This window comes from Rhizobium sp. BK591, assembly GCF_014195045.1.
GTDB lineage: Bacteria > Pseudomonadota > Alphaproteobacteria > Rhizobiales > Rhizobiaceae > Rhizobium > Rhizobium anhuiense.
This window is the reverse complement of sequence record NZ_JACIAZ010000006.1, coordinates 440058-492160: the sequence shown is the minus strand read 5'-3', so window position 1 is coordinate 492160 and position 52103 is coordinate 440058. Positions and strand designations below refer to the sequence as shown.

Genomic DNA, 52103 nt, shown 5'->3' with positions numbered 1-52103 from the left:
CGGCCGGCATGTAGAAATAGGCGACCGACTGGCTGAAGGCGAACATCACCAGCAGCACGGCGGCGGCAATGAAGCCCATGCCGCCGGCGATCACCGCCAGGCGCTTCTGCTTGCGCGTCATTGCGCCATTCCTTCCGTTGCTATGCCGAGTTCCCGGGCAAGCGCCAGCAGTTGTCGGCCTTGCTCTCCGGCCGGCGGAAAGGCTGCAAGCCCGCGCTTCAGCGCGCCGGCAGCACGATCCCTATCGTTCAATACGGCGTAAGAGCGGACGAGCCGCATCCATCCCTCGAAATTGTTCGGATCCTCGCTGAGCTTGGCATCGAGGCTTTCGACCATGCCGCGGATCATCTGTTGCCGGTCGCCGGCGTTCATGGTCTCGGCGGCTGCAACATCCTGCTGCGTGGGATTGCCCGGGGCAGCCGAAACGGCGCCCGGGGCAGCCGGATTGGCGCCCGGGGCAGCCGGATTGGCGCCCGGATTAACAGCTACCTGCGCGCCGCCGTTCTTGGCGATGTGTTGGTTGACCAGCGGCAGCCAGGGCGCATCGGGCGGCGATTGCTTCGCCAGCGCCTCGAAGGCCTGGCGCGCCTCATCGGGCCGTCCCGCCTGCTCGCTGCTGAGAGCGATGTAGAAGCGGGCGCGCGGATTGTCAGGCTCCAGCGTCAGCGACTGTTCCAGCACCTGGCGCGCCTCCTCCGTCACCACGCCGTCGGAGACCGCCATCAGCGTCTCGGCAAGGCCGTCGAGCCGGACCGGGCTCGGGCCGAGAAGCCGGATGGCATTGCGGTAGGCCACTTGCGCATCGTTGACGCGCATCGTGCGGAAATAGATCGGCGCCAGCACGTCCCAGCCCTTGCCGTCATCGGGCTTCTCGGCCAGGTGCCGTTCGGCCTTGGTGATCAGCACCGCCACATCGTTGCCGGGGTTTTCCAGCCGCGCTTCCAGCGGCTGCGAGGGCAGGTCCGGCCTGCCCGTCGCCAAGTAAAGACAGAGCCCGAGAACCGGCAGAACCAGCAGGACGAAGGCCTCGGTGAAACGGTGATGCCGTGCGGGTTTCGGCGTCTCAACCGGTTCGTCGGCAGAGACGGCGATCAGCCGGCGGCCGATTTCCGCCCTGGCGTAGTCTGCCTCCTCCGGGGTGATCAGCCCGCCACTGAGGTCGCGGTCGAGTTCACGCAGCTGGTCGCGATAGACTGCCGCCTCGCCCGCACGGATATTTTCCGCCGCCTTCGCTCCGCGCAGAAGGGGGTAGAGCAGGATGACGGCGACGACTGCCGTCAAAACGGCAACGAGAATCCAGAACAGCATACCGGCCCAAATACGTGAAGCGCGCCTTCATTCCAACTGCCAAAGCCGGAATGACGAAGATTTGAGGCTATAAGCCGCAATTCAGAGCGGCGACCAGCTGCCGTCCTCGTTGCGGCAGGCAGCGCCTCGCGCCACGGTGTCCTTGCCGTCGACGGTCAGCGTATGGGTATATTGCCGGCAGTTCTGCGAACCGACCTGATAGGGTGCGGCCGCGACGACCTTGCCGGTGACATCCTTGCCTGTCCACAGCACCGGTTGGCCGACGGCGGCGCCTTCCAGCGCCCGATATTCCGCCTCGAGCGCCCGCTGCTTGTCGCTATCGTTCAAGTTCACCCCGCTGCGGCCGACGATGCCGCCCTGCAGCGCGGTGATGAAGGTGGCCGATGCCGGGGGTTTGCCTGAAAAAATGCCGCGCGAAGCAGCGCTCTTCGTCGTCGTGCAGCCGGACAGCGCAACGGCGACGAGAAGAGCGGAAACGATCATGCCTTGCGAGCGTAAAATCATTGCGTCGAACCACGATCAGGGGTCAATTTCAGCCGATCGAAGTGCAGCGTCCCCGTGTCAGCATTAAGGCAAAGCATGCTATACATTTGCCAGTATCTTTGTGACATCAAGTAGTTGCTCATGCAACATCCTTTGTGATGCCGGGCAGGATAAGCTTCGCCTTCAACCCGCCCCATTCGCCGCGGGAAAGCTCGAGCCGTCCCTGATACTCGCTGGAAATCTCGGTGACGATCGAAAGCCCGAGCCCGGTTCCGGGCTTGCTCTCGTCGAGCCTGCGGCCGCGCTTCAGCGCCTCGCGGATCTGGTCCGGCTCCAGGCCCGGCCCGTCATCCTCGACGGCGAGCTCCACCCAGTGGCGGCGTGCGCTGGCCTCCGCTCCCTTGACGTCGTCGCCGGCCTCGACGGCCGAAAGCCGCACCCTGCTTTTGGCAAAACGCGCCGCATTCTCCAGGAGATTGCCGACGGTCTCCTCGAGATCCTGCTGCTCCATGGCGACGGCCAGATGCGGCGGCGAGACGACGAGATCGAATTCGGTATCGACGTTCAGCCGGCGCATAACGCGCACCAGCCGCTCCAGCGCCGGCTCGGCATCGGTGCGGGCGAGCACGGATTCGCGCTGCGCGGCGATGCGGGCCCGATTGAGATAGGACTGCACCTGCCCCTGCATCGATTCCGCCTGGCTGCGCACCAGCTCGCCATGGGATTTTTCCAAGACACGCGCCTCGTTCAAGAGCACGGCGATCGGCGTTTTCAGCGAATGGGCGAGATTGCCGACCTGCATACGGGCCCGCTCGACGATGCGGCGGTTGCTGTCGATGAGCGCGTTCACCTCGTTGGCGAGCGGCAGGATCTCGCGCGGGAAGTCGCCTTTCAACTGCTCGCTCTCGCCGGCACGGATGCGCTCCAGTGCGGCGCGCGCCTTGTCGAGCGGCTTCAGGCCGTAGAGAATGGCCAGCGCGTTGACAATCAGGCTGCCGACGCCGAAACCGGCGAGCGCCAGATAGAGGCTGTGGGAAAAGGTGCGCACGTCGTCCTCGACGACATCGACATTGCCGGTGACGCGGACGCGGGCTGCGCGCCCGTCGGTATCGAGCACGACTTCGGTTTCGGCCACCTGCACGCGGTTTCCGGAGGCATCCGTCACCTGGTAGTAGCGCTCGTAATTCTTGTCGAAGGGCGCTTCGACCACCGAGGGAACCGGAATGAGCGCAGAGCCGAGTGACGGCGACACCAGCGGTGCTGTGGTATAGGTGCCAAGCGGTTCCACCACCCAGTACCAGCCGGTCTTCGGCTGGGCAAAACGCAAATCGCCGAGCTGCGGGCTGCCGCTGAGCGCGCCCTGATCGCCAATCGTCACCGAATTGATGACGTTATAAAGCTGCGCCCGCAACAGATCCTGAAAACCGCGTTCGGCGCTCTTGCGGTAAAGGGTGGAGATCAACAGGCCGATCACGACGAGCGCCACCGTCGACCAGACCGTGGTCAGCAGCAACACACGTGCGGTGAGCGACTTAATTCGCATGTTTCGGCGCTTGGATGCGGTAGCCGAGACCGCGCACCGTTTCGATCAGGTCGACGCCCATTTTCTTGCGCAGGCGGCCGACGAAGACTTCGATCGTGTTGGAATCGCGGTCGAAATCCTGGTCGTACATGTGCTCGACCAGCTCGGTGCGCGAGACGACCTCGCCCATGTGATGCATGAGATAGGCGAGCAGGCGATATTCGTGCGAGGTCAGCTTCAGCGTCGTGCCGTTGACCGTCGCCTTCGAGGATTTGGTATCGAGCCGCACCGGGCCGCAGATGATCTCGGATGAGGAATGCCCGGCCGCACGCCGGATCAGCGCCCGAATGCGGGCCAGCACTTCCTCGACATGGAAGGGCTTGGTGACGTAGTCGTCGGCGCCGGCGTCGATGCCGGCGACCTTGTCGCTCCAGCGGTCGCGCGCCGTCAGGATCAGCACCGGCACGCCGCGGCCGGCGCCGCGCCATTTTTCCAGAACGGTGACCCCGTCCATCTCCGGCAGGCCGATATCAAGGATGATGGCGTCATAGGGTTCGGTGTCGCCGAGGAAATGGCCCTCCTCGCCGTCGAACGCCTGGTCGACGACATAGCCCGCCTCCTTCAGCGTGTCGGCCAGCTGCCGGTTCAGATTAACGTCGTCTTCGACTACCAGGATGCGCATCGGTCCGCCTTCGTCCGCTTGAAATCATCAATGTCCTGAATAAGCCGATTCCGCTTACATCGGAACCTTTACCGTCACTTTGCGTGGACGCTGCCCATTGCCCTGCACAAGAACGGTGATGATGCAGGTATCGCCCACCGGTTGCACGGACAGGAGCTGGCCGCCCGTCTGCTCGACGACCTGGGCTGCGGCGGCGCTGCAATCGCCTGCCACGCGCAGGACAAGGGTGCTCGTGGCGTCCGATGAGGGCGCCGATACCACCAGTCCGGCGGCCAATGCTGCGACGCTCAGAGGAAAGGCCATGTGTTATGCTTTCAAGGTAATGCCAACTTGTCCCGAATATGTACTCACGCGACCTGAATGGCAAATGAATGCGCTGTAATGCAGGGCGTTTAGAACTGTTCTCGACTGTTCGGGACAGCCGGTTTCAGCGCCTGGAAACCACCGCCGCGGCAAGCTCCGACGGCCTTGCCCGGCGCTTGAAAATGATGCCCTCCGGCCTTGGTATCCACGCATTCTTCATCACCTCCCGCTAAGGCGTGGAGCCGGCAGGCCCCACCCCACGGCCATTGTCTGCGAATCGGCCACGCCGTTCCGATTCCGGCCGACCGCAGCCGTATAGACCGGCCGATGTCCGCGCGCTTCAGCCCGCAACGGGTCGTCCTGAAATTGTACCGATGTTTCGTGTCATTCATGTCATCATTCCATCTTTTCGCCCGATCGGGGAAAGGCGCACATGGCGCGACGGAATGCCGATCGCCGCTTTCGCCGACTGGTTGAAACTGTTATGTCCTTGCTGCTCCCCATTTCAGGCCGCTCAGCACCAATGCCAAAATCCTCCCGCTTCCGCTCGGCGCAGACGGTCACCGTGCTTGCCGTTACCCAGCTGATCGGCTGGGGCACAACATTCGACATGCTGGGTGTCATGGGCCGCGTCGTGGCGCCTGCTCTCGGCCTGCCGAACGAGGTGGCGTTTGCCGGCCTGACGATCATGATGATGGTCAGCGCCATTGCCGGCCCCGTGACCGGCCGCTGGCTCGGCCGCTACGGCGCCGCCCGCGTGCTTTCGGCCGCCTCGCTGACCTTTGCGCTTGGCCTGCTGCTGCTTGCCGCCGCAAACGGCATCGTGCTCTATGCCTGCGCCTGGGTCGTCATCGGCATCGGCGGCGCGTTCGGCCTGTCGGCGCCGGCCTATACCGCCGTCGTCGAGCGCGAAGGGGTAAACGGCAAACGCGTCATCGCCATCCTGATGCTGTTCACCGGACTATCGAGCGCCATCTTCTGGCCGATCCTCAGCCTGCTCAACGAGGCGGTCGGCTGGCGGCTCACCTTTCTCGTCTGCGCGGCGCTGCAATTCTTCGTCTGCCTGCCGCTGCATCTTTTCGCCCTGCCGAAACCGATCGTAGCGCAGGCCGAAGGCAGCACGGCCGAAATCGCTCCGGTGCCGCTCACCAGCGCGGCGCGGCGCAAGGCCTTCCTGCTGATTGCCGCGGCGACGACGATCACGACCTTCATCACCTTCGGCATCTCGCCATCGCTGCTCGAAATCTTCCGCCAGTCCGGCGCCTCACCGGCCTTCGCGCTACAACTCGGCTCAGCGCGCGGCGTTCTCGGCATCTCGGCGCGTTTCCTCGACATGCTGCTCGGCCGGCGCGGCAATCCCATGCTCAGCGCTGTCATGGGCATCGGGCTGATGCTGATCAGTTTCCTGACGATGCTGGTCGCCAGTCCGTCGGCGCCGCTGCTCATCACCTTCGTGCTGCTCTACGGCTTCGGCGCCGGCGTCATGACCGTCGCCCGCGCGCTTCTACCGCTGGCGTTGTTCTCGCCGGGCGAATATGGCCTGCAATCGGCCCGGCTGTCGCTGCCGCAAAACCTCGCCAATGCCATCGCTCCCGTCGTCTTCACCGCCATCCTCGACCGCGCCGGCACCGGCCCGGCACTTTTTGCCTGCGCCGCTCTCGCGGCATTGTCACTGGCCTTCATATTGATGCTGATGGGGCTGGTGCGCGGCGCCCACGCATCGCAGCCAAGTCCGGTCGCTCCGTGAGAGCCCAGCCCGTAAAATCAGCCATTCTTAATCTGTCTTGATTATCATCGACATCGGGACGAGAGCACCTTTGCGTCCACCCAACGCGACCGCTGCAGCGATCTGGCGATGAACCGGCCGCCGCTTTTGGCGAATCTTTTGAATCGGTTGCCGTCGCCTTTTCGAAAATTGAATCCGGTGGCTCAGAAGTTGATTCAGATTCAGGGCGATGCGAATCCGGATGGCTTCTCATCCACTTGAAATTTCAACGAAATGTGGCTCGGCCGCCGGCTGCCTGGGGAAATCAGAGCGGCCGCGTCACCGCCGTGCGGCTGTCGTAGTCGGCGGCAATGCGCTTTTCCCGGAGCGGCCGCACGCGATCGATCGAGAGCTGATAATCGGGATGGGCCTTGTAGGCGGCAAGGGCCGCCTCGTCGTCGAATTCGCCGTAGACCACGAGATCGATCTCGGTGCCCAGCTGATCGGTCTTCACATTGGTGCCGATTTCCAAAAGCCGCGCATGCGGAATGCCGGTCAGTATGGAAAGCCCGGCCCTCACCTCCTGCAGATGTTCCTCCTGCACGGTGAAGAAGACGATATGGCGGATCACGCGCAAGCTCCTGTCAGATTTGTCAAAATGATGCAGCGACCTTGGCGCATCCTATCAGACGCGCGGCGCTCCAGATCTCAGCCGGGCGATAACACGCGCGCCCCAGGCCTTCAACCGCGCCAGCATGCCATGCGCAGCATCGGGACGTATCGCCGCATCGAACGCCATGGCATAGGCTGCGAGCTTTTCCGCCCGGTCGGTACCATTGACGATGCGGCGCGCATTCACCCAGTCAGCGGTCGTCGCGTTCAGGTGATCGGCAAGCTTGTGGCCGGTAAAACTGCCCTGCAGCATGCCTTCGATCAGGATCGTCACTGCCGCGTCCATCTCCATCGCGCGGTCGGGATCGGCAACGAGGTCGATACCGGTCAGCACGCTCATCGCCTGATAATTCCGCTTATGGGTGAGTTGCACCAGGCCGCGACCGAGCCAGCTGCGGCCATCCTCATCCGGCCGCCAATAGGGCGTCTTTACCCAGGAAAGCCGGCCGGCGGCAAAGGCCGTCTCCAGGATTTCGACCGCGCGCCCATCGCTTTCGGCCAGCGTCTCCCGGACCGGCTGCATCGTGTAGGCGGTCTCGTGGTAAGCGGTCGCGAGGATATAGGCAAGCCAGCGCCAGTCGGCATCGGCAAACCGCCTTTCCCAGGCGTCGAGAATCGCCGTGATGCCCACTACCTGAGGCTGCGTCAGCTCTCCCTTGAAGAGTTCGCGCCGCACAGTATCGAAAAAGAAGGCCCGATCCATGTGGACAACCATTCCGCGCTTCCCATAAATTTCATGGTTAAAACCGTCTTAATCGATTAAAATCTATTTAATCGTTTAAAGTGTTTAAGCCACTGATTTACACACCTTTTGTCTTGTGCAATGCATCTTCTTGCCCTGAAGCCTTACCACGAAAAGAGGAGACTTCCGATGCAGATGCCCGCCAATGCCCCGACCACCATTCCCCAGCACGTTGTCGACCAGATGGAAAACGAATGGCGCCAGATTCGCCCTGAACGGGAAAATACGCGCCCGGCCCAACAGCCTCAACAACAACGCTGATATACGCAAAGCGATACCGATGTAAGCTGGAGCGCCACCCGCGCCCGATCAATGCCCCGGCTAGTCAATCGTGGCCGGGCGAATTTTCACAGTTGCCATAACGTCCCGATGGACTGACTCATCACATCACAGCATCAAGCCGTTTCGCCAGCGTTTCCAGCGATCGGGTGAAAACTGCTGTATTATCAAGCGCGCGCGACAGCACCAGCGCGCCTTGAATGCCCGCGACGGCCTCCTCGGCGAGCGCCAACGCCTCCTCCTCCGGACAGCCAGCCCGCATCAGCGCCGAGCGCAAGGCGCCGACCCAGCGGATGAAATAGTTGCCGATCGCTGCTGAAAACCGTTCCCGGGTCTCATCAAGCGCAAAGGCGCCGACGAGGCAGATGCGGCGGCCGGAGCGGAAATAATCGTTCACATTCGCCCACATCGCCGCGATCGCCTGATGGGCGTCGTCCTCTCTCAGCGGCCGATAGATCGCATGTTCGAACCAGGCATCGACCTCGGTGAGCACGGCGCCCGCCATCTCCTCCTTGCCGCCGGGAAAGAAGTGATAAAGGCTTCCCTTGCCGATGCCGGTGCGTTCGGTGATGCGGCTGAGCGACGTGCCCTCATAGCCGAGCTCGCGGAAGATTTCGGCGAGCAGCGGTACGATGTCGGCGCGTTCGTAGAGGGTCTTCACCGGCGGGCTTTCCTGGTTCGCTCTAGAGACCGAGTTCGCTCAGGCCCGGATGGTCGTCCGGCCGTCGGCCGAGCGGCCAATGATATTTGCGTTCCGATTCCCGGATCGGCAGATCGTTGATGCAGGCGAAGCGGCGCTGCATCAGGCCGGCGGCGTCGAACTCCCAGTTCTCGTTGCCATAGGAGCGGAACCAGTTGCCGCTGTCGTCATGCCATTCATAGGCAAAGCGCACGGCGATGCGATGATCGGTGAAGGCCCATACCTCCTTGATCAGCCGGTAATCCAGCTCCTTTGCCCATTTGCGGGTGAGGAAGGCGACGATCTCGGCGCGGCCGGTGATGAACTCGGCGCGGTTCCGCCAGCGGCTGTCCGGCGTGTAGACAAGCGAGACGCGCTCGGGATCACGGCTGTTCCAGCCGTCCTCGGCGAGACGGACTTTCTGGGTGGCGGTCTCAAGGGTGAAGGGCGGGACGAGGCTGGACATAGGTTCTCCTGGACAAGGGGTTCTCCTGGACAAGGAGCTCTCCGGTACTGAATGGTTTCATTGTACCGATCGGTACAATGATTGGCAAGGTGGGGCGAAACGGTGTTTCCCCTCATAGGTCGCGAGGCAGGCTCCAGCGCAGCGGCAGGGCATCCGGGCGGAACACGACCGCTTCGGGGGTGAAACGCCACAGCCGTTCCGCCCGTGGAAAGGCGGTAATCTCAGGGGACTCCAGCAGCACCTCGGCTCTTCCCGTCATCTGCAGCATGTCGCCGGTTGCGAAATCGACGAAGGCCAACCCCGCCTTCGGATTGACGAGGAAATTGCCGAGCGTGTTGAAGAACCGATTGCCGGGAAAATCGGGAATGGTCAGCACGCCATCGGCGCCGACATCGATAAAGCCGGCGTAGCCGCCGCGATGCGACACGTCCACCTGCCGTTCACCATTGTTGCGATCGACATAGGAGGCGACAAAGAACGTATCGGCTCCCTCGACCATCCGCCGCGCCCGATCGTCGAGCTGGCCGGAATGAAGCGGCGGTATCGCTGTGGCCAGATCGGGATCGCGGACAAAGGCGGAAGAGCGAGGCTGGATATATTGCGGGCAATTGCCGAAACTCTGGCCGACGCGCACGTGGAAAGTTCCGGCATCCGCCCTGCGGATCACACCGTTCAGCCGATTGCGCCGCCGGGTCTCGAGCTGGATGCCGAGCATCGCGATCGCATCGCCATCCTCCATGCCGGCGTCGGCAGGATCGGCCGGGTCGCGCGCCAGGCTGACATCAAGGATCTCCGGCTCCGGCGAGACCAAGAAACCCGGGTGCCCAGCCCGCACCGTCGCCCAGACGTCGCCCTTGGCATCAACCGCGCCGAGCACGATAAAGGGCAGCATCGGAAAGAAGGCGCGGTGCTGCTCCGGCATGGCCTTGCGGAGGAAATTGCGTCCCGGCCCGTCCATGCGCTCGACGACGCCGACGCTGCGCTGCATGGCGAGTTCACCTTCATGCCAGGGTGACGGCGCGTCCTGTCTTGTCTGCTCCAGCATCACGGGTCTCCTTGCGGGCATGGTTCGGGAAACCGGGACGGTGATCCGCCCCGGAGGATCTTATGCGGCAAGGCCGATCTTGGTCTTGCGAAAGCCGACGAAGCCCGGCAGCGCCTCGATGCGCGCAAGCCAGGCACGGACGTTTGGATAGGCCGAGATATCGACATTGCCCTCCGGCGCATTGGCAATGTAGCTGTAGAGCGCGATGTCCGCGATCACAGGATTGCCGCCGAGCAGGAAATTGCGGCCGTCGAGTTCCGCCTCGATCAGCGCCAGAATGCGATGCGCCCGGGCGATCACCTCGTCGGTGCGGAAGTCGGCGCCGAAGACGGTGACCAGGCGTGCAGCACATGGCCCGTAGGCGATCTCGCCTGCCGCAACCGAGAGCCATTTCTGTATCCGCGCCGCGGCCACCGCCTCTTCCGGCAGCCAGTCAGTGCGGCCGTATTTGCGTGCGAGATAGACGAGAATGGCAGAGGAATCGGCAATGACCGTGCCATTGTCGTCAAGGACCGGCACCTGGCCAAAGGGATTGAGCTTCAGGAAACCCGGCGCCTTGTGGGCGCCCGCCGCCATGTCGACCTCGACCAGTTCATAGGGCACGCCAAGCAGCGACAGGAACAAATGGGCCCGGTGCGAATGGCCGGAAAGCGGGTGATGGTAGAGTTTCATGATGGTTCCTTTGGTCTTCCTGATCGACGGGACGCGATAGCGATGGCCGTTTCGAAACCATCTGCGGCCAATTTACTGCCTTCCATCTGACTACAGTAGAATGCTAATCTGGAAGGCATACTCCCAATTCATGGAAGGATAGGATGGACCGCCTCGACGCCATGACCGTGCTTCTCGCCGTTGTCGAACAGGGCAGCCTGTCGGCCGCCTCACGGCATCTGCGATCCCCACTCGCAACCGTCAGCCGCAAGGTTTCGGACCTGGAAGCCCATCTCAACGCCCAGCTGCTGCAGAGGAGCAACCGGAAGATCACGCTGACAGAAGCGGGCCGCTCCTATGTCGAGGCGGCGCGGGAAATTCTCGACCGGGTGGAAGAAGCGGAACGGACTGCTGCCGGCGAATACAGTGCGCCGAAAGGCGAGTTGACGATGACCGCGCCGATCGTCTTCGGGCGGCTGCATGTCCTGCCCGTCGTGGTGGATTTCCTGAAAGCCTATCCCGATATCAATCTGCAGCTAATGCTCGGCGACAGGCTGTCGAACCTCGTCGAGGATCATATCGACGTGGCGCTCCGGATCGGCAACCTGCCGGACAGCAACCTGATCGCCACAAGGCTCGGCGCGATCCGCCGCACGGTCTATGCCAGCCCCGATTATCTCTTGCGGCACGCCCTGCCCCGGCATCCAGGCGATCTCGCCGCGCATGACTGCGTCACCTTCGAGGGCATGGCCTCGGCGCTGAGCTGGACCTTCACTGAAGGGAAACGCGATCTCACCGTGCCGATCCATTCGCGGCTTGCCGTCAACACCGCCGAAGCCGCGGTCGATGCGGCTGTCGCCGGTCTCGGCATCACCCGCGTGCTCTCCTACCAGGCCGCACGCGCCGAAATGGCCGGCCTGCTGGTGCCGCTGCTTCAGGATTTCGAACCGCCGCCGGCGCCGGCGCATCTCGTCTATCCCGCGCAGGGGCTGGTGCCGCTGAAATTGCGGGCGCTGCTCGATTTCGCAACGCCGCGGCTGCGCGCGACGCTGAACAAGTCTCAGGCGAGCTTGCCCTCCTCCGCCTTGTAGAAATACTGGCTGGCGACCAGCCAGCCCTTCAGTGGCCGCAGCGGCGGAATGCAGGTGGCGAGCATGAAGGGGCCGGTGACCAGAAACTGCACCCAGATCGGCGCCGAAAAGGCCACCTCCAGCCAGACGCCAAGCAGCACGCTCGGAATGCAGGCGAAGCAGATGACGAAGAAGGCCGGGCCGTCAGCCGGATCGGCAAAGGAATAATCGAGGCCGCAGACCTCGCATTGCGGCTGCAGCGTCAGAAAGCCCTTGAACATATGCCCCTCGCCGCAACGCGGGCAGCGTCCCCTGATGCCGGTCTGTATCGGAGGAAGTGGCGGATATTCGGTGTCCATGATGACCTCGTCCTATCTGGCGCGGAACATTGATTCCATCAATTCCGCACATTGAATGCATTCAATATAGTTACATTGCAAATGCATTACCAGTCAACTCGTCAGAATGCCGCAGGCTTCCCGCCGGCTGGCCGGGGCTGATCAACGGCAAACATGAAAATGGAGATCAGAGCGGCGCCATAACGGGAGCGCACCGAATGCGGCGGCCGCATTCGGCCATCCCGAACGGTTCGAGTCGCGGCGGATTTGATGGGTGACCGCTTCCGGCTTTCGGATGCGCCCGGTAGGTTCGGCCGCAACGCTTGAACGTCAGAAGAACGAGGCCGCCATCTCGGGCGGGCCTTCCAGCGCATGGGCCATGAATTCCAGCGCGCCCTGCAACTTCTCCCGGGTGATCGGTCCGCCGAGGCAGACGCGCACCGCCTCGGGCGCCGTGCCCTCCACCGTGAAGGCATCGCTTGCGACGACGCCGATGCCGGAGGAGCGGGTATGGCTGCCGAAGGTGGAGCGGGTCCAGCCGTTGGAAAGCGGCAGCCAGATGTTGAAACTGATCGGATCGGCGCGGTAGCTGCCGGCAGGCAGGATGGTGGCGACCATCTGCTGGCGGGCGGCGGCTTCGGCACGGATGAAGCGCAGGATCGTATCGGCGGTGCCATCCTCGATCCAGCGGGTGGCGAGCGCCACGGTCAGCGGCGAGGCCATGACATTGTTGGCGCGCATGGCGCTGACGAAGGGCCATACGGCCTTGCTGTCGGGCGCCACGACATAGGCAAGGCGCAGGCCCGCACCGATGCATTTTGCCAGTCCGCCAATATGCCAGGTCAGATCAGGCGCTGTTGCCGCGAGCGGCGCCGGACCTTGCTGCGGAATGAAGCCGTAGGCATCGTCTTCGACAATCGGCACGTGATATTTGCGGGCAACGGCGCAGATTTCCTCGCGCCGCCTGACCGGGATGGTCAGCGTCGTCGGGTTCTGCAGCGTCGGATTGAGATAAAGCGCCTTCGGCTTCAATCTCTCGCAGGCCTCGGCAAAGGCGTCGGGCAGGATACCGTCCTCGTCCATCGGCAGGCCAGTCAGATTGAGCCGCAGCTGGGCGGCGATCGAGCGCATGCCGGGATAGGTGATGACTTCCGAAAGCACGGTTTCGCCGGGTTTTGCCAGCAGACCAAAAATCGCCAGCAGGGCCGGATGGGCGCCTGGCGTGACGAAGATCCGCTCCTGCGACGGCACCAGCCCGCGACGGCTGAGCCAGGAGGCTGCAGCCTCCTTGTCCATGCTGGAGCCGCCGAAACCCTGATAGCGCAGCAGCGGAATGAGGCTCGCCGCCACTGCCGACATGCCCTCGCGCATGCGGGCAATCAGTTCCGGGTCATCCGGCTCCGGCGGCATGTTCATCGAGAAATCGACGACGGAGGCGCGGCGGGGATCGGGCGCAGCGTCGGGCGCAAAACCCTGGCGCTCCTTGTCGGCGCCACCGGTGACGAAGGTGCCCCGGCCGACATGCGAATCCACCAGCCCGCGCTTCTGCGCCTCGACATAACCTCTGGCTACCGTCGTGAAATCGACATTCAGCCGCTTGGCGAGTTCACGTTGCGGCGGCAGCCGGTCCCCAACCACCAGATGCCCGCTGCGCAAATCCATTTCGATCACGTCGGCGATCGCCATATAACGAGGACTGCTGCTGCGGCCGAGATCGGGATGCCAGTCTTTCATGTCGTGATCCGTGTCAGTCTGATTCCTGATGAGATTGACGGTATATTGTTGCACAATGCCGCTGTCACGAAAAATGTCGCGCGCCAAGTTGGGGAAGCGACGCTGGCCGGTATGGCACAGCTTTTGCGCACTCCTTGATACGTTTTAATGACGGATTGTCGCCGGATTTGACTGCTATTTGCGCAAATACAATCTGGCACGTCAGCCGTCATCCACCGTGGGATCTCTTTTCCGGCAACATCCGCCCCGGCGAGGCGCTGCGGATCGAGTTGATCGGGCTTTCACCCGAGTAGTCCCGGGTGAGCCACGAGGACGGCAAGACAATCGGCAGCGTCTCAGCACGCATTGACGAGGGTTTGCCGCGAGCTATGGCTTCAGGCCGCCGCGAAAGCGTCAATGCCGGTCAACCTTGCCGACAGGATCCATAGGCGCGCTGCCTCCTCGGCATCGGCTGCATGGTCGCTGACACCGCCGGGTTCTCCATCCGTTGCGCGGATGGCGATATCGCAGTCTTCGCAATAGAGGCCTCCCATACCGTCGAGTTGCGGCGAGGTCGCCGCCCAGACCTGCGTGGCGGCCCCCTGGGATGGCGTCTTGAACGTCGGATCCATCGGATTGCCGTCCGCATCGATCCAGCCGGCACTGACCATTTCCTCCTTTGCGAGATGGCGCTGCAAGGGGGTAAAGATCTTCCCCGGGTGCAGCGAGAAGGCGCGGATGCCGCTGTCGCGCCCGAGCCTGTCCAGATGCACGGCGAAAAGTGCGTTGGCAGTCTTCGACTGGCCGTAGGCCCGCCATTTGTCGTAACCGGTCTCGAATTGCATATCCTCCCATCGTATGGCGGAGTTGCGATGGCCCCCGGAGGAAACCGAAACGATGCGAGCGCCGCGCGAGATTGCCGGCCAAAGGCGATTGACCAAGGCAAAATGGCCGAGATGGTTGGTCGCGAATTGTGCCTCCCATCCGTCGCCGACGCGCGTTTCCGGGCAGGCCATGATGCCGGCGCTGTTGATCACCATATCGATGCTGCGGCCAGACGCGACGAACTGCTCGGCAAAGACGCGAACGCTTTCGAGGTCGGAAAGGTCGATCCGATCAATCTCTACGCCATCGATGCCGGCGACCGCGCTGCGCGCCGCCTCGATGCTCCTTGCGCCGATGATCACCTTAGCGCCCGCGCCCGCCAGAGCCCGTGTGGTCTCGAGCCCGAGGCCGGAATGGCCACCGGTGACGATGGCGCGCTTGCCGGAAAGATCGAGACCGGCCAGAACCTCGTCGGCAGTCGTGTAGGCTCCAAATCCGGAGCCGATGGGGACTTGTTTGTCATTCATGATAACTACCCTTGTTCCGTGTTGCCGTCGCTCGGCACGACGACCGCGAGAATAAGGCGTGGCCTCCAGACGATCTATGCGCTAAAGTCCGTCATCTCTTCGCCATCGTCCGGCTTTCTTATGGACCCATTATCCGATGTTCTCGCACTGCTCAAACCGCGCAGCTATGTTTCCGCTGGGCTTGACGCTGGCGGTGCGTGGGCGATCGATTTTCCGCCCCCTGATGGCATCAAGTTCAACGCGGTGATATCAGGCGCGTGCTGGCTGAGCGTCGATGGCGTCCCCGAAGCTGTCCGCCTCGAGGAAAGCGACTGCTTTCTGCTGACGAGCCGCCGAGCCTTTCGTCTCGCCAGCGATCCGACTCTCGAAGCGATCCCGTCCGACGCGATCTATTCGATCGCCCGCGATGGGATTGCGACTTGCGGCGGCGGCGGCGATTTCTTCCTGATCGGCAGCCGTTTTTCCTTTTCGGGGGGAAATTCGGACATCCTTCTCGGAATCCTGCCGCCGATCGTCCATGTGAAGAAGGATTCCGATCACGCCGCCGTGCTGCGCTGGTGTCTCGATCGGATGACGCGCGAATTGCGTGACCAGCAGCCGGGTGGCTTTCTGATGGCGGAGCATTTTGCTCATGTCATGCTCATGCAGGTATTGCGCCTCCATATCGCATCGCCGAATGCGCGCGGCGTCGGCTGGCTTTTCGCGCTTACCGACCGGCGGATCGGTGCGGCTATCGGTGCGGTGCACGCCGATCCGGCCCGCAAGTGGACCTTGCAGTCGCTGGCTGAACGGGCCTCGATGTCCCGGTCGAGTTTTGCTCTCCACTTCAAGGAAAAGGTCGGGCTTGCCCCGATGGACTATTTGACGCGCTGGCGCATGCTTCTCGCAGGTGACCGATTGACGAACTCGGCCGAAGCAATCGCCGGTGTTGCCCTGTCGCTCGGCTATGAATCCGAAAGCGCATTCAGCACTGCTTTCAAGAGAGTGATGGGATGCTCGCCGCGGCAATATGGTCGCGCTCAACCGCCCGGGGCCATGCGAGATAGTCTCGGCGCTCAGTGAAACCTTGATTGGTGCAGGCATCAGCGTTGGCCTGCCGAAATTCCGTCCGATACGGCCTTGCACCCGCCGTTCATTCTCTTACCTATTCAAGGAAGAATGCTCCGGCGCCCATCGGGATGAAAGCATGAATATCGATCCGATTCTGCGGTCAGTCGTGGCCGTCCGTTCCTCCATTCCGGAAGATGCCTTTACAGCGCAGACGCTGGGCACTGTCCGGGAGGGCAGCGGCGTGGTCATTCGCGACAACGGGCTGGTGCTGACCATCGGTTATCTCATCACCGAGGCTGAAGAAGTATGGCTCACGACCCATGACGGGCGCGTCGTTCCCGCGCATGCGCTTGCCTACGATCAGGAGAGCGGCTTCGGCCTGGTGCAGGCGCTTGGCCCGCTGAATGCGCCGGCGGTGGATCTCGGCGACGCGGCCACGGCCAAGCCCGGCGATCCCGTCGTGCTCGCCGATGGGATCGGAGAATTCGTCCAGGCAAACATCGTCGCCCGGCAGGAATTCGCCGGCTACTGGGAATATCTGCTGGACGAGGCGATTTTCACCGCACCGGCCCATCCCTCATGGGGCGGCGCAGCCCTGATCGGTTCGGACGGCAAACTTCTCGGCATCGGTTCGCTTCGCCTGCAGATGAGCCAGGGCGACGAGGTCGCCGATATCAACATGGTCGTGCCGATCGACCTTTTACCGCCGATCCTCGACGATCTGTTGAACCGGGGCCAGGTCAACAAGCCGCCGCGGCCCTGGCTCGGTGCCTTCTCCGCCGAGAGCAATGGCGGCGTGGTGGTGATGAGCGTGGCCGAAGGCGGTCCGGCCGCCCAGGCGGGCCTGCGGCAGGGCGATATCATCTCGGAGATCCGCGACGAGGAGGTCGACGGCCTGGCCGATTTCTACCGCAAGCTATGGAGCAGCGGTCCCGCCGGCGCCGAGATCCCCATGCGGGTCCTCAGGAACGGCCGGGAAGCCTGGCTGCGCATCAAGTCCGCCGACCGCAACAGCTTTCTCAAGAAGCCTCAGTTGCAATAGGGGCGCGCCGGCGCCCCAAAACGCCGATTACATCCACCTCAAAGATTTTCCCGCGTGATCGTCAGGAAGCGCACTGGCTCGGTGCTGACTTCCACCTCGATGAGACCAAGCCTGTTCAGGGCAAGGTCTATCGAACGCCTCGCCTGGACCTCCGGCGCCTGATCGAGCACGATCGACATGATACCGCGACGGAGATAGTCCTGCGTCTGCCCGGTCAATTCGTGGCCGACCCAGAAGGGCCGCCCGGCCTTGTTGGCCGCGAGCACCCTGGCAACGCCCTTGTTGTCGCCGCCGGCGCTATAGACGCCGATGATGCCGGGCTCCCGCCTCAGCGCCGCTTGCAGCAGTTCGATGGCATTGTGCTCGTCGTCGAGATCGAACATGACTTCGGTGAAACGATGCTCGTTTGAAGCATGGTCCGAGAGATAGGCGGAGAAGCCGCGGATCCGCTCCTTATGGTTCTCATAGGCGCCGCTATGGCAGAGAGCGACGAAGGAGCCGGGGCGCTGCGCCAGCATGCCCGACATGTAATGGGCGGCGGTGCGGCCGGCGGCGTAATTGTCGATACCGACATAGGGCAGTTCGGGGGCCGGACGGGTCATGATCTGGACGACGGGAATGCCGAGACCGGCCGCCTTCCGCACGCTGGTGACGACATCGGCATGGTCGGGCGCGACCACGATCAGCGCCGAGCGGCGGGCCGTCGGGTTGGCGATATAGCGGGCAAATTGCGCCGGCTCGTTCTCGCGCACGAAGGTGCGGTGAACGACGATGCTGTCGTCGAGCGAGGCGGCGATGCGCTCGAACGCCCGGTTCAGGCGCGAATAGAAGCTGGTCTCCGGGCGAACCAGGATCACCTCGATCCGGATCAGGCCGCGATGGGCGACCGGCAGGCTTTGCCGGTATTCAAGCCGTCTTGCCGCGAGAAACACCTTCTCCACCGTCTCCGGCCGTACGCCGCCGCGATTATTGAGGACGCGCTCCACCGTCGCGGTACCGACGCCGGCTTCCCGGGCCACATCCTTCAAAGTCACCTTCGTCACAGGCTTATTCACTCCCAAAGCTGACATAGCAGAGCATCGGCGCTTCGCACGGTCAATGATCAAATTTGATCATCGAAGCATTGGAATATCGAGGCGCCGCGGCAGTATCGTGGCGGCAATCCGGGAGGAGCACCGGAAGCGTGAAACGAGATCAAGGAGCGTCCGCCGGCGATGGCTGGGGATGACGGAGGAACCAGATGAAGATCGCACTCGACCCGCATATGCACCGTCACCTCAACCTCAACGACCTCTGCCGCAAGGCGGCGGAGCTCGGCTATGAGCATATCGAGCTTTCGCCGCGTGACGATTTCCTGCCCTGGTGGGTGCGCCCGCGGGCACACAAGGAACGCATCGCCGAATTCAAGGCGGCGCTGAAGGATCATGGCGTCCAGCTCGCCTCGCTGCTGCCGATGTATCGCTGGGCGAGCCCGCATGAGGATGAGCGGCAGGCGGCGGTGCGCTACTGGAAGGAAGCGATCGAAATCGCGGCCGAAATGGGCTGCGATACGATGAACTCGGAATTCGGCCGCGGCCCGTCGCCGGATCGCAGCCACCGCTCCAACTGCTGCGGCGGCATGCACACCCACGAGCACAGCGAGGCAGCCTGGTGGCGCTCGATGGAAGAGCTCGTTCCGGTGTTCGAGCGCGAGGGTGTCACGCTCAACATGGAGCCGCATCCGGAAGACTGGTGCGAAACGCTGCATCCGGCGATCGACATGCTGAAGACCATCGGCTCGAAGAACGTCAAGTTCCTCTATTGCGCGCCGCATACTTTCTATTTCGGTGACGACATGGCGCGGATGATCCGCGATGCAGGCCCGCTGATCGCCCATGTGCATGTGGCCGATACCTATAATCACAAGGCGTCGTCAGGGCTGCGCTACATCATCAACCCGCCGGGCGCCAAGGTCACGATCCATCAGCACATGGATATGTACCAGGGCGAGATCAACTGGGATGTGTTCTTCTCCTCGCTCGCCGCAGTCGGCTTCGATGGCATCATCACCGCTTGCGTCTTCGGCTGGGAAGACCGCGCCGATGAATCCGGCCGCTTCATGCGCGCCGAAATCCAGAAATATGTCGACAAATACTGGCCCTGGAAACGCGGCTGACCCTCGACATCACCACTATCAGGAACAGAACCGTGACCATCACGATTACGACGGCCCCCTGCTGCTGGGGCGTTGATGACGTCAACAATCCAAACCTTCCCGCCTGGGAGCGCGTCTTCGACGAGGCCGCCGCCGCCGGCTATGGCGGCCTTGAGCTCGGGCCCTACGGCTACGTGCCGCTCGATGATGCGCTGGTCGCCAAGGCCCTTGCCGAACGCAATCTGTTCATCGTCGCCGGCACGATCTTCGACGATCTGGTCTGCGCCGACAATCGGGAGACATTGCTGCGGCAGACCGACGAAATCTGTGCCGTGATCACCCGGCTGCCGCAGCCGGAACAGGTGGCGGGCCAGCGGTTCGGGACGCCCTATCTCACGGTCATGGACTGGGGCCATGACGAGCGAGACTATGCCGCCGGCCATTCCGATCGTGCGCCGCGCCTCGACGACAAGGCCTGGGCCGGGATGATCGCCAATATCACGGCGATCGCCGAACTTGCTCAGCGCAAATACGGCGTTCGCGCCGTCATCCATCCGCATGCGGGCGGCTATATCGAATTCGCCGACGAGATCGAGCGGGTGGCGAACGACATTCCGCAGGCAGTCGCCGGCTTCTGCCTTGACACCGGCCATACTTATTATGCCGGCATGGACCCGGTGGAGACGCTGCGCCGCTATGCCGACCGGCTCGACTACGTCCATTTCAAGGATATCGACCAGGCCGTCCTCGACCGCGTGCTCGGTGAAAGGATCCGCTTCTTCGAGGCCTGTGGACAGGGCGTGATGTGCCCGATCGGCGGCGGCGTCATCGACTACCCCGCCGTCAAGCGGACGCTCGAGGAGATCGGTTATCACGGCTTCATCACCGTCGAGCAGGAGCGCGATCCGAGGAATGTCGCCCGCAGCCTCGACGATGTGAAGCAAAGCCGCGATTACCTCAGGTCCGTTGGTTTTTAGGGAAAACACTATGACGAATGACAGGCGAAAGCCGATCCGCTGGGGCATGGTCGGCGGCGGCAAAGGCAGCCAGATCGGCTATATTCATCGCTCGGCGGCGCATCGCGACGACGTCTTTGCCCTTGCGGCGGGCGCCTTCGATATCGATCCCGAGCGCGGTCACGCCTTCGGTCTCGATCTCGGGCTCGACGCAGCCCGCAGCTACCCGGACTATGCAGCGATGTTTGCCGCCGAAGCCGCACGCGCCGACGGTATCGAGGCGGTGTCGATCGCAACACCCAACAATACTCATTTCGCGATCTGCAAGGCAGCTCTCGAACATGATCTGCATGTGATCTGCGAAAAGCCGCTCTGCTTTACCATCGCCGAAGCCGAGGAGTTGAAGGCGCTTTCAAAAGCGCGCGGCCGGATCGTCGGCGTGACCTATGGCTATGCCGGCCATCAGATGATCGAGCAGGCGCGCGCCATGGTCAGGAATGGCGATCTCGGTGAGATCCGCATCGTCAACCTGCAATTTGCGCACGGCTTCCACAGTGCCGCGGTGGAGGAGCAGAACCCGTCGACGCGCTGGCGTGTCGATCCGAAATTCGCGGGCCCCAGCTATGTCCTCGGCGACGTCGGAACCCATCCGCTCTACATTGCCAAGGTCATTCTGCCGCACCTCAAGATCAACCGCCTCCTCTGCACCCGCCAGAGCTTCGTCAAAAGCCGCGCGCCGCTGGAGGACAATGCGGTGACCCTGATGGAATACGACAATGGCGCGATCGCCACCATCTGGTCGAGCGCCGTCAATGCCGGCTCCATGCACGGCCAGAAGATCCGCATCGTCGGCTCGAAGGCCAGCATCGAATGGTGGGATGAGCGGCCGAACCAACTCTCCTACGAAATCCAGGGGGAACCCGCCCGCATTCTCGAGCGCGGCATGGACTATCTCTATCCCGAGGCCAGGATCGACGACCGCATCGGCGGCGGCCATCCGGAAGGCCTTTTCGAAGCCTGGGCGAACCTCTACCGTCGCTTCGGCTTTGCCATCAACAGAGCGCGCGGCCTCGCGCCGGCGGGCATTGAGGATCTGGTCTTTCCCGATGTCGATGCCGGGCTGGAAGGGGTGCGCTGGGTGGAAAACTGCGTGCGGTCCGCCGACGCCGGCGGGGTCTGGCTGGATTATCGCTAGGCCGTCAACCGCGGTGTGACGCTATGCTCAGATAAGCCGGTCGTCATCTTCCGCCGCCTGCGGCGCGCGGCGACGTGTGCTGTCGTTGGCGGCTTTTTTCTGCCCGTCGGCTGATGCCTCAGGGACTTTCTTGAGGCTTTCGCCGCCGGCGTCGTCTGCGGCTGGCTGCGGGTCGCTCTTTTTTTCAAAGCGGATCATGGGTCATTTCCTGCTTCAACAGTGGGAGCGCTCCGCAGATATATCGGAGCGCTCTGGAAGAACGGTGTCAGACGGCAAGCGCAGTGGCGCAGCCTTGAACACTTCGGCTGTCGGACGAGGTCTGCCCAGGCATGGTTGCCCAGCCGCCCGCCTCGACAAACTGACGCTGCTTGTAGCCATCGTTAAGCGCTTTGAACTCGATCAGTTTAGCGCTCGCATCCGGCGCCGCCTTGAAGCGCTCGACGCAAATGGCCGACGCCAATTCTCCGCGTGCGGTGTCGCCGGCGGCGGCTGCCGCTTTGCTTGACGTGCCGCCTGTGACCCAGCCTCCCCAGCTGAAGCCGATGATCATCGTGGCGATCGCCGTGACGACGCAGGCCCAGACGAGAAGCGTCTTGGATGGCTGGTAATTGTCGAAACGCTGGGTAATCGATGTCTTGCTGCTGCTCTGCACGGACATTGGAATTCTCCCTGTCTACTGTTCGGGTTGCGCCGTCCGGCGACGCCGGACCGGTTCAGGCTGGCCTCAGTATCCCATATCGCCCATGCCGCCATTTCCGGCTGCCGGGGCAGAGTCTCTTGCGGGAATGTCGGCGATCATCACCTCGGCGGTGATCAGAAGCGCCGCAATCGAGCCGGCGTCCTGCAGAGCGGTGCGTACGACCTTGGCCGGATCGACGATGCCGGCCTCGATCATATCAACATAGGTCTCCGTCTGTGCGTCGAAGCCCTGATTGTGATCATTGCTGCCGGCGAGTTTTCCGACGACGATGGAGCCTTCGAACCCGGCATTGTCGGCGATCTGCCGGATCGGGGCTTCAAGCGCCCTGAGCACGATCGAGATGCCGGCCGTCACGTCGGCGTTGTCGCCGGTCAAACCCGTCAGCGCCGACTTCGCGCGCAACAGTGCCACGCCGCCGCCCGGCACGATGCCCTCTTCGACCGCCGCACGGGTCGCGTTCAGCGCGTCGTCGATGCGGTCCTTCTTTTCCTTGACCTCCGTCTCGGTCGCACCGCCGACACGGATGACTGCGACGCCGCCGGCCAGTTTCGCCAGGCGTTCCTGCAGCTTTTCCTTGTCGTAGGCGGAGGTGGTCTCCTCGATCTGCGCCTTGATCTGCTGGATGCGCGCCTGGATGGCGGCTTTCTCGCCGGAACCGTCGATGATCGTGGTGCTCTCCTTCTCGATCAGCACGCGCTTGGCGCGGCCGAGCATATCGAGCGTGACGTTTTCGAGCTTGATGCCGAGATCCTCGGAAATCATCTGGCCTGATGTCAGCACGGCAATATCTTCCAGCATGGCCTTGCGGCGGTCGCCGAAGCCCGGCGCCTTGACGGCCGCGACCTTCAGGCCGCCGCGCAGCTTGTTGACGACCAGCGTCGCCAACGCCTCGCCTTCGACATCCTCGGAGATGAGCAGAAGCGGTTTACCGGTCTGCACGACGGCTTCCAGGATTGGCAGCATCGCCTGCAGGCTGCCGAGTTTCTTCTCGTGCAGGAGGATATAGGGTTCCTCCAGTTCCACGCGCATCTTCTCGGCATTGGTAACGAAATAGGGTGAGAGGTAGCCACGGTCGAACTGCATGCCCTCGACGACGTCGAGTTCGGTCTCGGCGGTGCGCGCCTCCTCAACGGTGATGACGCCCTCATTGCCGACCTTGTCCATCGCCTTGGCGATCATCTCGCCGACGCTGACGTCGCCATTGGCGGCAATGGTGCCGACCTGGGCGATCTCGCCTGACGATTTGACCTTCCTCGCCCGCGCCTGGATCTCCTTGACCACCGCAACGACGCCGAGATCGATGCCGCGCCTGAGATCCATGGGATTCATGCCGGCAGCGACGAGCTTTGCGCCTTCACGAAAGATGGAGGCCGCAAGCACCGTCGCCGTCGTCGTGCCGTCGCCGGCAAGATCATTGGTCTTCGACGCTACCTCACGCACCATTTGCGCGCCCATGTTCTCGAACTTGTCGGCGAGCTCGACTTCCTTGGCGACAGTGACGCCGTCCTTGGTGATGCGCGGTGCGCCATAGGCCTTGTCGATGACGACGTTGCGGCCCTTGGGGCCAAGCGTGACCTTGACGGCGTTGTTGAGCAATTCGACGCCGCGCAGCAGGCGATCGCGCGCATCGGTGGAGAATCTGATTTCCTTGGCAGACATGATATTGGTCCAGTTCGGTCTTGAGATACGGATCGGAATGCGATCGATCAGGCGGCCTTTTGAGAGGCCACTCCGATCTTTTCGACGATGCCCATGATGTCGGTCTCCTTCATGATCAGAAGGATCTCGCCCTCGATCGTGACCTCTGCCCCCGACCATTTTCCGAACAGAATGCGATCACCGACCTTAACGTCGAGCGGGATCAGATTACCGTTGCTGTCGCGCAGGCCCGGGCCGACTGCGACCACGTCGCCTTCCTGCGGCTTTTCCTTGGCGGCGTCTGGAATGATGATCCCGCCCTTGGATTTGACATCGCCTTCCGCACGTCGAATGACGACGCGGTCGTGAAGTGAACGGAATTTCATAGAGGTCTTTCTGCTGCCGGCGCGTATGGCGGCTGCAACACATAAATAGCACCCGTGGCACTCCATTGATAGGAGTGCCAAGAAATATTATTCACGCATGAAAAATCAGGAAATCATTTCGGCGGGATGTTTTGTAATAATTAGGAATTGAATAGAATTTCTTGAGCCATCACGCTCTATTTTATTTACGTGACCACGGAGTTAATTTGGCGTTTTTTATAGATAAATCCGAATTTATCTTGATTTAAACGTAATCCAGGCGTAACGATAAGCCTCGTCGATTTGGCCGACTTGGCTTCGCGGTGTCAGAGACCTACGACCCGCCATACACCACCGAATTCTCGATAGCGAATATATGACGTCGTTCCGGCGTGCATTTCGCGTATTCGATCCGGAATGAGCTTGGCGCTGACCGCGGATGTACCGGCAGCGTCGAGTTCGTCCGGTTCGGATCTCAACGATACAGGAAATGCATCGGTGTTTCCTGCGGAGGCTTCAGTCATGACAAGTCGCACCACACAAACCGTCGTCCACTTTTCATCTCCTTTCCGCCTGCCAGGTTTCGACAGAGCACAGCCAGCCGGGGAATATCGCGTCGACTATGACGAGGAATTGATCGATGGCGTTTCCAGGCTTGCCTGGCGACGGATCGGCGCCTTCATCCACCTGCCGGCGATCGCCGCACAGAGTTCGACACTGCAGATGATGCCTATCCATCCGTCAGATCTCGAAACCGCGCTCGAAAAGGACCACAAACCGTCATGACCGCTACGCGCACCCCGCAACGCAATGGACGTTCGGTCCGACGCGAGCCAGCAACACATATCTTCAAGGTTGGGCAGACCGTCCGGTTGAAGGACGGGTTCCTGATCGTGCCTTCCAAGCTCCCCGACACATACCGCATTACCGCCACGCTGCCTCCGAGAGGCAATCTGCTGCAATACCGCATTCGCAGCGACGACGAACGTCACGAGCGGGTCACGACGGAAGACAGCCTGGAGCCGGTAAACCTATCGCCCGGCAGCGGCGCAACACTGATCGAGACAACGTTTGGCCACGGCCCGAATGACGGAAGGTTGACATCGTGAACAGCCATGAAGACGAAGGAAGACCGAACGCCTTTGCTGTCGGCAACAACAAGGGCGGCGCGGCCGGCCACTACGCCATGGACATTGGACGCGACCGCCGGGTCGAACCCGCCCGTTCGTGGACCGTCTACCACGCGAGCGTTCCGACGCACGCGGACCATGCCGTGACCGGCGCGAGCCGTTCGCAGGCCGGGAGAGACATGTTGTCCTTCAATCTTCTCAACATCGGATACCGGAAGGAATGGCTCAGGCTATCCGACGCTGCGCAGATCGCTCGTGACACCCCGCCGGCTCATCCGTGGCGCTAGGATCCGGACCCTACTCCGCCCTCCCCTAAATCACGTGACAGCGTCGCAGGGCTTGCGCTGAACAGCGGTAATTCGGCGCGCCGATTTCTTTGCCAGGACGCTCGAGCGGATCGCCAGCATTTTTGAACGACGCCCTTTCGTTGACTTCGGATCGCGGTTGAAAGATGTTGGCGTCGTGCCATCTTGAGGGATGAGCCGTCCTTCGGAGACCAAGGGAAGTCAGGGAGTTTGCGTCCATGTTCGATCATGTCTCCATCGGCGTAAAGGACATCGAAAGAGCCCGCCGTTTCTACGACGCGGCGCTGGCGCCGCTCGGATATGAGCGGCTGTCCAATTCCGACGCGATGATCGGCTACGGCCCGGAAAGGGTCGGCCTCTGGGTGATGCAGGTCGAACACCCCGTTGTTGCCGATCTGCGATCCGGGCTGCATTTCTGCTTCGTCGCCCCGAACGAGGCTGCGGTCGATGCCTTTCACGCGGCGGCCGTCGCCTCCGGCGGCACGGATAATGGCGAACCGGGGATCCGGCCGGATTACGGACAATTCTATTACGCCGCCTTCATCATCGACCCGGACGGCTACCGGCTCGAAGCCTATTTTCATAAAGGCGAGCTGTAACAGGCCGACTGACCGTCAGAAAACCGCGCACTTTCCCTTATAGGCTGATTTCAATAAGCCGATCCCGAGGGGTCGTTCAGATTATGGCGCTCGGATCCCTCGAGCGGCGGATTGAAGACGCTGACGAGGATCATATCCTGGTCACGGCCGCCGCGCAGCAGATGCCTGTCATGCTTGTCGAGCACATAGATATCGCCTTGACGGATCGGAAAGACGGTGCCGTCCATATCCTCCACCTCGCCCTCGCCGGCGATGCAATAGCAGGCTTCGAGATGCTGGCGGTATTCGAGAAGCGAAACGGTGTTGGCGCGCACGATCGTATGACAAACGGTAAAACCCATCCCGTCCTTTTCCGTCAGCAAACGGTGGCTCGTCCCATTGCCCCATTCCACAAAATAGTCGGTTGCTTCGACATCCTTCAGGCTGCGCACGTACATTCCGCTCTCCTGGTGTAAGAAAATTTGACACGTCAGCGATACTGTTCAGATCCGCTTCCTTCAGCCATACTGGTGATCTCCATATTCAGACAAATGATGATTTCTATCGGATAGCTGAGGAAAACTTACAGATGACACTTCCATTCGGCGCATTGAGAGCCTTCGAAGCGGCAGCGCGTCTTTCAAGTTTCTCACGCGCCGGCGACGAATTGCGCGTCACGCATGCCGCGATCAGCCATCAGATCCGTCATTTGGAGGAATGGTTCGGACGTGCCTTGTTTCTGCGTGAAAAACGCGGCGTGCGGCTCGCACCCGAGGCCAAAAGCTTTGCCGAAACCCTATCGAGCAGTCTTGAAAGAATTTCCGCAGAAGCGGAATTATTGAAGCTCAGGACGAGATCCGAGATCACCGTCGGCTGCATCCCGTCCATCGCGACGCGATGGCTGATACCATCGCTCAGCGATTTCCTGGCGAAGCATCCGGATGTCACAATAAAGGTGGTCTACGCCATGGCCGAACAGCGTCTGCGTGAAACCGGCTGCGATGTACTGATTACGCTTGGCGCCGACACCTTCGAAGGCGTCGTTTGCCACCAGCTTTTCTCCCGCGCCACTCAACCTGTCGCCAGTCCGCGCTATCTTGAAAGAAAGGGCAGCATCGACCACGCGACACAGATCGCAACGGCAGACCTGCTCCACGACGAGACCACAGCGCATTGGGCGCAGTGGCTCGACAAGGCGGGCGTGCCGTTGACGCCAACGCTAAGGGGGCCGGTGTTTCAAGACTTCAATTTGCTCGCAACCGCCGCCATTGCCGGTCATGGCGTGGCACTTTGCCCGGTCGAGTTATGCCGCCGCGAAATCGAGAATGGCGACCTGATCGTGCTCTCGGACATCGCGATTCTCGCATAGGAGAGCTATTTTCTGATCTGCAGGGCTTCCCCCCAAAAATCAATTTCAGCCTTCTGTACGTGGTTCAAATCGGTCATTGAATAGACGGCGGCCGGGGCGACAATCTCGATGCAATCACCCCTGAGTCAAGCCGCAGCTCTCGATATCGATACGCGGCAGCCGGAGGCTTCGAGCGCCACGCTGGCGACGTCAAGGAACAGGCCGCGGAACCAGCGCGCCCGGCCGTCCGCCTGGTCGACGCGGCGATAGAGCATGGTCACGGGATCGGCCGGCAGGGAAAGCGGCGGCTGGCAGATCGTCAGCCCATGCAATTGCGCCATGCAGCGACCGATCGATTCTGGCACCGTGGCGATGGCCGGCATGGCCCTGAGCGCCGTCGGCAAGGCGGAAAAACGCGGCACCGTCGCCACCACCTGCCTGACGTGGCCAGTGCGGCTCAGCGCGCTATCGATGCTGGTCGCGGCATTGCCTTCGAACGAAACGGTGACATGGGCGACATTGGCGAAATCCTTGAGGCTCAACGGCGCCTTCAGCCGGAGCTGGGCTTCATCGTAGATGCAGATCGAGGCCTGATCGAACAGCGGCGCGCGGATGTGCCAGGAGGCCGGCTCTTCGTGCACCGAGACGCTGAAGTCGAAGACGCCCTCGTCCAGCCGGCGCGCGGCATCGCGTTTGTCGGAAGCGATGCCGATCAGCCGGGCGCCGGGTGAGAGCTGGAGAAGACGGGCGGCAAGCGGGCCGAAGAAGGCCGATTCAAGATTGTCGCACATGCCGATGCGGAACTCGCCCTGCCAGCTGGCCGGATCGAATTCGGCCTGCGGGCGGATGGCACGCTCGATGCCCGACAGCGCATCCTCGATCGCCGGGGCGATGGAAAGGGCCCGCGGCGTCGGCTGCAGGCCGCGGCCGACGCGCACGAACAATTCGTCATCCAGTGCCTCGCGCAGGCGCCGCAAAGCGGCCGAAAGACCGGGCTGGCCAAGCAGCAGCCGCTCTGCGGCGCGGCTGACATTGCGCTCCTGCATCAGCACCGAAAAGGCCAGCAGCAGATTGAGGTCGATCTTGCGAAGAGTGGCATCATTCATCATCACCAGTAATACCTGGCATGGCTACTATCAATTTGCAATAGGAAAGGAAGCTGTACATTTTCTCGTTCCCTGCCGCCCGGCAACCTCCCCCGATGAGGCGGCAGCAAAGAAGGAACGATTTCGATGACTCTTTCCAAATCGCGAAACGGGGCAGGGCTGGCATTGCTGCTGCTCTGCGCCGCCAATTTTCTCGACGCCATGGATGTCTCCACCATCGGCGTCGCGCTGCCTGCCATCCAGGCCGAACTCGGCATGGAGGCGACCTCGCTGCAGTGGGCCGTCAGCGCCTATGTGCTCGGCTATGGCGGCTTCCTGCTGCTCGGCGGCCGGGTCGCCGACGTCTTCGGCCATCGCCGCGTCTTCCTCTGGTCGCTGGCAATTTTTGCCACCGCCAGCATCGCCGGCGGCTTCGTCGACAGCGGCCCGACACTGATCGCCGCCCGGTTGATCAAGGGCATTGCCGCCGCCTTCACCGCGCCGGCCGCCCTGGCGCTGCTGCTCTCCGTCTTCGGCGAGGGAACGGCGCGGGCAAAAGCGCTCGGCGTCTTCTCCTCCACCGGCGCCGCCGGCTTCGTGCTCGGCATGGTGATCGGCGGTGCTGCGACGATCTTCAGCTGGCGGGCGACGCTCGTCATGGGCGCGCCGGTCGCCATCCTGACGCTCCTTCTTGCGCCGCTGGTGCTGCCGGCCGACCCGAAAAGAACCGGACCGCGGCCGGCCTTCGACTGGGCCGGCGCGCTGACCATCACACCCGGGCTCTTGCTCTTCGTCTTCGGGATCACCAACGCTGCGGCAGCGGGCTGGCAGGCCTTCCCGACCTGGGGCTCGCTCATCGCGTCGCTGGTGCTGATCCTGCTCTTCCTCGCGGTCGAAGCGCGCCATGCCGATCCGATGGTGCCGCTCGGCATGTTCCGTCGGGCCAAGCTTCGGCATGCCAATGCGATTGCCGCCCTCTTCCAGGGCGCCTATGTCGGCTTCCAGTTCCTGGCGACGCTCTACTATCAGAACGCCATAGGCTGGTCGGCCTTCACCACCGGCTTCTGCTTTGCGCTTGGCGGCGTCTTCGTGATGTTCCTGGCGCCACGTTTTGCCACACTCGCGCAAAATCGCGGCGCCACCGGGCTGATGGCGGTGGGTGTCGGCCTGCAAGCCTTCAGCTACATCTTCTGGGTGACCGCGCTCGGACATGTCGACCCGATCCTGCTCGTTCTGTTCTCGCAGATCCCGCTCGGCCTCGGTTACGCCCTGACCTACCCCTCGGTGCAGGTCGCGGCCCTTTCCGATGTGGAGGACGACAAGGCTGGACTCGCCTCGGGACTGCTCTTTGCCTCCTTCCAGATCGGCGGCGGCATCGTGCTTGCGGCCGCCTCGGCGGTCTTCGGCGCCGCGCCGCATTTCGGCTGGGACCCTTATGTCGCCGGCATCGCCTTCGTGGCGTTGCTTGCCATCGCCATCACCCTGCTTGCAGCCGCCGGTCCGCGGACATCGGCCGCCCGGAGACCCAGCTATCAGGCGGCGGAATAACCATCTCGGCCCGCACCCTGACCGGTGCGGGCTGCCTATCAACCGGTGCGATATCCGCAGCAAGATTCCCGTTGCGTTGCCTCAGCGAAAGGCGCATGGTCCCGCCTTCGGCAGCCATCGCACGGGCGCTGCCGACTGAGGGTTTTTATACCCTCGCCCCGACGAAAGGAGGACCGATGTCTTCCACCTCAGAAAAGCCGCATCTGACCTCGTCCGATCTCGACATGCTTCAGGGCGTGCTCGACGACGCCGGCTACGACGCCAGAATCCTGATCGATGACGAACGGGTTTTCAACGTCGCGGCCATCCTGCTGATCAGGCTGTTCCAAGAGGGCGTCACCTCGCCGGCCATGCTCTCACGGGCGCTCGAACACCATTTCGGCAAGCCGAAGGCCCCGCCGAAAGTGGTAACTCCTGTCTGTAACCGATATGCGATACAGGGATTGCCCCGCGAAAGACGTGCCGCCGGCTAGCCAGCCGCCCGGCTCCGAAGGATTATTGTGCGGAAAACCCTCTTGCTTTGTATCTCAGTCGCAGCGGCCGCCTATTTCGGATGGGTGCAATTCGGAGCTTACCAGCAACGGCAGCAGGACAAGGATCTTGCAGACATCGACAAGGAGCGCCGGGTGGCGCTCCTTGAGATCGACGGCTGCCAGGCGAAAGTGGATCTGCTTCTGTCGATGACCGACCGCCTTCTCAAGGCCGGCGGCATGCGGGTGCCACTCGATATCGGGCGGGATATCGAACTCTGTTTGGCTCGCGGCATCATGTCGGCATCAGGCCTGGCCGAGATGGAAAGAACGAAGCTGATCCGGCTGTTTCCATTAAATGAATAAGCCCTGTGGAAATATGGCTTTCCTGCGGCGATGGCCTTAATGGCACCTCAATTTTATTCTATGAAGAGGGCTCGCTGATTTGGCCGATGCGGCATTTGCGGTGACCGGTTTTCCGGCCCCGCCATTTTCCCGATCGCGAAAGCATGGTGACGTCCCGTCTCAACGTCGGGTTTGGCTTTCGGTGACCTCTCCGGTCATCCGCCTCCAGACTGCGATGCGGTTTCAGCAGGCATCATTTTCATTCCATCCCTGCGGCCCGGTGTTGTCGGGTTGCCCCTCATGACGATCCCGCGATCTCCAGTCGCGACCGACAAGCGGGGCGAATACCACGCAGGCCGCGGTTTTTAATGTCGATCCAAAGGGAGACTCATCCATGGCAAAAGGACAGGTAAGAAGCAATCGCGAGGTCCGGAAGCCAAAAAAGGACAAGCAAGCTGCGAAAGTGGAAAGCACATTCGCCAACCAGATGAAGACGGCGACCAAAGCCGCCCCGCAGGGCAGTGCTCCAAAAAAATAGGGGCTCGTCTCGAGCCCTGGACGGGGCTCTCATCATCGATGGCGCATAACAGCGCAAATCAAGACCGATTTGCGGAAGGATTATGCGCAGATTCAAAGTCACAGCGTGCCCTTTCGGGCACGCCGCGCTCTGGCGTGACGGGATCACGCATGAACGTGTTTTAAAGAAAACGGAAGGTGCCACACAAAATGACCCCTCTTCATACCATGTACCGCTTCGACTATCCGCTATTCCTCATTCGCTCAGCCGTGGTGATTGCACTCGGCTTTTCGACTGTCGCTGCCTTTCACGGCGCTATTCTGTGATCGAATCTGCGCGCCGCAGCGAGTGCGAGGAAATCCGGGTTGCCCCTTCGGGCGAGCCTGACGAAAACCCGAAGCGATCCGAAGATCAAACCGCCCTTTTCACCGAGAAGGGCTGGTTGAAGATCCTTGCCCAATATCGCCAGCCACGGGCCGGACGCAGCGCCTTCGAGCTTGCCGTCACGGTCGTCCCCTTCGCGCTGTTCTGGGCCGCCGCATGGGCGGCGGTTCATTACAGCTTCTGGCCAGGTCTCATCCTCGTCGTTCCCGCCGCCGCTTTCCTGCTCCGGCTGTTCATGATCCAGCATGATTGCGGCCACGGCTCGTTTTTCGCCCGTCGCGGCGTCGACGACTGGGTTGGACGCACGATCGGCATCCTGACGTTGACGCCTTACGACTATTGGCGCCGGGCGCACGCAGAACACCACGCCTCGGCCGGGAACCTGGACGAGCGCGGCGTTGGCGACATCGAGACGCTGACGATTGCCGAATACAACGCGCTGTCGCGCTGGGGCCGGATCGGCTACCGGCTCTACCGGCACCCGATCGTGATGTTCGGCATTGGACCGGCATGGCTGTTTCTCATCAAGCAGCGCCTGCCTTTCGGCATGATGCGCTCCGGCGCCCTGCCCTGGATCTCGACCATGGCGACCAATCTTGCCATCGCAGCAGCCGCCGCACTGCTGATCTGGGCAGTCGGGATCGTCCCCTTTCTGCTGGTGCATCTGCCGATCGTGCTTCTGGCCGGCGCTGCCGGCGTCTGGCTGTTCTACGTCCAGCACCAGTTCGAGGAAACACATTGGTCGAAGAAGCCGGACTGGCAGTTCCAGCATGCGGCCCTGCACGGTGCCTCGCATTACGACCTGCCGCCGGTGCTGCGCTGGATCACCGGCAATATCGGCATCCACCACGTGCATCATCTGTCGAGCCGGGTGCCCTACTACCGGCTGCCGGAGGTGCTGCGAGACCATCCTGAGCTTGCCGATATCGGCCGCATCACGCTGATGGACAGTCTGCGCTGCGTCAAACTGGTGCTGTGGGACGAACAGGCGAAGCGGCTGGTGTCGTTTCGCGACGCAGCCCGGCTCGCCGCAGCAAGATAACCGGCGGGCTCTGAGCGGTTCCGGTTTTGAAGCGTAGACCGCTCTGACCTTTTGTTTATACGAAAATCCAGGGAAACCGGTTGACGGTTTCCCTGGAATCGGTCGGGCTTTTGCGGACGCAAAACCCCGCGCAGTTTCGCTTTAGCGATAACCCGTCACATCCGCCGGTCTGCCCGGCTCCTGCACTTCCACCAGGTAGCGCCAGCAATCCGGCCGCGAACCGTCGATGTCGTCGAAGCCGTAGGTCTTCGCCACGCCGCCACTCGATAGCGACTGGCCGTTCCAGCGGCCGCGGTCGGGATCGGCGGCAATCGCCGCAACGGCGCGGCCGAGGAAACGCGGGGTTTCGGAAATGGCGAAATGCGGCTGTATCTTCGTCGCATCGCGCCAGTTCTCCTCGCGCACACCGTAGGCATCCAGCATCATTTCGGAGCGCAGCCAGCCGGGTGTGATCGACACGGCGGTGGCGCCGTGTTTCGCCAGATCCTGCGCATGCGCCCAGGCCATGCGGGTGACGCCTGTCTTGACGAGATCGTAGAAGGGCGAAAGCCGGTAATGCGTGGCGTTGTATTCGGCCGTTCCGTCGGTTACTTCCACCAGCAGTCCACCCGGCCGCTCGATCATCAGCGGCAGCGCGTAGTGGGCGGTAATCAGATGTGTTTCGATGCCGAGCCTCAGCATGTGCAGGCCCTTGTCCAGCGAATGCTCCCAGACTGATTTGTCCCATTCGAACAGCTTCTCGCAGCCCCAGATGTCGTTGACGAGAATATCGAGCCGGCCGGCTTCCTCGCGAATGCGGGCGACCAGCGCCTCGACCTGTTGATTGACGAGGTGGTCCACCTGCACGGCAATGCCCCTGCCGCCGGCAGCGGTCACCAGCTCGGCCGTCTCCTCGATCGTCTCCGGTCTCATATATTCGGATTGCTGCGCGCGTGTCGTACGCCCGGTGACATAGACGGTGGCGCCGGCGGCGCCGAGCTCCATCGCAATGCCCCGGCCGGCGCCGCGCGTAGCTCCCGCCACCAACGCCACTTTCTCCCGCAAGTTCGCTGTCACTTCTCCATCCTCCACGCTAAAACGGCTCTCACGCCGAAATGGAAAGCGCCCCGGGTTTCCGGGGTTGGTTGTATATAAACGAATGATCGTTTACATTCAACATGAATGCGAGAGGAATTTCATGCCGCGCCGCCGCACAGTTTCCGATGAACAGCTTCTCGCCATGGTGCTTGCGCTGATCCAGGCACAGGGGCCGGATGCGGCGACCTTTGCGGCGGTGGCGAAAGCAAGCGGCCTTTCCGGCTCGACGCTGGTGCAGCGTTTCGCAACGAAGGCGGCGATGCTGCGCGCAGCATTGCTTTATGCCTGGGACAGGCTTGACGCGGAAACGGCGCGACTTGCCGGGACCGTGCCGAAAACCCCGGACGGCGCCGTCGCGTTGCTCGTCGGCCTGTCGCAGGACTACGGGGACGACGCCGCCGCCTATGGCGAAGGACTGCTGGTGCTTCGCGAGGATTTCCGCGATCCGGTGCTGCGCGCCCGGGGTGCTGCCTGGGGAACAGCGCTGATGGCTGATATCGCGCAATGTTTCGGATCGGCGAAGGCGCCGGAGACGATCGCCCGGCTGATGCTGTCGCAATGGCAGGGTTCGCTGCTCTGGTGGGGTTTTGGCGCCGAAGGGCCGGTGGCTGCCTATGTCGAGACGGAGTTGCGGCGTTTCCTCGGCGCGGTACCTGTCCATTCAGCCTAGGAGGCCGTGAAGATCATCGCCTTGATAAAATAAAGCAAGGCGGCGGTCGCGACGATCGTCGCCGATGTGAGCAGCAGTCCGATCAGGGTGACGAGACCATCCCGCTCCATCAGGGCGACGGCGAGCACCACCAGCGACAACACCGGCAGAATATTGCCGAAGGGGATCGGCAGCGCGATCACGACGGCGAGCAGAAAGACAGGAATGCCAAGAAGCGCCTGCACGGTCCGGCCGGTGAGGGCCTGCAGCCGGCCGGCGCGCACGAGCTTTTCCACCCGGGCGATCACCGGGACCGCGTGACCCACGATAAGATCAAGTGCCACGGACGAAACCCGGCGATCCCTGATGATAGCGGGCAACCAGACCTTCCGGCCACCCGCGACGATCTGGAGGGAGACCAGCGCAAGCGCGGTGCCGAAAACCATTCCGAACGGCCCGGGGATCGGGGTTAGAGCCGGGATTGCCAGGAACAGGATGGTGAAGGCGATGCTGGTCGGGCCCATCGCCTCCAGAGCCTCGCCGATGGAGAGTCCGCCTTTCGCCCGAGCGAGTTCCAGCATCTCCCGAAGCCGCGCGGTGGCCACACCGCGCGGTCGTCTATTTCCGTCGTGATCAATCACACGGTCCATTTTCAGCTGGTCGCGGTCACGCACCCTCGCCGGCTCCCTTCAGGGCGCTGGCAAGGGCTGCGCATTGTGGGTCGCTGCCGTCGAGAAGTTCTGCCGGCGCGGTATGGCCGATCGCTATGCTGACGACTGTGGCCGCCGCCCAGCCGTAGTCGCCGGCGGCGCGCTCGATGAGCTGCGCCCCCTGGGATGTCAGGCAGGCCCGGGACTGGCGGACGATCTCCACGGGAAGCCGGGCGCGCTCAGCCTGCTCCTGTATCTCAGCCTGCAGCGGACCGACGACGAGGAGGGCAAAAATCCAGCCGATGAAATCCGAAATCATATCCGGTTCCTTCCTTTGTTAGCGTTTGCGTGTGCAGAGCCCGCTCAGGCGGGCTGCTGCGGATCCCGCGTCTTCAGGAGGCTCCAGACCACGCCGGCGGCGATGATCGTGAAAGTGATGCTGAGCGAGAGCGCGGCCGGGAATTTTTCCAGGCCCAGCAGATCGGCGAGGAAGATCTTCGAGCCGATGAAGATCAGCACGATGGCAAGCGCGGGCTTCAGATAGCGGAAGCGATGAATCATCGCCGCCAGCGCGAAATAGAGGGCGCGAAGGCCGAGAATCGCGAAGATGTTCGAGGTGTAGACGATGAACGGATCGGTGGTGATCGCGAAGATCGCGGGCACCGAATCCACGGCGAAGATGACGTCTGCCACTTCGACCATCACGAGCGCCATGAAGAGTGGCGTGATGAACCAGGTCATCCCTCCCGTTTTGGGGTTTGCCTTTCTGACGAAGAACCGCTCGCCGTGATGTTCGTCGGTGACGTTGAAGCGGCTGCGCATGAAGCGGACGAGGACGTTCTTCGAGACATCAGGCTCGGCATCCTTGACGAACAGCATCTTGATGCCGGTGACGATCAGGAACGCGGCGAAGATATAGAGAAGCCAGGCGAATTCGGCGACCAGCGTGGCGCCGACGCCGATCATGATGGCGCGCAACAGGATGACGCCGAGAATGCCCCAGAAGAGCACCCGGTGCTGGTAGATGCGCGGCACGGCAAAGAAGGAGAAGATCAGGGCAATGACGAAGACGTTGTCGAGGGCCAACGTCTTTTCGACGACGAAGCCGGTCAGATAGGCAAGGCCCGCCTCGGAGCCGAGATACCACCATACCCAACCACCGAAGGCGAGGCCGAGCGCGATATAGAGGGCGGAAAGCCTGACGCTTTCGCCGACGCCGATTTCCTTGTTCTGCTTATGAAGAATACCGAGGTCGAACGACAGAATGGCGATGACGAGGGCGAAAAAGCTCGACCACATCCAGAGCGGCGTTCCCAGCCACTCGACGAACAAAAAAGAGAGATTCAAGGATAGTCCCCTGTCGGCACTGGTTGTCGGAGAAGAGGTCCGACATCGCAAGAGTGCCGAAGCTCTCGCCAGAGGGGCCCGGACCAGCGGGTCGCACCGCAAGTGGGGTCTCACTTTTCAATAATCAAGCAGCGGCCGGCGCCAATTTTATATGTCGCGCGGGAGGCGGCAGTGCGAATGCGTCACTCGCCCCGCAAGAGAAAGCCGGGAGCGCCGGCCGCCTCAGGCTTCCTCATCGTCCTTTACCTCACCCACGGTCAGCGGCCAGTCGACGACGTAGTCCTCGAGATCGTCGATATCGATCTCGTTTTCGCTGATCGTGCGGCCTCGCGCGGAAATGCCGGCGGCATGAACGGTTTCCGGGTCACCGGAGACGAGCGGGTGCCACCAGTAGAGGTCATGGCCTTCATTGACCAGCCGGTAGCCGCAGGTGGGCGGCAGCCAGGCGATATCGGGCACGTTCTCCTTGGTCAGCTGCACACAATCCGGCACGAAGTCCCAGCGGTTCTCATAGCTGGAGCAACGACAGCTTTCGCCGTCGAGCAGCTTGCAGCTCACCGAGGTGAAATAGATATCGCCGCTGTCCCATTCCTCGATCTTGTTGAGACAACAGAGGCCGCAGCCATCGCAGAGGCTTTCCCACTCGGCGACGGTCATTTCGGCCAGCGTCTTGCTCGTCCAGAAGGGCAGATCGTTCATCGTTCGTTTCTTGCAACAGCGGCCCGCAAATTCGCGTGACCCTTATGCATCTCTCTTGTTATCAGCCGCAAAATCAATCAATTCTTCAATATACTCCTGGTACTCGGAGAATTCTCTCCTGGTATCGGAGAGCTTTGCGGCCATATGCGGGCCTTGCGCTTTCGTCGGAGATGACCGAAGCACGATCAGGCGGGAATACAGGACGTGCAGGATCCGGACAACCCAGAAAACGGGCCAGACAACGAGCCCGGAAAAGTGGCGAACGGGGCGGCGGACAAGCGGCCGAGGAAGAGCCGTCACATTCTGCTGCGCATCGATTCCTGGATCGATTCGACCGTCTGGAACGCCGGCTTCCGCGCCGCCGAGATCTGGGAAGACATCACCATCTTCTTCCGCCGCTTCCGCGTGCGCGGCTGGAAGCGCATGGTCTTCGAACTTGCCGGCGAAGGGCTGACGCTCGGGGCGGCCGGCTCGGTGCTGATGCTGCTGCTCGCCCAGCCCGCCTTCGAGGCGACCAAGGAGGACTGGCGCAATCGCGGCGATTTCGCTGTCACCTTCACCGACCGCTACGGCAACGTCATCGGCCACCGCGGCGTCATCCACCAGAATTCCGTGCCGATCGACGAGCTGCCGGATTCGCTGATCAAATCGGTGATCGCCACCGAGGACCGGCGCTTCTTCGACCATTTCGGCATCGATTTCATCGGCCTCTTCCGGGCCATGAGCGAGAATGCGCGCGCCGGCGAGGTCGTCCAGGGCGGCTCGACGCTGACCCAGCAGCTCGCCAAGAACCTGTTCCTGTCCAACGAACGCTCGATCGACCGCAAGGTCACCGAGGCCTTCCTGGCGCTGTGGCTCGAGGCGAACCTTTCCAAGAAGGAAATCCTCTCCACCTATCTCGACCGGGCCTATATGGGCGGCGGTACGTTTGGCGCCGCGGCGGCGGCACAGTTCTATTTCGGCAAAAACATCACCGATGTGAACCTTGCCGAATCCGCCATGCTTGCCGGCCTGTTCAAGGCGCCGGCGAAATATGCGCCGCATGTCAACCTGCCGGCAGCGCGTGCTCGCGCCAACGAAGTGCTGACCAATCTGGTGCAGAGCGGACTGATGACCGAAGGCCAGGTGATCGCCGCCCGGCGCAATCCGGCGACCGTCGTCGACCGTAACGAAGTGGAATCGCCTGACTTCTTCCTCGACTGGGCTTTCGACGAGGTGCAGCGGCTTTCACCGCGTTTCCACCAGCATTCGCTGATCGTGCGCACGACGATCGACATGGGCATCCAGCAGGCGGCCGAGGATTCGGTCGAAACGTCGCTGCGCGAATATGGCGAGGCCTATCACGCCAAGCAGGGTGCCATGGTGATGATCGAAAACGGCGGCGCCGTGCGCGCCATGGTCGGCGGCCGGGATTATGGCGAGAGCCAGTTCAACCGCGCCACCAGGGCACTGCGCCAGCCGGGCTCCTCCTTCAAGGTCTACACCTATTCGGTGGCGATGGAGAGCGGGATGACGCCGCAGACGACGATCGTCGACGCGCCGATCTCCTGGGGCAATTGGAGCCCGCATAATTATGCCAACCGCTATGCCGGCCGCATCACGCTCGAGACCGCGATCGCCCAGTCGATCAACACCGTGCCGGTGCGGCTCGCCAAGGAAAAACTCGGCATTCAGCCGATCCGGGCGATGGCGAAGAACCTCGGCGTCGAAACACCGATCCGCGACGACGTCACCATCCCGATCGGCACCTCCGAGGTGACGGTGCTCGACCAGGCGACGGCCTATGCCACCTTCCCGGCCGGCGGCTACCAGTCGCGCCGCCACGGCATCACCCAGATCCTCGATTACGACGGCGACGTGCTCTATGATTTCGACCGCGACGAGCCGGCGCCGAAACGTGTGCTCTCGGAACAGGCCGACGCCTATATGAACCAGATGCTGTCGCGCGTTCCCTATGTCGGCACGGCGCGCAAGGCAGCCCTCGACAACGGCATTGTGACCGCCGGCAAGACCGGTACGACCCAGGCCTATCGCGACGCCTGGTTCGTCGGCTACACCGGCAACTACACCTGCGCCGTCTGGTTCGGCAATGACGACTATACCTCGACCAACGAGATGACCGGCGGCTCGTTGCCGGCGATGACCTTCAAGCGCGCTATGGACTATGCCCATCAGGGTGTGACGCTGCGCGCCATTCCCGGCATCGAAAACCCCCTGCCCTCGGAAAAGGACCTCGCCAAAACAGCCGCCGCCAAGCCGCAGGACGGTTTGCCGCAGCTCATCCGGCCGCGCATGCTCTCGGTTCAATCGACCGACATCCTCAAGAAGCTCGGCGAGAAGCTGAAGAATGCCGCTCCGCTCGCGCCTGCGAAGGTGGCGAGCGCGGAGTAGTTGGCGGCATCACGCGCAGATTCAGAAATCGTCGACCCAGCAGATCCTCGGTGCCTGCCCCTCATCCGGTTGCCGCCACCAACCGGGGATCAATCGGCGCCTATGTCGCGGCGCGCCATTCCACCCCGCCAGAATCAGTGGTAACCCTTTCATCCGATATGGTTTCCAAGGTCTTGACGTGTTTCGATTCCCCCTCTTTATCGCGATCACGCTGATCGTCGCCTTCGGCGGCGGGATCATGATTTCGCTTTATGCGCTGGATGCGACGCAGGGTTTCGGGGCGATCAAGCTCGGCGCCTGGGAGGCGTTTCCGGCGCTGCAGACGGTCGAAGCCGACCCTTACGCCAAGTCGCACCGGGCGCGCGCCGGCAAGCTGCTCTATGGCAGCGCCGAGGGCCTGACCTTTACGGCGAGCGTCGACGACGAGGGCGGCCGGCTGAATGCCAACTGCCGCTACCGCATCAGCGGGCAGACGCCGCCTGCCCGGCTCTGGACCCTCTTTACCGCCGACAATGGCGGCAATCCGGCGGCGGTGAAGACCGGGCATCCCTCGGCGCTGAATTCCTGGACGGTGCTGCGCCAGCCGGACAGCAGCTTCTCGATCGAGATCGCAGCCGTCGCGCAACCGGGCAACTGGCTGGCCTTGCCGGAAGCCGGCACCTTCCGGCTGGTGCTGACGCTGTTCGACACCCCGACCGCCGGCAGCTCCGGCGTGATCGACCTCGCCATGCCGAAGCTCACCAAGACCGGATGCGGCAATGCTTAGGATATTCTTCGCTATCCTCACCGGTCTTTTCGGCGCAGCCCTGCTGCATCTCGTCATCATCCTGTCGCTGCCGCATTTCACCGGCAGGGATGCGGCGACCCGTGTGGAGGCGGAGGGCGACCTCAACAATTTCTATCTGCTCGCCGACCGGTATGACGAGGCCGGCCTTGCCAATGGCGACCCCTTCGTGCGCACCGCTGTCTGCTCCTTCGACATCGAAGATGGGCCGGTGCATTTCACCGCCAAGGGCAATGTGCCCTTCTGGTCGATCGCGATCTATGACAGCGCCTCCAATGAGGTCTTCAGCATGAACGACAGGACGTCGGTCGGCGGGGCGCTCGATGTGTTGGCCGGCGGTCCGATCCAGTTGACGGACCTGCGCAAGAACCTGCCGCAGGAATTGCAGCAGGCGATCCTGGTGGAAATGGCACGGCCGGACGGCTATGCCGTGCTGCGGACGCTGGCGCCGCAGGCGAGCTTTAATGAGGCCGCGCGCAACTTTCTCACGGAAGCCGGCTGCGAGCAATTCACCGCTCGCTGAGGTTGAACAAGCGGTTACTTCTTGTTGACGCGCGGCGCGGGCGCCGGACGATGTTTCGGGCTCTCGGCCAAGCGCTCGTAGCGAACGCCGGTGAACCAGAGGATCTTGGCTTCGCGGGGCTCCTTGTCCGGACGACGCGGCGCCCGCGGCCGCCGATCCGCCAATGCGACTACTATTGCCATTCTCGTCTCCATGCACTGCCCGAGACGGATGAACTTGCGATGGATTTCACCCTGCCCGCCAATGTGCGGGCCGGCGCGTCCTGCGGAACCGGGATGACCGGACCGAGGGCATTCGCGCCTTTCCCACGGCACCTGATTGAAATACCGTGATGCGGAGTTTCAACGATCCAAACACTCAAATCGCGTCGTTCCTATCCGAATTGAGACAGATGACAGTTAACAGTTTACTAATATTCGGCGGATGCCAAACACAGTTCACCTCACTTCCTCTGTAACGCGCGAAGAGTTGATTTGGTTTCACGCCGCCCACGGAAAGACAGGGTTGAAGATCGACGCGTAAAATTAGAAACAATTCATATAGTTGGCATTGAGGCGGCAAGCTTGCACGCGCGGAAAAAGGCAGTGTTGCAAAAATGCTTCATGAAAATATTTAATTGCGAGCGACTGAGATGCGCGTATTGTTGATGTCATCGATCATACGTTTCCGGGCCCCGATCGATCGCGGATCATCCACGCTCTTGCCGGAATGCGGAGTGCAAGCGGTGTCTTTGCTGGTGAATTCTTCTTTCTCGCCTGAGGATCTCGACGTGCTGCGCAGTGCGCTCGACGACTGGTGCGCGGAACGGCGCATCGACATCAGAAGCGTCGAGGCGCAGTTTGCGGCATCCACCGCACTCGACCTCTATCAAGCCGGTTACGACAGCCGCGAAAAGCTGCTGCACGCGCTGCGCGATCACAGGATCGCCTGAACTTTTCCGCAATCGCAGCGGCGATACGCAGGCGGCCCAGCGCCCTTTCAAACCGCGCATTCTGATATTGCCGGCCAACCATGCCGCGACACGCGTTGCGTGTATATTTCTGTTACATTTTAATAAAATCTTCAGCATGCATTAACCGTACCGGTGTAGGATTTATTCATAACCGTATGGCCCGACATGCGTTCCGCCAGCGCATATCGGCCTGTGGTCCCCTTATTCTGCGTTTTCGGGGTATTGTTGTGCGTGACCGGTTTCGAGACCTAGAAGGCCCCTTGGCCGTCAGGAAAAAGGACGTGGTATTGATGGCGACTGTCAGCAGTTTCGAGAACCTGTCGCATCCGACACGGTCCGAACTGCGCCAATTTGCCGAGCTTTTCATGCCGCTGTTCCAAGCCTCCTCCGACGAGGCCAAGCGCCAGGCGGTCGCAGCCCTGTCCCAATGCGAGAACATGCCGGCCGCCGTGGCGCTGTTCATCGGCAATCAGCCGATCGAGATCGCCGCCCCTTTTCTTGCCGCCTCAAAGGCAATTGCCGACGATACGCTGATCACCATCGCGCGCATGCAGGGTGCTGCGCATGTCAAGGCGATCGTCAGCCGCGATTCACTCTCGCCGAAGGTCATCGATGCGCTGGTGGCGCTGCGCCAGACCCAGCCGCGATCGGCCGCCGCCTCGGCACCGATCACGGAATCGCCGGCAGTCCCGCTTTCGCCGACGCCCACCGAAACCAATGAGGCGGATGCGCTGGAGGAACAGCGGGTGGCCAACGAAGAGGCGTTGCGCGAGCGCCTTCTCGGGCTTGCCGGTCATCTCGGCCGTGCCGACGAGGACAGGCTCGGCCTGCGCACGCTCACCGACATTCAGGAGGCGTTGCTGGTGCGCTTCGCCCGCTCCCGCGAGGCGGCGCATTTCGCAACAGCCCTTGCCGATGCGCTGTCCGCCAGCCGCTGGCTTGCCGAGCGCATCATGCTTGATCTTTCCGGCCAACAGCTCGCCACGACGCTGACCAGCCTCGGCATGGGTTTTCTTGATGCCGTCTTCGTGCTCGAAAGGCTCTATCCGCATCTTGCCGAACAGCAGCACAACGTCACACGCGGCTGGATGGTGCTCGATGCACTTGATCCGGAAGAATGCCACGACCGTGTGGACGCCTGGCGGCGCGCCGATCGCTACACCTATAAGCCGGAGGCGCCGAATGTGACGCCCCCTCAGGAAACGCCGAACCACCGCTTCATCCGCCAGACGCCGCCGCAACGCGACATGCGCGTCATGGGACGGCGGTATCGCTGAGCCGACGAGGGGACGGCTGTCAGCCGTCCTTGGCAAGCGGGATCACGTCTCCCAATTCCTCCGCCTCCAGCTCGACGATCCAGAGATCGGGATCGAACCTGCGTTCACGCTCCAGCATGGCGCGCACCGCTTCCGGCTCGGCTCGCAACAGGCGGATCTCGAACAGCCGGTCGCCGGCCTGGCCGTCGTCGAAGGCGGTCTGCGGCGCCGGCGCATAGAGCGTTTCCAGGCCGTCGCGAAAATGCTGGCGGATGAAGATCGCACCCGCCTCCTCCGCCCCCTTTTTCTCGACGGCGGCAAAATCGCCGCTAGCGAAGACGCGACGCAGGAGGGCGGAAACGAAGATGTCGGCGCGTAATCTCATCGGCGCGGTATAGACCGGCGCGCCGGCGGCGGCAATGCAGGGTCAGTGTTTGACCCATGGAGTCAGGGTTTGACGAGGGTCAGACTTTGACTGCGAGCCGCAATCCACCCCAATGCCGTCCGCGGACGGTGATCGGAGCGGAGATATCCTTCATCATCACGAAATTGCCGCCGCCCATGTCACGCCGATAGGTCTGGACGAGGAAGGGCGCGGTGCTGCGGCCGGCGGCAAGGCCGACGCGATCGGCAAAAATACGGCGATTGCGGCAATTGGCGGTGTTCCAGACGACGTCGCCGGGGCGCTGCGGCTGCGAGAATTTGCGGTTGTGGGTCGGCAGATAGCCGTTCTCGTCGATTGCCGCGCAGAAGGCGATACGCTCGTCCGAAGCTGCCGCGGGTTCCTGGATCGGTGGCAGCAGGCGATCGGTGAGTTCCGTGAAGGCGGCCATCACCTGGGCCGGATCCGAGCCCGGTATCGGCCGATAACGCCGGTCGAACAGAGCATCGAGCCCGATCTGTCCCTCGGCAACGGCGCGTTCGAAGGCGGCGGAAATCTGCCTCGCCACCGACTGCGCCTCCTCGATCCAATGGCTGTCGGCGGTCTTGACGCCGGCGCTCGCCGTCAGCTGGATCAGGGTTTCCGAGAGGCCGACGACGCTGTCGACGCGTTTTGCCGCCTGCTGCAACCTGACATTCGAACCGGCGACCTCGGCCGACATCTCGCCGAGTTTCCCGACGAAGCCGGCGCATTGCAGATCGACAGCCTCAGTGGTGTTGGCCATGACAGTCGAACTGTCGAGGATGCGGGTGATGACATGTTCCATGCTTTCGAAGGCCCCGCGCATCGCCTCCGACTTGTCGCGCACACCGGCCGCACTGTCGCGCGCATCGCTGCCGACGGCCGACAGCCGGTCGATCTTCACACGCAGTTCGTCGAGCGTCTGCTGGATGGAGCCGGTCGCCTTCGATGTCTGCAGCGACAGCGCCCGGACCTCGGCGGCAACGACCGCAAAACCCTTGCCGGCATCGCCGGCGCGCGCCGCCTCGATCGCGGCGTTCAGCGCCAGCAGGTTGGTCTGGCGGGCGATGGTACTGATCTCCTCGGCGATGTTGTCGACATCGGCAAGCGACTTGGAGAAGCCGGCGATCTCAGTGCCGATCTCGTTCGAGGACTGAACCATGTGGCCGATCTCGGCGACCGAGCCCGTCAGACGGTCGGCCGATTCCTTCAACATGTGACGAGCCTCTGCCGCCGTGCGGTCGGTTTCGCGCAACGATACGGCGACCGAGCGGTTGGTCTCGGCGATCGAAAGCGCGGTACGGGTGACATCATCGAAGGCGGAGGCATGCCGAGCCGACATTCCCGCCATATCCTGTATGGCGCCGGCGATATCGACGAGATCGATGCCAAGGGTGGAAGCCTCTTCGGCAAGGCGCAGCAGGATATGGCGCAACGCCTCGGGATCAGGGCCTTCCGCTTCGACCGCCGGTTCTCCGGCCAGATCGTCTATCGCCTTCAGCGCATGCATGCCGACGCTCCCCCGCCTCAATCAGAAAAGCTTCAGGCAATATGGTTAACAAGTTGCAAACAGCGGCCGCACCTTAGACTTAGGTTGTAGAGAGAAGGCCCACTCGGTAACTGCGGAGCCGCTAGATCGCGCCAATTTCCTTGAGCTTCTTCAGCACCGCCTCGGTCGGCTCACCGTTTTCGGGCAGGTTGTAGTGCTTCTGGAAATGCCGGATGGCTGCGCGGGTCTGCTCGCCGGCGACGCCGTCGACGCCGACATTGGCATAGGCCATGTTGGAAAGGCCCTTTTGGATCTTCAGTACCAGATCGACATTGGTGAGTCCGCCAGAGGGAACCTGCTTTGCGGCCGATGGAGACGTTTTGACCGTCTTTTCGGCGCTGCGGATCGCGGCTGCCACCGGGTCTTCCGCCGCCGCCTTCGAGCTCACATCCTCGGCCGGCTTTTCGGCGGGCACGGTCGAAGGGCCTGATGCATCGGTCTTCAGCGCCGCCAGCACCTCCGGCGTCGGATCGCCGGTCTGGGCCATGCCGACGGTCTCCTCGAAGAAGAGGATGGCTGCACTGGTGCGCGGACCGATGATGCCGTCGGGGGTGCCGTTATAGAGGCCGCGGCGCACCAGCTGCTGCTGGATCTCCATGACGAGCTGGCTCGGCTGCTGACCGGGTGCCGCCGGCGCTGGCGTCGCGTTGGTGGTGGCGGCATCCTCCGGCCGTTCGATCCGGAAGGTGGTGACGTCGCCCTGTTGCTCCTCGGCCAGGCGGCGGGCGCCGAGCACGGCTGGAGATTGGGGATCGCGGGTGCGGAAGATCGGGTGCGGATGCAGACCCGGCTGATACCAGAGCGCATTGGCGGCGACGAAGGAGAAGATAACGACGAAGGTGATCGTGCCACCGGCGACCGACGGATTGCGGCCGATGACGCCGCCGAGCGCGGATGCGCCCTGCAGGCTGAGCCCGCCGAGGGCGGCGGCGCCTGACATCAGTAGGCCCGGCTGCTGCCGTCCCCTTTTTCCCTTAGGCGATTTTCGCTTGCGCGCGGCCATCGAAGCGCCCCTCTTCCAGTTCTGCACCTGTATTGACCGCGCCCTTCAGCCGCGGCGGAAACTCGACAGTCGCACCATGGCCGGCGTCTTCGGCGTGTTTGGCGCCCGAGCCGTCCACCGCGATCTCGATGGTGATAATCGTGCCTTCGCCCGGCTGGCTGGCGATGGCGAAATGTCCGCCATGCAGCGCCACCAGTCCCTTGACCAGGGAAAGGCCGAGGCCGGAGCCTTCGAACCGGCGGGTATAGTCGTTCTGGATCTGGACGAAGGGCTGGCCGAGCGAGGCCAGCTTGTCGGCCGGGATGCCGATGCCGGTATCGCTGACCGTCAGCTTGAGGATGCCGTCGCGCGCCGCCGCATCGACCGAGACGACGCCGCCGGCCTCGGTGAACTTTATGGCATTGCCGACGAGATTGATGAGGATCTGCTGGATGGCGCGCTGATCGGCGACGATTTCGCCGAGGCCGCGCTGGATACGGCTGGTCAGCGTGAGGCCTTTGGTCTTGGCCTGCAATGCCAGCATCGATTCGCAAGATTTGACGGAGCTCGAAATATCGAAGGCTTCGAGGATCAGCTCATAGCGACCGGCTTCGATCTTGCTCATGTCGAGCATGGTGTTGACGACGGACAGCAGATGCGCGCCGGATTCGCGAACCAGACCGACATATTCGCGCTGGCGGTCGTTTTCGAACTTGCCGAAATATTCGCCGATCAGGATATCGGAAAAACCGAGAATGGCGTTCAGCGGCGTGCGCAGCTCATGGCTGACGGCGGCGAGGAAGCGCGATTTGGCGTCGTTTGCCGATTCGGCATCGGCCGCGCGGTTCTGGGCTTCGTCACGCAGCTGCTGCTCGACGGAGACATCGCGCAGCTGGGCAATGATGGCGGCAAGTTCGCCGTCGGCATCACGCCGGGCCGTCATGTCCATTCTAAGATAAGCGAACTGGCGCTGATCGCGCGAGACCGAGGGCCGATCGAGGCGCAGATCGACGCTTGCCGCATCCTCGCCCCGGCGCATGTCATCGAGCGCCTGCAGGAAAAGAATGCGGTCGGAGACATGCACCTGCTCCAGAAAGCCCCTGCCCTTGGGATCGCGCATCCAGGCGAGGAAATCGCGCCGGTCGCGGCCGCCGACGGTCGCCACACTGCCGTGCGGGTCGAGGAAGAAGACGAGGCCGGGAGTGGCGGCAAGGAAGAAATCCTCGGCCGACTGCGTGGCGATACCGGCAGACGAACCCTGACGGGCGAGCGCGATGCTGCCGACGGCGGAAAAGAGAAAGGCGGCGCAGACCATGGCGACACCGGCCGGCAGCGCGACAGCCGGACTGGTGACCGCCGAAAGACCGATGGGCGCGGCGACAAGAGCGACCGACGAGAACAGCACGAGGCGGCGCAGGATCGCGAGCTCGCGTTGACGCACGGCTTCACCGCCCCCGGTCCGGGAGAGCCAGCTTGTCGCTGCCCGGTCTACGAGGGCCGTCACCCAGCCGCCAATGTTACTCAATACACGCACGCAATACCCGCCCAAAAGGCTGTCTATCGATCCGGACAATAGGCCTTGGCGACTTAAAGAAAGGATAAGGCAAAAGCGCAGTTCACAGCCTGAAACGACCGAATTTCCCGTTTTGAGGCATCTGGAAGCGTCTTTGCCTTTTGTGGTTAATAGCAGGTAAGCGACGGATTTTCCTCATATTTCAGCATTGCGTTAACTCCTGTGGCAAGGCGAGCCGGCAAAAGCCCTGCAATTGCAAGGAGGTCCTGCCCTGATGCTTAACGCCGATCGCTCGCATTCGACTAAAATGTCCCTCAAATGCCGTTCGCTAAAATTTGAACTAAATTTGCCGCAAATGCGCGTGAGTTTCGAAAAGCGGCATTCGCAACTTGGCGGTAGGGTGAAAACACACCGGACAACCGGCCTGATTCGGCGACAAGAACCGGACGGGAAACAGGATGGGCAACGACAATGTGGTTTCTGATCAAAGGATCCTTCTGGTTTGGCCTTGTGCTCGTGCTTCTCTCCGTCTTCAGCACGGAGAGTTCCGACAAGTTCGCCAGCGGCCCGCAATTGCAGCTTTCCGACGCCTTCACCGCCGCCAGCGGCGCCTATGACTATCTCACCGGCATGTGCTCGGAAAAACCCGAGGTCTGCGCCAAGGGCGGCGAAACCCTCACCGCACTCGGTTACCGGGCCCGCGAGGGCGCGCGCGTTGCCTATGAACTTCTCGACAGCCAGTTCAAGGACGAGGCGCCGGCGACCGCTAAGTTTGGCGAACCGCAGACGCCGGTCGCACTCAACATGCCTTCGCTGGCAGCACCCACCATCCAGGAAAAGGTGCGCGAGGCAAAGGCCGCGCTCAACCAGCCGATGCCTTACCGCCCGCCCGTCGAGGATGATGCCGCAGCCGAGACGGTGGTAACGGGCGCGATTCCGCTGCCGACGCCAAAGCCGGCGATCTGACGAAATTTCGCGGGCACCCGCCCGCAGTGCCTTTCGGTTTTACAGCTTGCATCGGTGGTCCGCATGACGCGGTGATGCCCCATGCCTGACGTGCCTGCCCTGTTTAATTCAGCATGTTGCTGCGCCGTGAGGATGCCCATCCCTCACGGCGTTTTTTCTATTGTTTGCGCAATTCCCGGCAAAACCGCTTCGCGCTTTGCCTGGGAAACCGCTTCACACTTTTCCTGGAATTGCTCCGGTCTGCGCAATTCCCGGCAAAACCGCTTCGCGCTTTGCCTGGGAAAACCGCTTCACACTTTTCCTGGAATTGCTTTAGTGGTTCAAAACTGCCGGTCTTTCACCTATATGCACATCTAGAGCATTTCCTCACGCATTCCGGACGCAAAACCGCTGCGCACTTTTGCTGGAACTGCTTTAACAGTGAAAGGCTTCTCCATGGCATCCCTCGACCAGATCATCGACGACTTCGCTTTCCTGGACGATTGGGAAGACCGCTACCGCTATGTCATCGAACTCGGCAAGGCGCTGCCCGACCTGGCCGAGGAGAAGCGCACCTCCGAGAACAAGGTGATGGGCTGCGCCAGCCAGGTCTGGCTGGTGACGCATACGACAGGCGATCCCGACAACCCGGTCATGAGTTTCGAGGGGGATTCCGACGCCCATATCGTGCGCGGTCTCGTCGCCATCGTGCTGGCCACCTATTCCGGCAAGCCGGCATCCGAAATTGCCGGGCTCGATGCCTTCGAGATTTTCTCGAAGATCGGGCTGGTGGAGAACCTGTCATCGCAGCGCTCGAACGGACTGCGCTCGATGGTGAACCGGATCCGCGAAGAGGCGAAAGTCCGCGTCGCGGCTTGAACGCGATCATGGCCGATCGGCTTTGAAGCAAACAGGCGGTGGATTCGCAAGCGCCCGCTCTCCAGTATATTCACACTTTCTCATAGTATAGGAATACATTCTAAGTCCGCCGGCAAAGCATAAGACGGGATCGCGCACGCTCTCTGGACATCCGCACGAATCATTTGCGCAGGCTCGAAATACTGGAAAGATTATTTTCCTCGCCTTGAAACGGCACACAAAAACATGAGACCGGCCCCTCACTCTAACCTACCGGGTTCGAGCCACAGGGTCTCGACCCATCCTTCGGCCCCCGTAAACGGGGCGAAGGTGATGCCGCGCCTGCGCGAACCGGACAGCAATGGCATGACGCCGTGTCGAGAGCGAAGTTCCACAAATTGAAAAGCCGGGCACTAGGCCCGGCTCTTGTCGTCGACGCTTTCGAAAAAGCTCAGCCGCGGCCGCGCTTGCGGCGCTGACCCAGGCCCATCTCCTTTGCCAGGCGCGAACGCGCTTCGGCATAAGCGGGCGCTACCATCGGGTAATCGGTCGGCAGGTCCCACTTCTCGCGGTATTCTTCCGGCGAGAGGCTGTGATGCGTCATCAGGTGACGCTTGAGGGACTTGAAGTTGCCGCCGCATTCCAAACACGTGATCTGCTCGTCCTGTACGGACTTGCGGACAGAAACTGCAGGCTTCTGCTTTTCGACGATCGCCGCAGCAGGCTGCGGAACGGACGTGTTGCTCAGTGCCGAATGCACGTCGGAAATCAGATTGGCCAAGTCGCTGACCGGTACAACATGGTTGCTGACATAAGCCGCGACGATGTCGGCCGTCAGTTCCACAAGCAGCTCCGGCGCATTGCCGGTCGCTATATCCGTCATATTCTTTCTCCTGTTAGCATGCTCAAACGGTCTTTGACTGACACGTCAAAGACCCGCCTCGTAGAAGCGAACAGCAAAAGTACAGGAAGCGACCTTCTGTTTCGAAAAACGCGAAATCCACCCCTAGATTCCGAAGACCGATACCTATTCTTATACTGCCTGACTGGAAACCACTACGTCATGCTCCACGCGACGGCCTCAGTTTAGACATTAAAAATCAAAACTGAGGGACTTGGAAGCAGTACGATTGCAATTCACAATCAGAACTCTACTTGCATTTTCAAATACCATCGTTTGGCCAAAAGGCCAATTATTATTTGTCGTTTTTCTTGAGAAAAAATGACAGATGAAGAATTGAAGGGCTTTCCGGCAAGCTTTACTCACAGCTTCCTGTGCATAAGTTTTGCATAAATCTGGTAAAGTCGCCAAACACACAGGCTCAGCGATCCGGCATATCGTCACGAACCGAGAGTGCAGCGAGATCATATCCCGAATGATGGGCAGCTCTGGCAAGCAGATGGGCAGACACCGGCGCTGTCAGCAGGAAGAAGACGAAGCCGGCAATGGCGCGGGCGAGAATCGCCAGATCTTGCGAATAGAGGCCGGCGGCAAGCAGCAGCAGGCCTGAGCCGACCGTACCGGCCTTCGAGGCCGAGTGCATGCGCATGTAGAGATCGGGCAATCTGACCAGGCCGATCGCCGCCGCCAGCGCAAAGAACGCACCGGCAATCAGCAACGCAGCGGTGATCGCAGCCACGAGATAATCCATCATCGCGTCTTGCCCCCTGCCCGGCGCTTATTCCCGCCACCCTTTGCTGCAGCTGCGGAAGGCGGCGATTTGATGTTGCCGCGCGACAGCACGAATCGGGCGAAGGCGACCGTCGCCAGGAAGCCAACGAGACCGAGCGAGATGGCGATATCGATATAGAGCGAAAAGCCGGTTTTGACCGCGATGACGCTGATGAAACCAATGGCGATGCCGGTCAGCATGTCGAGCGCCAGGATACGATCCGGCAATGTCGGCCCGGCGACGACGCGCCAGACCGTCAGAATCAGCGCCAGGCCGAGGATGACGAGTGCGGCCGAGGATGCGACCGCGACGATGGCGGCAGGTGTGATCACCGGAAGGCCTCCATGATCTTGCGTTCAAAACCGTTGGCGATGTCACGCTTGCTCGCCTCCGGATCGGAACAATCGAGCGCGTGGACATAAAGCGTGCGGCGATCTGTGGAGACGTCGACCGAAAGCGTGCCGGGCGTCAGGGTGATGAGGTTTGCGAGCAAGGTGATCTCGAAATCGCTCGTCACCGTCAAAGGGAAGGCGAAGATGCCGGGCTTCAGCTTCATATCGGGCGAGAGCACGGTGACCGTGACCTTCCAGGCCGACAGCGACAATTCCTTCAGGAACAAAGCGGCGAGCGAGAGCAGCGGGCCGACGCGAGGGATATGCCCCCCCTTGCCGCCGAAAGAGTCGCGGATGACGACCAGCGCCAGGGCCCCAAGCAGGAAGCCGAAGACGAGATTGTGCAGCGAGGCGCTGCCGGTGACGGCGACCCAGGCAATGGCCAGCAGCAGGTTGAAGAGGAAGGCGATCACCGCGCGCCTCCCGGGAAGACCGAATGAAGATAGGCCCCTGGTTCGACAAGGCCGGCGGCCGCCGATTGCGACAGCGCCAGCAGCCGTTCCGGCAGGATGCCGAAGCCGATGACCAGCGCCGTCAGCGCGGCGAGCGGCAGGCCGGTGCGCCAGTTCGCTCTCGACGGAGCGAGCACCATCGCCGCCGGGCGCCAATAGACGAGCA

General features: G+C 62.2%; 61 protein-coding genes and 2 pseudogenes (1 of these 63 only partly in view). 26 read left to right on the top strand and 37 right to left on the bottom strand.

Annotation, left to right across the window (positions count from 1 at the left end; translation table 11 throughout):
- From FHX10_RS27095 to FHX10_RS27070, 6 genes and pseudogenes are all read right to left on the bottom strand, one after another.
- On the bottom strand, nt 1-121 hold a 121-nt coding region (locus tag FHX10_RS27095; protein WP_184390631.1), incomplete at its 3' end, for a cytochrome c maturation protein CcmE.
- Nucleotides 118-1339, bottom strand: a pseudogene (gene ccmI, locus FHX10_RS27090) (c-type cytochrome biogenesis protein CcmI). The gene FHX10_RS27095 and the pseudogene ccmI, both read right to left, overlap by 4 nt.
- A gap of 50 nt (nt 1340-1389) precedes the next feature.
- Nucleotides 1390-1812 carry a membrane protein gene (locus tag FHX10_RS27085; protein WP_025554682.1) on the bottom strand — a complete coding sequence of 141 codons (423 nt, stop codon included), beginning with the start codon at nt 1810-1812 and terminating at the stop codon, nt 1390-1392.
- 118 nt (nt 1813-1930) lie between these two features.
- Entirely contained in the window at nt 1931-3334 is a 1404-nt protein-coding gene (locus FHX10_RS27080) for a sensor histidine kinase (protein ID WP_025554680.1), read from the bottom strand.
- Nucleotides 3324-3995 carry a response regulator transcription factor gene (locus FHX10_RS27075; protein WP_018241306.1) on the bottom strand — a complete coding sequence of 224 codons (672 nt, stop codon included), beginning with the start codon at nt 3993-3995 and terminating at the stop codon, nt 3324-3326. Before FHX10_RS27075 ends, FHX10_RS27080 begins: the two co-directional genes overlap by 11 nt.
- A 54-nt stretch (nt 3996-4049) precedes the next feature.
- Nucleotides 4050-4298: a hypothetical protein gene (locus FHX10_RS27070; protein WP_025554677.1), complete on the bottom strand. Its 249-nt coding sequence runs from the start codon at nt 4296-4298 to the stop codon at nt 4050-4052.
- A gap of 523 nt (nt 4299-4821) precedes the next feature.
- On the opposite strand from FHX10_RS27070, the gene FHX10_RS27065 reads away from it, so the two are divergent.
- On the top strand, nt 4822-6045 hold the full coding sequence (locus FHX10_RS27065; RefSeq protein ID WP_097542910.1) for an MFS transporter: 1224 nt from the start codon (nt 4822-4824) through the stop codon (nt 6043-6045).
- Nucleotides 6046-6328: 283 nt separating this feature from the next.
- Here FHX10_RS27065 and FHX10_RS27060 read toward each other — a convergent pair whose 3' ends face one another.
- On the bottom strand, nt 6329-6634 hold the full coding sequence (locus tag FHX10_RS27060; protein ID WP_003546748.1) for a Dabb family protein: 306 nt from the start codon (nt 6632-6634) through the stop codon (nt 6329-6331).
- Nucleotides 6635-6688: 54 nt separating this feature from the next.
- Nucleotides 6689-7390: a hypothetical protein gene (locus FHX10_RS27055; protein WP_097542678.1), complete on the bottom strand. Its 702-nt coding sequence runs from the start codon at nt 7388-7390 to the stop codon at nt 6689-6691.
- Nucleotides 7391-7546: 156 nt separating this feature from the next.
- Between FHX10_RS27055 and FHX10_RS35505 the strand changes: the two genes are divergently transcribed.
- Entirely contained in the window at nt 7547-7678 is a 132-nt protein-coding gene (locus FHX10_RS35505; protein WP_280178068.1) for a hypothetical protein, read from the top strand.
- A gap of 121 nt (nt 7679-7799) precedes the next feature.
- Here the strand turns inward: FHX10_RS35505 and FHX10_RS27050 are convergent, their stop codons facing one another.
- The 4 genes from FHX10_RS27050 to FHX10_RS27035 form a co-directional block, all read right to left on the bottom strand.
- Nucleotides 7800-8357, bottom strand: a complete 558-nt coding sequence (locus FHX10_RS27050) for a TetR/AcrR family transcriptional regulator (protein WP_184390629.1) — start codon at nt 8355-8357, stop codon at nt 7800-7802.
- Nucleotides 8358-8379: 22 nt separating this feature from the next.
- Entirely contained in the window at nt 8380-8841 is a 462-nt protein-coding gene (locus tag FHX10_RS27045; protein ID WP_097542680.1) for a DUF1348 family protein, read from the bottom strand.
- A gap of 112 nt (nt 8842-8953) precedes the next feature.
- Nucleotides 8954-9886, bottom strand: coding sequence for a pyridoxamine 5'-phosphate oxidase family protein (locus FHX10_RS27040; RefSeq protein ID WP_097542681.1), 933 nt, complete (start codon nt 9884-9886; stop codon nt 8954-8956).
- Between the two features lie 60 nt (nt 9887-9946).
- A complete protein-coding gene (locus FHX10_RS27035; RefSeq protein ID WP_063476677.1) occupies nt 9947-10558 on the bottom strand; it encodes a glutathione S-transferase family protein in 612 nt (203 codons plus the stop codon).
- Nucleotides 10559-10701: 143 nt separating this feature from the next.
- Between FHX10_RS27035 and FHX10_RS27030 the strand changes: the two genes are divergently transcribed.
- Nucleotides 10702-11628: a LysR substrate-binding domain-containing protein gene (locus FHX10_RS27030; RefSeq protein WP_132574006.1), complete on the top strand. Its 927-nt coding sequence runs from the start codon at nt 10702-10704 to the stop codon at nt 11626-11628.
- On the opposite strand, the gene FHX10_RS27025 is transcribed toward FHX10_RS27030, so the two are convergent.
- The 3 genes from FHX10_RS27025 to FHX10_RS27015 all read right to left on the bottom strand — a co-directional run bounded on the left by FHX10_RS27025 (nt 11598) and on the right by FHX10_RS27015 (nt 15010).
- Nucleotides 11598-11966: a DUF983 domain-containing protein gene (locus FHX10_RS27025; protein WP_047614356.1), complete on the bottom strand. Its 369-nt coding sequence runs from the start codon at nt 11964-11966 to the stop codon at nt 11598-11600. The two genes, FHX10_RS27030 and FHX10_RS27025, sit on opposite strands and share 31 nt — an antisense overlap.
- 309 nt (nt 11967-12275) lie before the next feature.
- Nucleotides 12276-13679, bottom strand: coding sequence for a PLP-dependent aminotransferase family protein (locus tag FHX10_RS27020; protein WP_132574008.1), 1404 nt, complete (start codon nt 13677-13679; stop codon nt 12276-12278).
- A gap of 374 nt (nt 13680-14053) precedes the next feature.
- Complete coding sequence (locus FHX10_RS27015; protein ID WP_097630703.1) at nt 14054-15010, bottom strand: SDR family NAD(P)-dependent oxidoreductase; 957 nt, start codon at nt 15008-15010, stop codon at nt 14054-14056.
- A 120-nt stretch (nt 15011-15130) separates the two neighbouring features.
- On the opposite strand from FHX10_RS27015, the gene FHX10_RS27010 reads away from it, so the two are divergent.
- Both FHX10_RS27010 and FHX10_RS27005 read left to right on the top strand, forming a co-directional pair.
- A complete protein-coding gene (locus FHX10_RS27010) occupies nt 15131-16072 on the top strand; it encodes an AraC family transcriptional regulator (protein WP_183909369.1) in 942 nt (313 codons plus the stop codon).
- A 124-nt stretch (nt 16073-16196) separates the two neighbouring features.
- A complete protein-coding gene (locus FHX10_RS27005; RefSeq protein ID WP_063476672.1) occupies nt 16197-17102 on the top strand; it encodes a S1C family serine protease in 906 nt (301 codons plus the stop codon).
- Between the two features lie 38 nt (nt 17103-17140).
- Here the strand turns inward: FHX10_RS27005 and FHX10_RS27000 are convergent, their stop codons facing one another.
- Complete coding sequence (locus FHX10_RS27000) at nt 17141-18172, bottom strand: LacI family DNA-binding transcriptional regulator (RefSeq protein ID WP_184390628.1); 1032 nt, start codon at nt 18170-18172, stop codon at nt 17141-17143.
- Nucleotides 18173-18342: 170 nt separating this feature from the next.
- Here FHX10_RS27000 and FHX10_RS26995 point away from each other — a divergent pair, with 170 nt between their 5' ends.
- The 3 genes from FHX10_RS26995 to FHX10_RS26985 are packed head-to-tail and all read left to right on the top strand — an operon-like array spanning nt 18343 to nt 21387.
- Complete coding sequence (locus tag FHX10_RS26995; protein WP_184390626.1) at nt 18343-19257, top strand: sugar phosphate isomerase/epimerase family protein; 915 nt, start codon at nt 18343-18345, stop codon at nt 19255-19257.
- Between the two features lie 32 nt (nt 19258-19289).
- Nucleotides 19290-20213, top strand: coding sequence for a TIM barrel protein (locus FHX10_RS26990; RefSeq protein WP_184390623.1), 924 nt, complete (start codon nt 19290-19292; stop codon nt 20211-20213).
- A 10-nt stretch (nt 20214-20223) separates the two neighbouring features.
- Nucleotides 20224-21387 (top strand): Gfo/Idh/MocA family protein, encoded by a 1164-nt coding sequence (locus FHX10_RS26985; protein WP_184390621.1) that lies wholly within the window; start codon nt 20224-20226, stop codon nt 21385-21387.
- Nucleotides 21388-21414: 27 nt separating this feature from the next.
- On the opposite strand, the gene FHX10_RS26980 is transcribed toward FHX10_RS26985, so the two are convergent.
- The 4 genes from FHX10_RS26980 to groES form a co-directional block, all read right to left on the bottom strand.
- Nucleotides 21415-21585, bottom strand: a complete 171-nt coding sequence (locus FHX10_RS26980; protein WP_164735918.1) for a hypothetical protein — start codon at nt 21583-21585, stop codon at nt 21415-21417.
- A gap of 67 nt (nt 21586-21652) precedes the next feature.
- Nucleotides 21653-22045, bottom strand: coding sequence for a hypothetical protein (locus tag FHX10_RS26975; protein ID WP_047614341.1), 393 nt, complete (start codon nt 22043-22045; stop codon nt 21653-21655).
- A 66-nt stretch (nt 22046-22111) separates the two neighbouring features.
- Nucleotides 22112-23746 (bottom strand): chaperonin GroEL, encoded by a 1635-nt coding sequence (groL, locus tag FHX10_RS26970; protein WP_184390618.1) that lies wholly within the window; start codon nt 23744-23746, stop codon nt 22112-22114.
- A 47-nt stretch (nt 23747-23793) separates the two neighbouring features.
- Nucleotides 23794-24111, bottom strand: a complete 318-nt coding sequence (groES, locus tag FHX10_RS26965; RefSeq protein WP_047614337.1) for a co-chaperone GroES — start codon at nt 24109-24111, stop codon at nt 23794-23796.
- A 501-nt stretch (nt 24112-24612) separates the two neighbouring features.
- On the opposite strand from groES, the gene FHX10_RS26960 reads away from it, so the two are divergent.
- From FHX10_RS26960 to FHX10_RS26945, 4 genes are all read left to right on the top strand, one after another.
- Entirely contained in the window at nt 24613-24876 is a 264-nt protein-coding gene (locus FHX10_RS26960; protein WP_097542691.1) for a hypothetical protein, read from the top strand.
- The gene (locus tag FHX10_RS26955) at nt 24873-25199 is read left to right on the top strand and encodes a hypothetical protein (protein WP_097542692.1); all 327 of its coding nucleotides are present in this window, start codon (nt 24873-24875) and stop codon (nt 25197-25199) included. The genes FHX10_RS26960 and FHX10_RS26955 overlap by 4 nt, the downstream gene beginning before the upstream one ends.
- Nucleotides 25196-25507, top strand: coding sequence for a hypothetical protein (locus FHX10_RS26950; RefSeq protein ID WP_097623209.1), 312 nt, complete (start codon nt 25196-25198; stop codon nt 25505-25507). Before FHX10_RS26955 ends, FHX10_RS26950 begins: the two co-directional genes overlap by 4 nt.
- Nucleotides 25508-25743: 236 nt before the next feature.
- A complete protein-coding gene (locus tag FHX10_RS26945) occupies nt 25744-26124 on the top strand; it encodes a VOC family protein (protein WP_097542694.1) in 381 nt (126 codons plus the stop codon).
- A 50-nt stretch (nt 26125-26174) separates the two neighbouring features.
- Here the strand turns inward: FHX10_RS26945 and FHX10_RS26940 are convergent, their stop codons facing one another.
- Nucleotides 26175-26561 carry an ectoine synthase gene (locus FHX10_RS26940; protein WP_097542695.1) on the bottom strand — a complete coding sequence of 129 codons (387 nt, stop codon included), beginning with the start codon at nt 26559-26561 and terminating at the stop codon, nt 26175-26177.
- Between the two features lie 131 nt (nt 26562-26692).
- Here FHX10_RS26940 and FHX10_RS26935 point away from each other — a divergent pair.
- A pseudogene (locus FHX10_RS26935) lies at nt 26693-27556 on the top strand (LysR substrate-binding domain-containing protein).
- Nucleotides 27557-27597: 41 nt separating this feature from the next.
- Here the strand turns inward: FHX10_RS26935 and FHX10_RS26930 are convergent.
- Nucleotides 27598-28560, bottom strand: coding sequence for a LysR family transcriptional regulator (locus FHX10_RS26930; protein ID WP_047614329.1), 963 nt, complete (start codon nt 28558-28560; stop codon nt 27598-27600).
- Between the two features lie 123 nt (nt 28561-28683).
- Between FHX10_RS26930 and FHX10_RS26925 the strand changes: the two genes are divergently transcribed.
- The 5 genes from FHX10_RS26925 (at nt 28684) to FHX10_RS26905 (ending at nt 32842) form a co-directional block, all read left to right on the top strand.
- Nucleotides 28684-30084, top strand: coding sequence for an MFS transporter (locus FHX10_RS26925; protein ID WP_097542698.1), 1401 nt, complete (start codon nt 28684-28686; stop codon nt 30082-30084).
- 95 nt (nt 30085-30179) lie between these two features.
- Nucleotides 30180-30557, top strand: coding sequence for a hypothetical protein (locus FHX10_RS26920; RefSeq protein ID WP_174824448.1), 378 nt, complete (start codon nt 30180-30182; stop codon nt 30555-30557).
- 27 nt (nt 30558-30584) lie between these two features.
- Nucleotides 30585-30920, top strand: a complete 336-nt coding sequence (locus tag FHX10_RS26915; protein ID WP_047614326.1) for a hypothetical protein — start codon at nt 30585-30587, stop codon at nt 30918-30920.
- Between the two features lie 373 nt (nt 30921-31293).
- Nucleotides 31294-31437, top strand: a complete 144-nt coding sequence (locus tag FHX10_RS26910; protein ID WP_164735919.1) for a hypothetical protein — start codon at nt 31294-31296, stop codon at nt 31435-31437.
- Between the two features lie 301 nt (nt 31438-31738).
- The gene (locus tag FHX10_RS26905; protein WP_047614325.1) at nt 31739-32842 is read left to right on the top strand and encodes a fatty acid desaturase; all 1104 of its coding nucleotides are present in this window, start codon (nt 31739-31741) and stop codon (nt 32840-32842) included.
- A 141-nt stretch (nt 32843-32983) separates the two neighbouring features.
- Here the strand turns inward: FHX10_RS26905 and FHX10_RS26900 are convergent, their stop codons facing one another.
- Nucleotides 32984-33898 carry an SDR family oxidoreductase gene (locus FHX10_RS26900; protein WP_097542699.1) on the bottom strand — a complete coding sequence of 305 codons (915 nt, stop codon included), beginning with the start codon at nt 33896-33898 and terminating at the stop codon, nt 32984-32986.
- 121 nt (nt 33899-34019) lie between these two features.
- On the opposite strand from FHX10_RS26900, the gene FHX10_RS26895 reads away from it, so the two are divergent.
- On the top strand, nt 34020-34589 hold the full coding sequence (locus FHX10_RS26895) for a TetR family transcriptional regulator (RefSeq protein WP_063476662.1): 570 nt from the start codon (nt 34020-34022) through the stop codon (nt 34587-34589).
- Here the strand turns inward: FHX10_RS26895 and FHX10_RS26890 are convergent.
- The 4 genes from FHX10_RS26890 to FHX10_RS26875 all read right to left on the bottom strand — a co-directional run bounded on the left by FHX10_RS26890 (nt 34586) and on the right by FHX10_RS26875 (nt 37264).
- Nucleotides 34586-35209 (bottom strand): exopolysaccharide biosynthesis protein, encoded by a 624-nt coding sequence (locus FHX10_RS26890; RefSeq protein WP_063476710.1) that lies wholly within the window; start codon nt 35207-35209, stop codon nt 34586-34588. The two genes, FHX10_RS26895 and FHX10_RS26890, sit on opposite strands and share 4 nt — an antisense overlap.
- A gap of 25 nt (nt 35210-35234) precedes the next feature.
- A complete protein-coding gene (locus FHX10_RS26885) occupies nt 35235-35537 on the bottom strand; it encodes a hypothetical protein (protein ID WP_097542700.1) in 303 nt (100 codons plus the stop codon).
- A gap of 44 nt (nt 35538-35581) precedes the next feature.
- Nucleotides 35582-36565 (bottom strand): TerC family protein, encoded by a 984-nt coding sequence (locus tag FHX10_RS26880; protein ID WP_097542701.1) that lies wholly within the window; start codon nt 36563-36565, stop codon nt 35582-35584.
- A gap of 222 nt (nt 36566-36787) precedes the next feature.
- Nucleotides 36788-37264, bottom strand: a complete 477-nt coding sequence (locus tag FHX10_RS26875; RefSeq protein WP_097542702.1) for a YcgN family cysteine cluster protein — start codon at nt 37262-37264, stop codon at nt 36788-36790.
- Nucleotides 37265-37468: 204 nt separating this feature from the next.
- On the opposite strand from FHX10_RS26875, the gene FHX10_RS26870 reads away from it, so the two are divergent.
- The 3 genes from FHX10_RS26870 (at nt 37469) to FHX10_RS26860 (ending at nt 40962) form a co-directional block, all read left to right on the top strand.
- Nucleotides 37469-39655 (top strand): transglycosylase domain-containing protein, encoded by a 2187-nt coding sequence (locus FHX10_RS26870; protein WP_063476661.1) that lies wholly within the window; start codon nt 37469-37471, stop codon nt 39653-39655.
- Between the two features lie 178 nt (nt 39656-39833).
- Nucleotides 39834-40421, top strand: a complete 588-nt coding sequence (locus FHX10_RS26865) for a DUF1214 domain-containing protein (RefSeq protein WP_048338358.1) — start codon at nt 39834-39836, stop codon at nt 40419-40421.
- The gene (locus FHX10_RS26860) at nt 40414-40962 is read left to right on the top strand and encodes a membrane protein (RefSeq protein WP_047614314.1); all 549 of its coding nucleotides are present in this window, start codon (nt 40414-40416) and stop codon (nt 40960-40962) included. Before FHX10_RS26865 ends, FHX10_RS26860 begins: the two co-directional genes overlap by 8 nt.
- 14 nt (nt 40963-40976) lie before the next feature.
- Here FHX10_RS26860 and FHX10_RS26855 read toward each other — a convergent pair whose 3' ends face one another.
- On the bottom strand, nt 40977-41144 hold the full coding sequence (locus FHX10_RS26855) for a hypothetical protein (protein WP_003546657.1): 168 nt from the start codon (nt 41142-41144) through the stop codon (nt 40977-40979).
- Between the two features lie 542 nt (nt 41145-41686).
- On the opposite strand from FHX10_RS26855, the gene FHX10_RS26850 reads away from it, so the two are divergent.
- Entirely contained in the window at nt 41687-41893 is a 207-nt protein-coding gene (locus FHX10_RS26850; RefSeq protein WP_047614508.1) for a hypothetical protein, read from the top strand.
- A gap of 248 nt (nt 41894-42141) precedes the next feature.
- Nucleotides 42142-43191, top strand: a complete 1050-nt coding sequence (locus FHX10_RS26845; protein ID WP_063476708.1) for a DUF2336 domain-containing protein — start codon at nt 42142-42144, stop codon at nt 43189-43191.
- Nucleotides 43192-43210: 19 nt separating this feature from the next.
- On the opposite strand, the gene FHX10_RS26840 is transcribed toward FHX10_RS26845, so the two are convergent.
- The 4 genes from FHX10_RS26840 to FHX10_RS26825 all read right to left on the bottom strand — a co-directional run bounded on the left by FHX10_RS26840 (nt 43211) and on the right by FHX10_RS26825 (nt 47638).
- A complete protein-coding gene (locus tag FHX10_RS26840) occupies nt 43211-43555 on the bottom strand; it encodes a DUF1491 family protein (RefSeq protein ID WP_097542703.1) in 345 nt (114 codons plus the stop codon).
- 79 nt (nt 43556-43634) lie between these two features.
- Nucleotides 43635-45083 (bottom strand): methyl-accepting chemotaxis protein, encoded by a 1449-nt coding sequence (locus FHX10_RS26835; protein ID WP_063476658.1) that lies wholly within the window; start codon nt 45081-45083, stop codon nt 43635-43637.
- A 121-nt stretch (nt 45084-45204) separates the two neighbouring features.
- Nucleotides 45205-46125 (bottom strand): peptidoglycan-binding protein, encoded by a 921-nt coding sequence (locus tag FHX10_RS26830; RefSeq protein ID WP_097542704.1) that lies wholly within the window; start codon nt 46123-46125, stop codon nt 45205-45207.
- Nucleotides 46097-47638 (bottom strand): sensor histidine kinase, encoded by a 1542-nt coding sequence (locus FHX10_RS26825; protein ID WP_048338354.1) that lies wholly within the window; start codon nt 47636-47638, stop codon nt 46097-46099. Before FHX10_RS26825 ends, FHX10_RS26830 begins: the two co-directional genes overlap by 29 nt.
- 450 nt (nt 47639-48088) lie before the next feature.
- On the opposite strand from FHX10_RS26825, the gene FHX10_RS26820 reads away from it, so the two are divergent.
- The gene (locus FHX10_RS26820) at nt 48089-48583 is read left to right on the top strand and encodes a DUF5330 domain-containing protein (protein WP_097542705.1); all 495 of its coding nucleotides are present in this window, start codon (nt 48089-48091) and stop codon (nt 48581-48583) included.
- Nucleotides 48584-49018: 435 nt separating this feature from the next.
- On the top strand, nt 49019-49441 hold the full coding sequence (locus FHX10_RS26815; protein ID WP_028757571.1) for a SufE family protein: 423 nt from the start codon (nt 49019-49021) through the stop codon (nt 49439-49441).
- 430 nt (nt 49442-49871) lie between these two features.
- On the opposite strand, the gene FHX10_RS26810 is transcribed toward FHX10_RS26815, so the two are convergent.
- The 5 genes from FHX10_RS26810 to FHX10_RS26790 all read right to left on the bottom strand — a co-directional run.
- Nucleotides 49872-50303, bottom strand: a complete 432-nt coding sequence (locus FHX10_RS26810; RefSeq protein WP_003557810.1) for a MucR family transcriptional regulator — start codon at nt 50301-50303, stop codon at nt 49872-49874.
- Nucleotides 50304-50742: 439 nt separating this feature from the next.
- Nucleotides 50743-51075 (bottom strand): monovalent cation/H(+) antiporter subunit G, encoded by a 333-nt coding sequence (gene mnhG / locus FHX10_RS26805; protein ID WP_097542706.1) that lies wholly within the window; start codon nt 51073-51075, stop codon nt 50743-50745.
- Nucleotides 51072-51425, bottom strand: coding sequence for a cation:proton antiporter (locus tag FHX10_RS26800; RefSeq protein WP_063476654.1), 354 nt, complete (start codon nt 51423-51425; stop codon nt 51072-51074). The genes mnhG and FHX10_RS26800 overlap by 4 nt, the downstream gene beginning before the upstream one ends.
- Nucleotides 51422-51898, bottom strand: coding sequence for a Na+/H+ antiporter subunit E (locus tag FHX10_RS26795; RefSeq protein ID WP_063476653.1), 477 nt, complete (start codon nt 51896-51898; stop codon nt 51422-51424). Before FHX10_RS26795 ends, FHX10_RS26800 begins: the two co-directional genes overlap by 4 nt.
- Nucleotides 51895-52103 carry the 3' end of a Na+/H+ antiporter subunit D gene (locus FHX10_RS26790; protein ID WP_097542707.1) on the bottom strand. It continues 1348 nt past the right edge of the window, so the window shows 209 of its 1557 coding nt (coding positions 1349-1557); its start codon lies beyond the right edge, outside the window; the stop codon is at nt 51895-51897. The genes FHX10_RS26795 and FHX10_RS26790 overlap by 4 nt, the downstream gene beginning before the upstream one ends.

Coding starts and splice junctions, on each gene's coding strand:
- FHX10_RS27015 (WP_097630703.1), bottom strand. CDS start 15,010: ATGAATGACAAACAAGTCCCCATCGGCTCCGGATTTGGAGCCTACACG.
- FHX10_RS26995 (WP_184390626.1), top strand. CDS start 18,343: ATGAAGATCGCACTCGACCCGCATATGCACCGTCACCTCAACCTCAAC.
- FHX10_RS27010 (WP_183909369.1), top strand. CDS start 15,131: ATGGACCCATTATCCGATGTTCTCGCACTGCTCAAACCGCGCAGCTAT.
- FHX10_RS26835 (WP_063476658.1), bottom strand. CDS start 45,083: ATGCATGCGCTGAAGGCGATAGACGATCTGGCCGGAGAACCGGCGGTC.
- FHX10_RS26830 (WP_097542704.1), bottom strand. CDS start 46,125: ATGGCCGCGCGCAAGCGAAAATCGCCTAAGGGAAAAAGGGGACGGCAG.
- FHX10_RS27075 (WP_018241306.1), bottom strand. CDS start 3,995: ATGCGCATCCTGGTAGTCGAAGACGACGTTAATCTGAACCGGCAGCTG.
- FHX10_RS27065 (WP_097542910.1), top strand. CDS start 4,822: ATGCCAAAATCCTCCCGCTTCCGCTCGGCGCAGACGGTCACCGTGCTT.
- FHX10_RS26875 (WP_097542702.1), bottom strand. CDS start 37,264: ATGAACGATCTGCCCTTCTGGACGAGCAAGACGCTGGCCGAAATGACC.
- FHX10_RS26820 (WP_097542705.1), top strand. CDS start 48,089: ATGTGGTTTCTGATCAAAGGATCCTTCTGGTTTGGCCTTGTGCTCGTG.
- FHX10_RS27085 (WP_025554682.1), bottom strand. CDS start 1,812: ATGATTTTACGCTCGCAAGGCATGATCGTTTCCGCTCTTCTCGTCGCC.
- FHX10_RS35505 (WP_280178068.1), top strand. CDS start 7,547: ATGCAGATGCCCGCCAATGCCCCGACCACCATTCCCCAGCACGTTGTC.
- FHX10_RS27030 (WP_132574006.1), top strand. CDS start 10,702: ATGGACCGCCTCGACGCCATGACCGTGCTTCTCGCCGTTGTCGAACAG.
- FHX10_RS26975 (WP_047614341.1), bottom strand. CDS start 22,045: ATGTCCGTGCAGAGCAGCAGCAAGACATCGATTACCCAGCGTTTCGAC.
- FHX10_RS26925 (WP_097542698.1), top strand. CDS start 28,684: ATGACTCTTTCCAAATCGCGAAACGGGGCAGGGCTGGCATTGCTGCTG.
- FHX10_RS26955 (WP_097542692.1), top strand. CDS start 24,873: ATGACCGCTACGCGCACCCCGCAACGCAATGGACGTTCGGTCCGACGC.
- FHX10_RS27070 (WP_025554677.1), bottom strand. CDS start 4,298: ATGGCCTTTCCTCTGAGCGTCGCAGCATTGGCCGCCGGACTGGTGGTA.
- FHX10_RS26855 (WP_003546657.1), bottom strand. CDS start 41,144: ATGGCAATAGTAGTCGCATTGGCGGATCGGCGGCCGCGGGCGCCGCGT.
- FHX10_RS27005 (WP_063476672.1), top strand. CDS start 16,197: ATGAATATCGATCCGATTCTGCGGTCAGTCGTGGCCGTCCGTTCCTCC.
- FHX10_RS26840 (WP_097542703.1), bottom strand. CDS start 43,555: ATGAGATTACGCGCCGACATCTTCGTTTCCGCCCTCCTGCGTCGCGTC.
- FHX10_RS27000 (WP_184390628.1), bottom strand. CDS start 18,172: ATGTCAGCTTTGGGAGTGAATAAGCCTGTGACGAAGGTGACTTTGAAG.
- FHX10_RS27055 (WP_097542678.1), bottom strand. CDS start 7,390: ATGGTTGTCCACATGGATCGGGCCTTCTTTTTCGATACTGTGCGGCGC.
- FHX10_RS27045 (WP_097542680.1), bottom strand. CDS start 8,841: ATGTCCAGCCTCGTCCCGCCCTTCACCCTTGAGACCGCCACCCAGAAA.
- FHX10_RS26960 (WP_097542691.1), top strand. CDS start 24,613: ATGACAAGTCGCACCACACAAACCGTCGTCCACTTTTCATCTCCTTTC.
- FHX10_RS26895 (WP_063476662.1), top strand. CDS start 34,020: ATGCCGCGCCGCCGCACAGTTTCCGATGAACAGCTTCTCGCCATGGTG.
- FHX10_RS26945 (WP_097542694.1), top strand. CDS start 25,744: ATGTTCGATCATGTCTCCATCGGCGTAAAGGACATCGAAAGAGCCCGC.
- FHX10_RS27035 (WP_063476677.1), bottom strand. CDS start 10,558: ATGAAACTCTACCATCACCCGCTTTCCGGCCATTCGCACCGGGCCCAT.
- FHX10_RS26860 (WP_047614314.1), top strand. CDS start 40,414: ATGCTTAGGATATTCTTCGCTATCCTCACCGGTCTTTTCGGCGCAGCC.
- FHX10_RS27020 (WP_132574008.1), bottom strand. CDS start 13,679: ATGAAAGACTGGCATCCCGATCTCGGCCGCAGCAGCAGTCCTCGTTAT.
- FHX10_RS26920 (WP_174824448.1), top strand. CDS start 30,180: ATGGTCCCGCCTTCGGCAGCCATCGCACGGGCGCTGCCGACTGAGGGT.
- FHX10_RS26885 (WP_097542700.1), bottom strand. CDS start 35,537: ATGATTTCGGATTTCATCGGCTGGATTTTTGCCCTCCTCGTCGTCGGT.
- groL (WP_184390618.1), bottom strand. CDS start 23,746: ATGTCTGCCAAGGAAATCAGATTCTCCACCGATGCGCGCGATCGCCTG.
- FHX10_RS26940 (WP_097542695.1), bottom strand. CDS start 26,561: ATGTACGTGCGCAGCCTGAAGGATGTCGAAGCAACCGACTATTTTGTG.
- FHX10_RS27040 (WP_097542681.1), bottom strand. CDS start 9,886: ATGCTGGAGCAGACAAGACAGGACGCGCCGTCACCCTGGCATGAAGGT.
- FHX10_RS26985 (WP_184390621.1), top strand. CDS start 20,224: ATGACGAATGACAGGCGAAAGCCGATCCGCTGGGGCATGGTCGGCGGC.
- FHX10_RS26910 (WP_164735919.1), top strand. CDS start 31,294: ATGGCAAAAGGACAGGTAAGAAGCAATCGCGAGGTCCGGAAGCCAAAA.
- mnhG (WP_097542706.1), bottom strand. CDS start 51,075: ATGATGGATTATCTCGTGGCTGCGATCACCGCTGCGTTGCTGATTGCC.
- FHX10_RS27080 (WP_025554680.1), bottom strand. CDS start 3,334: ATGCGAATTAAGTCGCTCACCGCACGTGTGTTGCTGCTGACCACGGTC.
- FHX10_RS26930 (WP_047614329.1), bottom strand. CDS start 28,560: ATGATGAATGATGCCACTCTTCGCAAGATCGACCTCAATCTGCTGCTG.
- groES (WP_047614337.1), bottom strand. CDS start 24,111: ATGAAATTCCGTTCACTTCACGACCGCGTCGTCATTCGACGTGCGGAA.
- FHX10_RS26810 (WP_003557810.1), bottom strand. CDS start 50,303: ATGACGGATATAGCGACCGGCAATGCGCCGGAGCTGCTTGTGGAACTG.
- FHX10_RS26980 (WP_164735918.1), bottom strand. CDS start 21,585: ATGATCCGCTTTGAAAAAAAGAGCGACCCGCAGCCAGCCGCAGACGAC.
- FHX10_RS26815 (WP_028757571.1), top strand. CDS start 49,019: ATGGCATCCCTCGACCAGATCATCGACGACTTCGCTTTCCTGGACGAT.
- FHX10_RS27025 (WP_047614356.1), bottom strand. CDS start 11,966: ATGGACACCGAATATCCGCCACTTCCTCCGATACAGACCGGCATCAGG.